The 56298-nt window shown below is 73.6% G+C and carries 54 protein-coding genes (2 of these 54 running past the window's edge); 32 read left to right on the forward strand and 22 right to left on the reverse strand.

Annotation, left to right across the window (positions count from 1 at the left end):
- From gltB to ACRAKJ_RS30525, 3 genes are all read left to right on the forward strand, one after another.
- Positions 1 to 1645, forward strand: partial view of a glutamate synthase large subunit gene (gene gltB / locus ACRAKJ_RS30515; protein ID WP_438926577.1) — the 3' portion only. It extends 2858 nt beyond the left edge of the window; the window shows 1645 of its 4503 coding nt (coding positions 2859–4503); the start codon falls outside the window, past its left edge; it ends in the stop codon at positions 1643 to 1645.
- Entirely contained in the window at positions 1638 to 3089 is a 1452-nt protein-coding gene (locus tag ACRAKJ_RS30520; protein ID WP_447008758.1) for a glutamate synthase subunit beta, read from the forward strand. Before gltB ends, ACRAKJ_RS30520 begins: the two co-directional genes overlap by 8 nt.
- Before the next feature lie 373 nt (positions 3090 to 3462).
- A complete protein-coding gene (locus ACRAKJ_RS30525) occupies positions 3463 to 4392 on the forward strand; it encodes a 5'-nucleotidase (RefSeq protein ID WP_438925989.1) in 930 nt (309 codons plus the stop codon).
- A gap of 139 nt (positions 4393 to 4531) precedes the next feature.
- On the opposite strand, the gene ACRAKJ_RS30530 is transcribed toward ACRAKJ_RS30525, so the two are convergent.
- The 3 genes from ACRAKJ_RS30530 to ACRAKJ_RS30540 form a co-directional block, all read right to left on the reverse strand.
- Positions 4532 to 5167: a DUF4360 domain-containing protein gene (locus ACRAKJ_RS30530; protein ID WP_438925990.1), complete on the reverse strand. Its 636-nt coding sequence runs from the start codon at positions 5165 to 5167 to the stop codon at positions 4532 to 4534.
- 86 nt (positions 5168 to 5253) lie between these two features.
- Positions 5254 to 5874 (reverse strand): DUF4360 domain-containing protein, encoded by a 621-nt coding sequence (locus ACRAKJ_RS30535; RefSeq protein WP_438926003.1) that lies wholly within the window; start codon positions 5872 to 5874, stop codon positions 5254 to 5256.
- Between the two features lie 369 nt (positions 5875 to 6243).
- Complete coding sequence (locus ACRAKJ_RS30540) at positions 6244 to 6762, reverse strand: MarR family transcriptional regulator (protein WP_438925991.1); 519 nt, start codon at positions 6760 to 6762, stop codon at positions 6244 to 6246.
- Positions 6763 to 6821: 59 nt separating this feature from the next.
- On the opposite strand from ACRAKJ_RS30540, the gene ACRAKJ_RS30545 reads away from it, so the two are divergent.
- Positions 6822 to 8333: a diguanylate cyclase domain-containing protein gene (locus ACRAKJ_RS30545; protein ID WP_438925992.1), complete on the forward strand. Its 1512-nt coding sequence runs from the start codon at positions 6822 to 6824 to the stop codon at positions 8331 to 8333.
- A 108-nt stretch (positions 8334 to 8441) separates the two neighbouring features.
- Here the strand turns inward: ACRAKJ_RS30545 and ACRAKJ_RS30550 are convergent, their stop codons facing one another.
- Positions 8442 to 9224: a GDSL-type esterase/lipase family protein gene (locus tag ACRAKJ_RS30550; protein ID WP_438925993.1), complete on the reverse strand. Its 783-nt coding sequence runs from the start codon at positions 9222 to 9224 to the stop codon at positions 8442 to 8444.
- A 138-nt stretch (positions 9225 to 9362) separates the two neighbouring features.
- Between ACRAKJ_RS30550 and ACRAKJ_RS30555 the strand changes: the two genes are divergently transcribed.
- Positions 9363 to 9917 (forward strand): TetR family transcriptional regulator, encoded by a 555-nt coding sequence (locus ACRAKJ_RS30555; RefSeq protein WP_438925994.1) that lies wholly within the window; start codon positions 9363 to 9365, stop codon positions 9915 to 9917.
- A gap of 40 nt (positions 9918 to 9957) precedes the next feature.
- Here ACRAKJ_RS30555 and ACRAKJ_RS30560 read toward each other — a convergent pair whose 3' ends face one another.
- The 5 genes from ACRAKJ_RS30560 to ACRAKJ_RS30580 all read right to left on the reverse strand — a co-directional run bounded on the left by ACRAKJ_RS30560 (position 9958) and on the right by ACRAKJ_RS30580 (position 15426).
- On the reverse strand, positions 9958 to 10545 hold the full coding sequence (locus ACRAKJ_RS30560; protein WP_438925995.1) for a GrpB family protein: 588 nt from the start codon (positions 10543 to 10545) through the stop codon (positions 9958 to 9960).
- A gap of 24 nt (positions 10546 to 10569) precedes the next feature.
- Positions 10570 to 11346, reverse strand: a complete 777-nt coding sequence (locus ACRAKJ_RS30565; protein WP_438925996.1) for a cyclase family protein — start codon at positions 11344 to 11346, stop codon at positions 10570 to 10572.
- A gap of 86 nt (positions 11347 to 11432) precedes the next feature.
- Complete coding sequence (locus ACRAKJ_RS30570; protein ID WP_438925997.1) at positions 11433 to 12533, reverse strand: zinc-binding dehydrogenase; 1101 nt, start codon at positions 12531 to 12533, stop codon at positions 11433 to 11435.
- The gene (locus tag ACRAKJ_RS30575; RefSeq protein ID WP_438925998.1) at positions 12530 to 12946 is read right to left on the reverse strand and encodes a thioesterase family protein; all 417 of its coding nucleotides are present in this window, start codon (positions 12944 to 12946) and stop codon (positions 12530 to 12532) included. Before ACRAKJ_RS30575 ends, ACRAKJ_RS30570 begins: the two co-directional genes overlap by 4 nt.
- A gap of 14 nt (positions 12947 to 12960) precedes the next feature.
- A complete protein-coding gene (locus ACRAKJ_RS30580) occupies positions 12961 to 15426 on the reverse strand; it encodes a LuxR C-terminal-related transcriptional regulator (protein WP_438925999.1) in 2466 nt (821 codons plus the stop codon).
- A gap of 169 nt (positions 15427 to 15595) precedes the next feature.
- Between ACRAKJ_RS30580 and bdeA the strand changes: the two genes are divergently transcribed.
- The 8 genes from bdeA to ACRAKJ_RS30620 all read left to right on the forward strand — a co-directional run bounded on the left by bdeA (position 15596) and on the right by ACRAKJ_RS30620 (position 25859).
- Entirely contained in the window at positions 15596 to 16459 is an 864-nt protein-coding gene (gene bdeA, locus ACRAKJ_RS30585) for a bis(hydroxyethyl) terephthalate hydrolase (protein WP_438926000.1), read from the forward strand.
- 490 nt (positions 16460 to 16949) lie between these two features.
- Positions 16950 to 18389, forward strand: a complete 1440-nt coding sequence (locus ACRAKJ_RS30590) for a family 2B encapsulin nanocompartment shell protein (protein WP_438926001.1) — start codon at positions 16950 to 16952, stop codon at positions 18387 to 18389.
- Between the two features lie 44 nt (positions 18390 to 18433).
- On the forward strand, positions 18434 to 19843 hold the full coding sequence (locus ACRAKJ_RS30595; protein WP_447008759.1) for a family 2B encapsulin nanocompartment shell protein: 1410 nt from the start codon (positions 18434 to 18436) through the stop codon (positions 19841 to 19843).
- A gap of 99 nt (positions 19844 to 19942) precedes the next feature.
- Entirely contained in the window at positions 19943 to 20980 is a 1038-nt protein-coding gene (locus ACRAKJ_RS30600) for a family 2 encapsulin nanocompartment cargo protein polyprenyl transferase (protein ID WP_438921533.1), read from the forward strand.
- 210 nt (positions 20981 to 21190) lie between these two features.
- Entirely contained in the window at positions 21191 to 22117 is a 927-nt protein-coding gene (gene ispH, locus ACRAKJ_RS30605) for a 4-hydroxy-3-methylbut-2-enyl diphosphate reductase (protein ID WP_438921534.1), read from the forward strand.
- Positions 22114 to 23856 (forward strand): 1-deoxy-D-xylulose-5-phosphate synthase, encoded by a 1743-nt coding sequence (locus ACRAKJ_RS30610; protein WP_438921535.1) that lies wholly within the window; start codon positions 22114 to 22116, stop codon positions 23854 to 23856. The genes ispH and ACRAKJ_RS30610 overlap by 4 nt, the downstream gene beginning before the upstream one ends.
- Positions 23853 to 25073: a flavodoxin-dependent (E)-4-hydroxy-3-methylbut-2-enyl-diphosphate synthase gene (gene ispG, locus ACRAKJ_RS30615; protein WP_438921536.1), complete on the forward strand. Its 1221-nt coding sequence runs from the start codon at positions 23853 to 23855 to the stop codon at positions 25071 to 25073. Before ACRAKJ_RS30610 ends, ispG begins: the two co-directional genes overlap by 4 nt.
- Positions 25074 to 25514: 441 nt before the next feature.
- Positions 25515 to 25859 carry a DUF742 domain-containing protein gene (locus ACRAKJ_RS30620; RefSeq protein WP_438921537.1) on the forward strand — a complete coding sequence of 115 codons (345 nt, stop codon included), beginning with the start codon at positions 25515 to 25517 and terminating at the stop codon, positions 25857 to 25859.
- Here ACRAKJ_RS30620 and ACRAKJ_RS30625 read toward each other — a convergent pair.
- The 3 genes from ACRAKJ_RS30625 to ACRAKJ_RS30635 all read right to left on the reverse strand — a co-directional run bounded on the left by ACRAKJ_RS30625 (position 25812) and on the right by ACRAKJ_RS30635 (position 28233).
- Positions 25812 to 26723 (reverse strand): NAD(P)-dependent oxidoreductase, encoded by a 912-nt coding sequence (locus ACRAKJ_RS30625; RefSeq protein ID WP_447008760.1) that lies wholly within the window; start codon positions 26721 to 26723, stop codon positions 25812 to 25814. The genes ACRAKJ_RS30620 and ACRAKJ_RS30625 overlap by 48 nt on opposite strands.
- Positions 26724 to 26923: 200 nt before the next feature.
- A complete protein-coding gene (locus tag ACRAKJ_RS30630; RefSeq protein WP_438921539.1) occupies positions 26924 to 27637 on the reverse strand; it encodes a zf-HC2 domain-containing protein in 714 nt (237 codons plus the stop codon).
- 32 nt (positions 27638 to 27669) lie between these two features.
- Entirely contained in the window at positions 27670 to 28233 is a 564-nt protein-coding gene (locus ACRAKJ_RS30635; RefSeq protein ID WP_438921540.1) for a sigma-70 family RNA polymerase sigma factor, read from the reverse strand.
- A 178-nt stretch (positions 28234 to 28411) separates the two neighbouring features.
- On the opposite strand from ACRAKJ_RS30635, the gene ACRAKJ_RS30640 reads away from it, so the two are divergent.
- The 8 genes from ACRAKJ_RS30640 (at position 28412) to ACRAKJ_RS30675 (ending at position 35973) form a co-directional block, all read left to right on the forward strand.
- Entirely contained in the window at positions 28412 to 28990 is a 579-nt protein-coding gene (locus tag ACRAKJ_RS30640) for a hypothetical protein (protein ID WP_438921541.1), read from the forward strand.
- A 67-nt stretch (positions 28991 to 29057) separates the two neighbouring features.
- Positions 29058 to 29816, forward strand: coding sequence for a DUF4142 domain-containing protein (locus tag ACRAKJ_RS30645; RefSeq protein ID WP_438921542.1), 759 nt, complete (start codon positions 29058 to 29060; stop codon positions 29814 to 29816).
- A gap of 174 nt (positions 29817 to 29990) precedes the next feature.
- The gene (locus ACRAKJ_RS30650) at positions 29991 to 30830 is read left to right on the forward strand and encodes a ferric reductase-like transmembrane domain-containing protein (protein ID WP_438921543.1); all 840 of its coding nucleotides are present in this window, start codon (positions 29991 to 29993) and stop codon (positions 30828 to 30830) included.
- Positions 30827 to 32773 (forward strand): FAD-dependent oxidoreductase, encoded by a 1947-nt coding sequence (locus ACRAKJ_RS30655; protein WP_438921544.1) that lies wholly within the window; start codon positions 30827 to 30829, stop codon positions 32771 to 32773. The genes ACRAKJ_RS30650 and ACRAKJ_RS30655 overlap by 4 nt, the downstream gene beginning before the upstream one ends.
- A gap of 219 nt (positions 32774 to 32992) precedes the next feature.
- Positions 32993 to 34216 (forward strand): family 2 glycosyl transferase, encoded by a 1224-nt coding sequence (locus ACRAKJ_RS30660; protein WP_438921545.1) that lies wholly within the window; start codon positions 32993 to 32995, stop codon positions 34214 to 34216.
- Between the two features lie 54 nt (positions 34217 to 34270).
- Complete coding sequence (locus tag ACRAKJ_RS30665; protein WP_438921546.1) at positions 34271 to 34450, forward strand: hypothetical protein; 180 nt, start codon at positions 34271 to 34273, stop codon at positions 34448 to 34450.
- A gap of 147 nt (positions 34451 to 34597) precedes the next feature.
- The gene (locus ACRAKJ_RS30670) at positions 34598 to 35326 is read left to right on the forward strand and encodes a D-Ala-D-Ala carboxypeptidase family metallohydrolase (protein WP_438921547.1); all 729 of its coding nucleotides are present in this window, start codon (positions 34598 to 34600) and stop codon (positions 35324 to 35326) included.
- Positions 35327 to 35490: 164 nt separating this feature from the next.
- Positions 35491 to 35973, forward strand: a complete 483-nt coding sequence (locus tag ACRAKJ_RS30675) for a DUF1232 domain-containing protein (RefSeq protein ID WP_438921548.1) — start codon at positions 35491 to 35493, stop codon at positions 35971 to 35973.
- Here the strand turns inward: ACRAKJ_RS30675 and ACRAKJ_RS30680 are convergent.
- The gene (locus ACRAKJ_RS30680; RefSeq protein ID WP_438921549.1) at positions 35947 to 37176 is read right to left on the reverse strand and encodes a putative sulfate exporter family transporter; all 1230 of its coding nucleotides are present in this window, start codon (positions 37174 to 37176) and stop codon (positions 35947 to 35949) included. The two genes, ACRAKJ_RS30675 and ACRAKJ_RS30680, sit on opposite strands and share 27 nt — an antisense overlap.
- A 168-nt stretch (positions 37177 to 37344) precedes the next feature.
- Positions 37345 to 38046 (reverse strand): 1-acyl-sn-glycerol-3-phosphate acyltransferase, encoded by a 702-nt coding sequence (locus tag ACRAKJ_RS30685; protein ID WP_438921599.1) that lies wholly within the window; start codon positions 38044 to 38046, stop codon positions 37345 to 37347.
- Between the two features lie 110 nt (positions 38047 to 38156).
- Between ACRAKJ_RS30685 and ACRAKJ_RS30690 the strand changes: the two genes are divergently transcribed.
- The 4 genes from ACRAKJ_RS30690 to ACRAKJ_RS30705 all read left to right on the forward strand — a co-directional run bounded on the left by ACRAKJ_RS30690 (position 38157) and on the right by ACRAKJ_RS30705 (position 41632).
- Positions 38157 to 39347: a SpoIIE family protein phosphatase gene (locus tag ACRAKJ_RS30690; RefSeq protein ID WP_438921550.1), complete on the forward strand. Its 1191-nt coding sequence runs from the start codon at positions 38157 to 38159 to the stop codon at positions 39345 to 39347.
- A 1-nt stretch (position 39348) separates the two neighbouring features.
- Complete coding sequence (locus ACRAKJ_RS30695; protein ID WP_438921551.1) at positions 39349 to 40839, forward strand: ATP-binding protein; 1491 nt, start codon at positions 39349 to 39351, stop codon at positions 40837 to 40839.
- On the forward strand, positions 40836 to 41273 hold the full coding sequence (locus ACRAKJ_RS30700) for a response regulator (RefSeq protein WP_438921552.1): 438 nt from the start codon (positions 40836 to 40838) through the stop codon (positions 41271 to 41273). The genes ACRAKJ_RS30695 and ACRAKJ_RS30700 overlap by 4 nt, the downstream gene beginning before the upstream one ends.
- Positions 41274 to 41347: 74 nt before the next feature.
- Positions 41348 to 41632, forward strand: a complete 285-nt coding sequence (locus ACRAKJ_RS30705; protein ID WP_438921553.1) for a hypothetical protein — start codon at positions 41348 to 41350, stop codon at positions 41630 to 41632.
- Positions 41633 to 41730: 98 nt separating this feature from the next.
- Here the strand turns inward: ACRAKJ_RS30705 and ACRAKJ_RS30710 are convergent, their stop codons facing one another.
- Positions 41731 to 42735 carry an MBL fold metallo-hydrolase gene (locus ACRAKJ_RS30710; RefSeq protein ID WP_438921554.1) on the reverse strand — a complete coding sequence of 335 codons (1005 nt, stop codon included), beginning with the start codon at positions 42733 to 42735 and terminating at the stop codon, positions 41731 to 41733.
- 93 nt (positions 42736 to 42828) lie between these two features.
- Here ACRAKJ_RS30710 and ACRAKJ_RS30715 point away from each other — a divergent pair, with 93 nt between their 5' ends.
- Together ACRAKJ_RS30715 and ACRAKJ_RS30720 are read left to right on the forward strand one after the other, a co-directional pair.
- On the forward strand, positions 42829 to 43815 hold the full coding sequence (locus ACRAKJ_RS30715; protein WP_438921555.1) for an LLM class flavin-dependent oxidoreductase: 987 nt from the start codon (positions 42829 to 42831) through the stop codon (positions 43813 to 43815).
- A gap of 144 nt (positions 43816 to 43959) precedes the next feature.
- Positions 43960 to 45057: a VanZ family protein gene (locus ACRAKJ_RS30720; protein WP_438921556.1), complete on the forward strand. Its 1098-nt coding sequence runs from the start codon at positions 43960 to 43962 to the stop codon at positions 45055 to 45057.
- Between the two features lie 61 nt (positions 45058 to 45118).
- On the opposite strand, the gene ACRAKJ_RS30725 is transcribed toward ACRAKJ_RS30720, so the two are convergent.
- On the reverse strand, positions 45119 to 46678 hold the full coding sequence (locus ACRAKJ_RS30725) for a lipase family protein (RefSeq protein WP_438921557.1): 1560 nt from the start codon (positions 46676 to 46678) through the stop codon (positions 45119 to 45121).
- Positions 46679 to 46856: 178 nt separating this feature from the next.
- On the opposite strand from ACRAKJ_RS30725, the gene ACRAKJ_RS30730 reads away from it, so the two are divergent.
- On the forward strand, positions 46857 to 47012 hold the full coding sequence (locus ACRAKJ_RS30730) for a hypothetical protein (protein ID WP_438921558.1): 156 nt from the start codon (positions 46857 to 46859) through the stop codon (positions 47010 to 47012).
- Positions 47013 to 47051: 39 nt separating this feature from the next.
- Here ACRAKJ_RS30730 and crtI read toward each other — a convergent pair whose 3' ends face one another.
- A complete protein-coding gene (gene crtI, locus ACRAKJ_RS30735) occupies positions 47052 to 48515 on the reverse strand; it encodes a phytoene desaturase family protein (RefSeq protein ID WP_438921559.1) in 1464 nt (487 codons plus the stop codon).
- A gap of 4 nt (positions 48516 to 48519) precedes the next feature.
- On the reverse strand, positions 48520 to 49617 hold the full coding sequence (locus ACRAKJ_RS30740) for a polyprenyl synthetase family protein (RefSeq protein ID WP_438921560.1): 1098 nt from the start codon (positions 49615 to 49617) through the stop codon (positions 48520 to 48522).
- A gap of 165 nt (positions 49618 to 49782) precedes the next feature.
- Here ACRAKJ_RS30740 and ACRAKJ_RS30745 point away from each other — a divergent pair, with 165 nt between their 5' ends.
- Entirely contained in the window at positions 49783 to 50706 is a 924-nt protein-coding gene (locus tag ACRAKJ_RS30745) for a squalene/phytoene synthase family protein (protein ID WP_438921561.1), read from the forward strand.
- Positions 50707 to 50719: 13 nt separating this feature from the next.
- The gene (locus ACRAKJ_RS30750) at positions 50720 to 51688 is read left to right on the forward strand and encodes a DUF5914 domain-containing protein (protein ID WP_438921562.1); all 969 of its coding nucleotides are present in this window, start codon (positions 50720 to 50722) and stop codon (positions 51686 to 51688) included.
- A 96-nt stretch (positions 51689 to 51784) separates the two neighbouring features.
- Here the strand turns inward: ACRAKJ_RS30750 and ACRAKJ_RS30755 are convergent, their stop codons facing one another.
- Positions 51785 to 52084, reverse strand: coding sequence for a hypothetical protein (locus tag ACRAKJ_RS30755; RefSeq protein ID WP_438921563.1), 300 nt, complete (start codon positions 52082 to 52084; stop codon positions 51785 to 51787).
- Between the two features lie 433 nt (positions 52085 to 52517).
- On the opposite strand from ACRAKJ_RS30755, the gene ACRAKJ_RS30760 reads away from it, so the two are divergent.
- Positions 52518 to 52850 carry a hypothetical protein gene (locus tag ACRAKJ_RS30760; protein ID WP_438921564.1) on the forward strand — a complete coding sequence of 111 codons (333 nt, stop codon included), beginning with the start codon at positions 52518 to 52520 and terminating at the stop codon, positions 52848 to 52850.
- Positions 52851 to 52929: 79 nt separating this feature from the next.
- Here the strand turns inward: ACRAKJ_RS30760 and ACRAKJ_RS30765 are convergent, their stop codons facing one another.
- Positions 52930 to 53325: an SH3 domain-containing protein gene (locus ACRAKJ_RS30765; protein ID WP_438921565.1), complete on the reverse strand. Its 396-nt coding sequence runs from the start codon at positions 53323 to 53325 to the stop codon at positions 52930 to 52932.
- Between the two features lie 149 nt (positions 53326 to 53474).
- On the opposite strand from ACRAKJ_RS30765, the gene ACRAKJ_RS30770 reads away from it, so the two are divergent.
- On the forward strand, positions 53475 to 54428 hold the full coding sequence (locus tag ACRAKJ_RS30770; RefSeq protein WP_438921566.1) for an ArsR/SmtB family transcription factor: 954 nt from the start codon (positions 53475 to 53477) through the stop codon (positions 54426 to 54428).
- Positions 54429 to 54535: 107 nt separating this feature from the next.
- Here ACRAKJ_RS30770 and ACRAKJ_RS30775 read toward each other — a convergent pair whose 3' ends face one another.
- Both ACRAKJ_RS30775 and ACRAKJ_RS30780 read right to left on the reverse strand, forming a co-directional pair.
- Positions 54536 to 56137, reverse strand: coding sequence for an FAD-dependent oxidoreductase (locus tag ACRAKJ_RS30775; protein WP_438921567.1), 1602 nt, complete (start codon positions 56135 to 56137; stop codon positions 54536 to 54538).
- Positions 56137 to 56298, reverse strand: the 3' portion of a protein-coding gene (locus tag ACRAKJ_RS30780) for a class I SAM-dependent methyltransferase (RefSeq protein ID WP_438921568.1). The gene runs 537 nt beyond the window's last position; only the last 162 of its 699 coding nucleotides appear in the window; its start codon lies off the right edge, out of view; it ends in the stop codon at positions 56137 to 56139. The genes ACRAKJ_RS30775 and ACRAKJ_RS30780 overlap by 1 nt, the downstream gene beginning before the upstream one ends.

Here is a 56298-nt window from a genome sequence, read left to right on the forward strand (position 1 = left end):
GGGCGGCCAGCTCCCCGGCGGCAAGGTGTACCCGTGGATCGCCAAGACCCGGCACTCCACGCCCGGCGTCGGCCTCATCTCGCCGCCACCGCACCACGACATCTACTCCATCGAGGACCTCGCCCAGCTCATCCACGACCTGAAGAACGCCAACCCGGCGGCGCGCGTCCACGTGAAGCTCGTCTCCGAGGTCGGCGTCGGCACGGTCGCGGCGGGCGTGTCCAAGGCGCACGCCGACGTCGTGCTCATCTCCGGCCACGACGGCGGCACCGGCGCGTCCCCCCTGTCGTCCATCAAGCACGCGGGCGGCCCCTGGGAGCTGGGGCTCGCCGAGACCCAGCAGACGCTGCTGCTCAACCGGTTGCGCGACCGCATCGTCGTGCAGGCCGACGGCCAGCTCAAGACCGGCCGGGACGTCGTCGTCGCCGCGCTGCTCGGCGCGGAGGAGTTCGGCTTCGCCACCGCGCCCATGGTCGTGTCCGGCTGCGTCATGATGCGGGTCTGCCACCTCGACACCTGCCCCGTGGGCGTCGCCACGCAGAACCCCGCGCTGCGCGCCAAGTTCGCGGGCAAGGCCGAGCACGTCGTGAACTTCTTCGAGTTCATCGCGCAGGAGGTGCGCGAACTGCTCGCCTCCCTGGGTTTCCGGACCCTCGCCGAGGCCGTCGGCCACGCCGACCTGCTCGACACCCGCGCCGCCGTGGACCACTGGAAGGCCGCCGGGCTCGACCTGTCGCCCATCTTCCACGTGCCCGAACTGCCCGAGGGCGCGGCGCGCCACCAGGTCGTCACCCAGGACCACGGGCTGGAGAAGGCGCTCGACAACACGCTCATCCAGCTCGCCGAGGGCGCCATCGCCTCCGGCGACCGGGTGCGGCTCGAACTGCCCGTCCGCAACGTCAACCGCACCGTCGGCACCATGCTCGGCTCCGAGGTCACCCGGCGCTGGGGCGGGACCGGCCTGCCCGACGACACGATCGACGTCACGTTCACCGGCACCGCCGGCCAGTCGTTCGGCGCGTTCCTGCCGCGCGGCATCACCCTGCGGCTCGTCGGCGACGGCAACGACTACGTCGCCAAGGGCCTGTCCGGCGGGCGCGTCACGATCCGACCCGTGCCCGACGCGCAGTTCGCCGCCGAGCAGCAGGTCATCGCCGGCAACGTCATCGCCTACGGCGCCACGTCCGGCGAGGTGTTCATCCGGGGCCGCGTCGGCGAGCGGTTCTGCGTGCGCAACTCCGGCGCGCTCGCCGTCGTCGAGGGCGTCGGCGACCACGGCTGCGAGTACATGACCGGCGGGCGCGTCGTCGTGCTCGGGCCCACCGGGCGCAACTTCGCCGCCGGCATGTCCGGCGGCATCGCCTACGTGCTCGACGCCTCGGTCGGGCGCGTCAACGGCGAGATGGTCGACCTCGACCCGGTGGACGACACCGACCGGGCGTTCCTGCGGACCGCCGTCGAGAAGCACTACGTCGAGACCGAGTCGGCCGTGGCGCACGCGCTGCTCGCCGACTGGGACCTCGCCGTCGAGCGGTTCACCAAGGTCATGCCCAAGGACTACAAGCGAGTGCTGGCCGCGCAGGCCCGCGCCGAGCTGGAGGGCCGCGACGTCGACGCGGCGATCATGGAGGCGTCTCATGGCTGACCCACGCGGCTTCCTCACCACGCAGCGCGAGACGCCGCGCAGCCGCCCGGTGTTCCTGCGGCTGCGCGACTGGCGCGAGGTGTACGAGGAGTTCGAGCGGCCCCGGCTGGAGAAGCAGGCCGGGCGCTGCATGGACTGCGGCATCCCGTTCTGCCACCAGGGCTGTCCACTGGGCAACCTCATCCCCGAGTGGAACAACCTGGTGTGGAAGGAGGACTGGCGCGCGGCCGCCGAGCGGCTGCACGCCACGAACAACTTCCCAGAGTTCACCGGCACCCTGTGCCCGGCGCCGTGCGAGGCGGCGTGCGTGGTCGGCATCAACGGCGACCCCGTCACCATCAAGCGCGTCGAGATCTCCATCATCGACCGGGCGTGGGACGAGGGCTGGGTCACGCCCCAGCCGCCCGTCGCGAAGACCGGTCGCGCGGTGGCCGTCGTCGGCTCCGGCCCGGCGGGGCTGGCGGCGGCGCAGCAGCTGACGCGGGCCGGGCACGCGGTGACCGTGCTGGAGCGGGCCGACGCCGTCGGCGGGCTGCTGCGCTACGGCATCCCCGAGTTCAAGATGGAGAAGTGGCGGCTCGACCGGCGCCTGGAGCAGATGCGCGCCGAGGGCACCGAGTTCCGCACGGGCGTCGACGTGGGCGTGGACGTCACCGTCGAGGACCTGCGCGCGTCCTACGACGCGGTGGTCCTGGCGGGCGGCGCGACGGCGTGGCGCGACCTGCCCGTGCCGGGCCGTTCGCTGTCCGGCGTGCACCAGGCGATGGAGTACCTGCCGGGCGCGAACCGGGTCGCGGCGGGCCTGCTGGCCGAACCCCCCATCACGGCGGCCGGCAAGCACGTGGTCGTCATCGGCGGCGGCGACACGGGCGCGGACTGCGTGGGCACCGCCCACCGCCAGGGCGCGCTGTCGGTCACCCAGCTGGAGATCATGCCCAGGCCGCCGGAGCAGCGCGCCGAAGCCAACCCGTGGCCGACCTACCCGATGCTGTACCGGGTGACGTCGGCCCACGAGGAGGGCGGCGAGCGGCTGTACTCGGTGTCCACGGTGGAGTTCACCGGTGACGAGTCCGGGGCCGTGCAGTCCCTGCGCCTCGTCGAGGTGCGGGCCGCGGGCGGCAGGTTCGAGCCGGTGCCGGGCAGCGAGCGCGAGATCCCGGCCCAGCTGGTGACCCTGGCCATGGGCTTCGTCGGCCCGGAGAAGGACGGCCTGCTGACCGACCTGGGCGTCACCCTCGACCCGCGCGGCAACGTGGCCCGCGACGACGCGTACGCCACCTCCGTGGACGGCGTCTTCGTGGCCGGCGACATGGGCCGCGGCCAGTCGCTCATCGTGTGGGCCATCGCCGAGGGTCGCTCCGCCGCGGCGGGCGTCGACGCCTACCTGACCGGCCGGTCGGTCCTGCCGCGCCCGATCGACCCGACGGACCGGCCGCTCGTCTGAGTTTCGTCCCCGGTGCCGGACAGCGCGGTCCGGCACCGGGGGCGCCCTTCGTGCGCGCCGGACAGCGTGGTCCGGCGCGCATCCCCTGTGCGCGCCCGCACAGCGTGGTCCGGGTGCGACACCTTCCCGCGTGCCCGGACAGCGTGGTCCGGGCACGCGGGGTTCCCCACCGCGCTGCGGCGCCCGGTCCGAGGTCGTAGCGGATCCTCGTTCAGCTCGGCCCGGTACCGCTGGTTTCCGAATTCTCTCGGCAACATGAGTAATGCGATCCACGTTGTCCCAGGTTGCGCGGTTCACCCGATCAGGTGACTGTCCATATCACTCTTCCGAACGTAGTGTCCGCTTCCCGAACGACGAACCCGTGGAGTGGACCATGACCTACGACTTGAACGACCGCCTGGTCATCGGTATCGCGTCCAGCGCACTGTTCGACCTGAAGAAATCCGACAGGGTCTTCCGCAAGAAGGGGGTCGCGGCCTACCGCGATTACCAGGAGCAGCGGGCGGACAAGCCGCTCAAGCCGGGCGTCGCGTTCCCCTTCGTCAAGCGCTTGCTGATGCTCAACGACCTCGCAGCCGACGAAGACCCCCTCGTGGAGGTGATCGTGCTGTCCAAGAACAGCCCGGACACCGGACTACGGGTGATGCGCTCGATCCAGCACCACGGCTTGCCGATCACCAGGGCGATCTTCCAGCAGGGCAGATCACCTCACCAGTTCGTGGAAGCCCTCAACATGTCGTTGTTCCTCTCCGCAAATGAGGAAGACGTGCACTCCGCGAACTCCGCAGGTCTTCCCGCCGGGCGCGTCCTCAAGTCGACCTTCGTCGACGACGAGGGTTCAGAACTTCGGATCGCGTTCGACTTCGACTCCGTCCTGGCCGACGACGAATCGGAGCGGGTGATGAAGAACGGCGACCTCCAGAGTTTCCACGAGCACGAACGGCTCAACGTCGCAACCGCCCACAACCCCGGCCCCCTTCAAGCCTTCTCCCAGGCGATCAACCGGATCCGCGCCCGTGAAGAAGAGGTGAGGGCCTCGGACCGCGAGTATCGGACGCGCCTGCGGGTGTCGATCGTCACCGCGCGCAACGCCCCCTCGCACGAACGGGCCCTGCGGAGCATCAAGGAGTGGGGGCTCCTCGTCAACGACGCGTTCTTCCTCGGCGGCATCGAGAAGCGCAAGGTTTTGGCAGTTCTGCGCCCGCACATCTTCTTCGACGACCAGCAAAGCCACCTGGAGTCCGCGTCCATGGTCCCATGCGTGCACGTGCCGTTCGGGATCGCCAACGAGCCGACCGCCTGAGCCGTTCCGGACGGCGTGCAGCGTTCCATCCGGGAACGGCGGGACAGGCGGACTTGGGGCTACTGCGGCGGTACCGCGTACGTGCTTCCACCCCGACCGCGCGCGGTCGCGCGGTCGGGGCGTCCCACTGCGGCCCTCGTTACGGGCAAGGCTTCCACGCGAAGTGGTAGGTGGTGTTGAAGCTGCCGTCGGTCGAGTCCATCGACATGAAGCTCGTCGTGGTCGCCGGGTCGGAGGTACCGGCGCCCACCCGCAGCTCGGTGTTGATGTTGAAGTTCCGCTGCTCGCCGCACGGGTGGTAGACGATGGCGGCGATCTCGGTGGTGTCCGTCGCCTGCCAGTCGTCGCTGAGCGGGCCGCTGTACGGGTGGCTCTTGTACGCCGTCGGCGACATGCCCTGGAAGTAGTAGTTCGCCCGCTCCAGGCCGGTGGCGCCGCGTTCGAGGTGGGCGAACCCGCGGTAGTCGGCCTGGGCGATGCCGTAGGTGAAGCCCTGCGGGACGTTGACCCTCAGGTTGAGCTGGCAGTTCTTCCGGAAATCGGTGGGCAGGGCGCCGACGCCCACCTGCGCCAGGAACTCGCTGTAGGTGACCGTGAACGCCTTGTTGTCCGGGGACACGGCCACCGCGGCGCTGCCGGGCGGGCACCCGGAGCCGTTCACGGTCACCACGTCGATGGTGATGTACTCGGGCGGCGGCGTGGTGTTGGGCGCCCCGCCCGGTGGGAATATGATCACCGACATCGCCAGTGCGGCCGCTGCCGCGAAGTTGAACATGAGGCACCTTCCGAAGCGGGTCCGGTACGTGTGAACAACGGCGGTGTCAACTGACGCGAAGCGGTGCGGCGTTCAGGGTGAACGGCTCAGCAGCGCTTCCAGGAGAAGTGGTACTCGGTGCTGACGCTGCTGTCGGTGGAATCCATCACCATGAAACTGACACCGCTCGAAGAACCGGCTTGCACGCGCAGTTCGGTGTTCACGTTGAACAGTCGCCGCTCGCCGCACGGGGCGTAGACGATGGCATCCCACTCGGTGGTGTCGGTGGCCTGCCAGTTGTCGCTGTACGGCCCGGCGAACGCGTGGCTCCGGCGCGAGGTGGGCGAGGTGCCGGTGAAGTAGTAGTTGCCCTGCTCCAGGCCGCTGGCACCGTGCTTGAGGTGCGCGAACCCGCGGTAGTCGGCCTGGGCGACGCCGAACGTGAAGCCCTGCGGGTAGGTGACCTCCAGCACGAGCTGGCAGTTCTTGCGGAAGTCGGTGGGCTGCGAGCCGCCGCCGGCCTCGGCCAGGAACTGGCTGTAGGTGACGGTGAAGGCGGTGCGGTCGGCGGAGGCGGCGACCGCGGCGGTGCCGGGTGGGCACCCGGAGCCGTTGACGGTCACCACCTCGATCCCGACGTAATCGGGGGGCGGACTCGACGTGTCCATTTCTCCGGCCGGCGTGAGTGCGGACAGCGCGAGCGCCACCGCGGCCATTGCGGTCAACATGGGGGGCCTTTCTGCCGCGAGGTCGTGCACGCGGCGGGAAGCGGTGATGACGGGGGTGTGGTGACGGCGAACATTGCGGCGGTGGCGGTTACAGGAATGTAGCGCAGAGGTGACGCGGCGCTGTTCCACCGTTCGAGTACACCGGACCTCGGCATCGGTGCGCAATTTTTCGCAATTCAACGGACGGGGGCGACGAATGCCCGTGTCGGCTGAGCCGGGCAGCGCACCGTCATGCACGAATCAATTGAAAATACCACTAATTCCACTTCGGAGGACGGCCGGGTGGAAATGGGGCGCGCGGCCCCGCCCCGCGTCGACGGGCGCGGCGCGAGGCGGGGCGGGGCGGGGAGAGGGCGGCGGGAAGGGCGGTCAGCCCGGCCTGGAGGCCACCACGCGGCGGATCAGCTCCACCATCTGCGCGCACTCCGCCGGGTCCAGCGCCTCGAACCAGCGGGCCTCGCGGGCGTTCTGCACCGGGAACGTGGACGACACCGCGTCCCGCCCCTGGTCGGTCAGGGCCACGAACACCACGCGCCGGTCCTGGCCGTCCCTGGTCCGCTCGACCAGGCCGGCCCGCTCCAGCGTGTTGATCAGGTTCGACATGGCCGACCGGGTGGTCCCGGACAGCTCGGCCAGCCGGGCGGGCTGGGTGGGGCCGAGTATCCAGAGCTTGAACATCAGCCGGAAGCCCGGCATGGTCCAGCCCTGCTCGCGGTGCACGAGGGCCTCGTAGTCGGTGATCATCATGTACGCCAGGTGGAGCACGTTGTAGGAGAGGCCGAACGCGTCGGCGTCACCGCCGGACTCGGCGATCCGGTGCCGCGCGAAGCGCTCGTAGTCCTGCTCCGTCACCACGTCCTCGGCCACGGGGACCTGCTGCTCTGCCACACGCCGATCCTTCCAGGACGGCCGGGCCGGCGGAGCGGGAATGCGGCACACTGGGGCGCGTGCTGGCGACGAGGCGGTTCGGCGTCACGGCGGCCGTGGTCCTGGTGCTCGCCGCCGTCGCGTCCGCCGCTGCGAGCGTGGACCTCGTGCGCGGGGACGCCGAGGTGGCGCTGGACGACCTGTCCCAGCTCGCGGCGGGCCTGTTCGCGACCGGTTGCTGCTGGTGGACGGCTCGGCGCACGTCCGGTCCGGACCGGAGCTGGCGGGTCGCGACGGGGTTGGGCGCGTTCTCCTGGTCGGTGGGCATGGCGCTGTGGACGTGGTTCCAGCTCGTGGAGCAGCGGGCCGTGCCGTCGCCGTCGGTGGCGGACGCCGGGTACCTGGGGATCGTGCCGTGCGCGTTCGCCGCGCTGCTGGTGATCGGCGGTTTCCGCCGTTCGGGGACGCCGGACGCGCTGCTGGACCGGCGCTCGCGGTCGGCGCGGCTGGTGCTGCTGCTCGACGGGCTGATCGTGGTGGGGTCGCTGTTCGTGCTGGCCTGGGCGATCGCGCTGGGCAGGCTGGTGGAGGCGGGCAACCCGACGGCGCCCGCGTTCCTGGTGGCGATCGCCTACCCGATCACGGACCTGGTGCTGCTGGTGATCGTGGTGGTGCTGAGCGCGGACCGGAAGGTGGTGCTGCGCCCGCAGCTGCGACTGCTGGGCCTGGGGTTGACCGGGCTGGCGGTGTCGGACCTGGCGTTCGCGTACCTGGTGAGCGTGCGGGCGCCGGAGGTGCCGCCGCTGGCGAACGCGGGGTTCGTGGTGGGGCCGGTGCTGATCGGCCTGGCCGCGCTGGCGCCGGTGCCGGCGGCGGTGGGCGGGCCGGTCCGGACGCGGCGGTCGTGGCAGTGGGCGTACCTGCTGATGCCGTACGTGCCGCTGCTGGTGTGCACGGTGCTGGTGCTGCGCAGCACGGTGCGGGGTGAGCTGGGGACGTTGGACGCGGTGGAGATCGCGTGCGGGTTCACGGTGTTCGTGGCGGTGATCCTGCGGCAGCTGGTGACGCTGGTGGACAACACGGAGCTGGTGCTGCTGCTGCGGGAGTCGGAGCACACGCTGTCGCACCAGGCGCACCACGACCCGTTGACGGGGTTGGCGAACCGGGCGCTGTTCGAGCGCAGGTTGGACGAGGCGATGGCGGCGCACCAGCGCGAGGGCTCGCCGTTCGGGTTGTTGTTCGTGGACCTGGACGACTTCAAGTCGGTCAACGACGTGTCGGGTCACGCGCACGGCGACGCGCTGCTGGAGCGGGTGGCGCGGCGGTTGCGGTCGTGCGTGCGGGACACGGACGTGGTCGCCCGGTTGGGTGGTGACGAGTTCGGGGTGCTGGTGGAGGGCGTGGAGGAGCCGGAGCAGGTGGCGTTCCGCGTGCTGGACGCGCTGGGCGGGGAGATCAGCGCGTCGGTGGGGGTGGTGATCTGCGCCGAGCAGGACCCGGAGGCGACGGCGCAGTCGGTGCTGCGGTGCGCGGACAAGGCGATGTACGAGGCGAAGCGCGAGGGTGGTCACGGGCTGGTCATCCACCCGTGAGCGCGCCCGACCGCCGGGGAGCGCCGCGGAGCGCCCGACCGCCGGGGAGGGCGGCCGGGCGCGGGACGACGGGCGGTCAGCGGGTCAGCAGGTCAGCGGGTCAGCGGGTCAGCCGGTCACGGAGTTGAGCAGCGGCAGGTAGCCCTGGGCGTAGCCGGTGGCGTTGGGGTGGAAGGACTCCACGAGGCGCAGCAGGGAGAACGAGTTGACCCACGGCGACCGGCCGCAGGCGCCGTGGCCCGCGAACCGCGCGCGGGCGTCGACGTAGCGGAGGCCGGCGGCGGTGGCGCGGGCGGAGATGACCTCGTGCAGGACGTCGGCGCCGTTGTTGAGGGCGGTGCGCTTGGTGGTGCTCAGGCAGGTGCCGGCGGGTTCGACGAGGCGCGGGTAGCCGAGGACGACGACGGTGGCGCCGGGGGCGCGGGCGCGGATGGTGGCGTAGGTGCGGTCGAGCTTGGCGGGCAGCGCGGTGCGGCCCTGGGAGATGCCGGCGTCGACGGCGTTGACGCAGGCGCTGTCGCTGCCGGTGACGCAGGTGAGCATGGTGGAGGCGAAGCCGATGTCGTTGCCGCCGATGGTGATGGACACCAGGTCGGTGCCGGCGTCGAGGGAGGCGAACTGGTCGGTCATGCTGTCGGTGGTGGCACCCCCGCAGGCGGCGTACCGGAACGACGAGACCTCGTGGGTGTCGGCCCACAGCTGGGCGTAGCCGCGGGGGCTGCGGAAGCAGGTGCCGCCGGTGTAGGGCGGGGCACCGGTGCCGGAGGAGTAGGAATCGCCGAGGGCGACGTAGTCGACGGGGGCCGCGGCGGAGGCGGTGGAGGTGGTGAGCACGACCGCCAGGGCGGCGGGCAGCACCGCACACACGACCCTGAGAAGACGTTTGCGCACGTCCAGTCCTTCCTCGATGACGCCAGGCGTGAAGGCGCGTGATCACCGACGTTACGAAGGCGAACCGAGGTATCACAGACGGTGCTATTCTCATTACTTCCGGGTAACATCCACCGCTCGCCCGCCGGGATGGCCGACGTGCCCCTCCGTCAAGCGCCGCACCGCAGCGACGCCCGCCGCAACCGGGCGGCCATCCTGCGCGCGGCCTGGGACGAGGTGGCGCTGGGCAGGCCGGTGCCGTCGGTGCGGCGGCTCGCCGACGCGACCGGGTTGGGCCAGGCGACGGTGTACCGGCACTTCTCCGACCGCCGGGCGCTGCTGCTGGCGGTGACGCGGGAGCAGGTGGCGGTGCTGCGCCGGACCGCGGGGCGGGGCGCGGACGACCCGGCGGCGTTCCGGTCGCTGCTGCGCGGGGTGCTGGTCCACCAGGTGTCGGTGCGCCCGCTGGTGGACGAGCTGCGCCGGCTGCCGCGGACCGACCAGCTCGGCCAGGTCCGGGCCCTGCTCGACGCGCTGCGGGTCCCGTTCGCCCGGTCGCAGGCGGCGGGGCACCTCAAGGGCGACGTCGTGCTGGACGACCTGCCGCTCGTGTTCACGATGCTCCAGGCCGCGGTCGACGCGGCGCCGGACCCGGGCACGGCCCGGCGCGCGATCCCCGTGCTGCTCGACGGCCTGTTCCGCGCACCGCCCTGACCGCGCACCGCCCTGACCGTGCACCGTCATGACCGAGGGGCTACAGCATCCCGGCGGCGCGGAACAGGCGGTCGTAGATCTCGCGGATGACGTCCTGCTTGCGGGCGTTGTAGTCCATCACGTGGCCGCCGCCGGGCACGGCCGCGCGCTTGGCCGCCTCGTAGCGTTCGCGGTCCTCGGGGTGCGCGCGCAGCCAGTCGCGGAACATGCGCACGCGGATCGCCTCCGGGCAGTCCGGGCCGTACACGTGCAGGTTGGCGCGGGGTTCGGCCAGCCGCAGCGCGCGGTGCTCGTGGAACGACGGCTCGCGGATGACGAGGACGTAGCCGAGGCGCTCCAGCGCGGGCACGTACGCGTGCTCGTCGCGGGGGTCGGCGACGGTGAGGGAGATGTCGACGACGTCCTTGGCGGCCAGGCCGGGCACGGACGTCGAGCCGACGTGCTCGACGTCGAGGACCGCGTCGCCGAGCGCGGCGCGCACGTCGGCGACGAGGCGTTCATAGCACCGGGGCCAGCCCGGGTCGTAGGGGACGATGCGGACCTCCTCGGGCGGGGGCGGTCCCAGCACCCAGGGGTCCTCGTCGGGGTCGGGGTCGTGGTGGCGGGTGATCTCCTCGTGGGTGGGCACCCACCGGAAGCTAACAGGCCCGGCTCACCGCTTCGGCACGAACGCGTACACGCTCGCCGGCGAACCGGAGCCGCGCCGGTTGACCACGCCGCCGGCCAGCACGTGCGCGCCCTGCTCGGGCAGCTCGGCGAGGTTCGCCAGCACCTCCAGGCTGATCCGGTGCTCCCGGTAGAGCAGCTTGGACACCCGGTAGTCGGTGTCGGTCGCGGGCTCGGGGCTGAACGTGTCGGTGCCCAGCGCGCCGCGGCGGCCCAGCCGCCCGGTCCCCACCAGCCACTCCACGGCGGCCAGCGAGAAGCCCGGCTGGTGCATCCGCCCCTCGGCGTCGAGGTTGTAGAACGCGTCGGTGCCCCAGCGGTCCTCCCAGCCGGTCCACAGCACCACGGCCGCCTCGCGGGGGATGCGGCCGTGGTGCTTCTCCCAGCGCTGGAGGTCGGCGACGCTCACCTCATAGTCGGCGTCGAGCCGGGCCCGTTCCCGCACGTCGACCTTCACGGCGGGCAGGAACAGGTCCTCGGTGTCCAGCTCGTCGGCGTGCGGCTGGTCGGCGTTGAAGTGCGCGGGCGCGCCCCAGTGGGTGCCGGTGTGCTCGCCCTGCCGCACGTACTGGAGGTAGTAGCCGTCCTCCGGCACGGTGGTGACCGTGGACAGGGTGAACTCCGGGTCGCCGGGGTAGACGCTGGTCCGCTCGGGGTCGTTGACGTGGGCGAGGTTCACCAGGCGGTGGTCGCGCAGGCCGAGGCGGCCGGAGGCTTTCGCCGAGCCCCCGCCCGCGAGCACCCCGCCCACCGCTGACGCCACACCCGCGAGCATCGACCGTCTGCGCACCGCGGACCACTCCCCTGCCTAGCCGTCACCCGATCCGGGTAACCGTACCGGCCGGCCGGTCACGGGACGACGACCTGCCGGACGGCATCCCCCGACGCCAAACGGGCGAACCCGGCGTTCACGTCGTCCAGCGCGAGGGTCCCCGACAGCAGCTCGTGCACGGGCAGCTGCCCGGTGCGGTGCAGCTCGACGAACCGGGGCACGTCCCGCCGGGGCACGCACGACCCGAGGTAGCTGCCCTTGAGGGTGCGCTCCTCGGCGACCAGGCTCAGCGCGGGCAGCGTCACGGTCCGGTCGGGGTGCGGCAGGCCGACGGTGACCGTGGTGCCGCCCGGGGCGGTGGCCAGGTAGGCCTGCTCCAGCACGGCCGCCACGCCGGTGGTGTCGATGACCTTGTCGGCGCCGCCACCGGTGAGGTCGCGCACCGCGGCCACCGCGTCCGCGCCGCCCGCCACGTCGTGCGTGGCCCCGAGCTTGCGGGCCAGCGCCCGCTTGTGCTCCACCACGTCCACCGCGACGATCCGCGACGCCCCGGCCGCGCGGGCGGCGAGCAGGGCGGCGAGGCCGACCCCGCCGAGCCCGAAGACCGCGACCCGGTCGCCCGGTCGCACCGCGGCGCTGTAGAACGCCGCGCCCGCGCCGGTGAGCACGGCGCACCCGAACAGGGCGGCCACCTCGGGCGCGAGGTCGTCGGGCACGCGGGTCGCGGACTTCTCCGACACCACGGCGTACTCGGCGAACCCGGACACGCCCAGGTGGTGGTGCGGGCGGGTGCCGTCGGGCAGCCGCAGCCGCCGGGCGCCGCCGAGCAGGGTGCCCTCGCGGTTGGCCGCCGCGCCCGGTTCGCACAGCGCCTGCCGGCCGGACGCGCAGCGGCGGCACGAGCCGCAGGCGGGCACGAACGACAGCACCACCCGGTCGCCGACGGCGAAGTCGGACGCGCCCGGCCCGGTCTCCACGACCTCGCCCGCGGCCTCGTGGCCGAGGACCATCGGCAGCGGCCTGATCCGCGAGCCGTCGATCACCGACAGGTCGGAGTGGCACAGCCCGGTGGCGCCGACCTTGACCAGCACCTCGCCGGGGCCGGGCGGGTCCAGCTCCAGGTCGAGCACCTCCAGCGGTCCGCCCACGGCGGTCAGCACCGCGCCCCTGGTCCTCACGCGACCACCAGCCCCTCCATCGCGGTGCGCAGCCCGGCCGGTACGTCGATCGGTTTGCGCGTGTCCCGGTCGGTGAACACGTGCACGAAGTGCCCTTCGGCGACCACGTCGTCACGCCCCTCCGGGTAGAAGCCGACCTCCCAGCGCACGCTGGAGCGGCCGAGGTGGCCGATGCGCAGGCCCGCGTCGACCGCCTCGGGGAAGGCGATGGAGGCCCGGTAGTTGCAGCGGGACTCCACGCACAGCCCGATCGCCGGTCCGCGGTGGATGTCCAGCCCGCCGGTGGTGATCAGCCACGTGTTGATGACGGTGTCCATCCACGCGTAGTGCACGACGTTGTTGACGTGGCCGTACACGTCGTTGTCGTGCCACCGGGTCGGTATCCGCTGCCAGTGCCGGTAGTGCTCGCGCACGCAACCCCTCCTCGTCAGTCGAGCATCCTGGTCAGCTCGACCCTGGACCGCACCTCGAGCCTGGCGAAGATGTTGCGCAGGTGGTGCTCGACGGTGCGGTGGCTCAGGAACAGGCGCGCGGCGACCTCCCGGTTGGTCGCGCCCTCGGCGACCAGGCGGGCGATCTGCGCCTGCTGCGGGGTGAGCGAGGCGACCCGGTCGCCGGTGGGCGGCGCGTCGGCGGGGGCGGTGACGGCCTCGCCGGCGGCGCGCAGCTCGGCCCGGGCGCGGGCGACCCAGCGGTCGGCCTCGTAGCGCTGGAAGATCTTCACGGCGTCGCGCAGCACGTCCCGCGCGGCCCGGGGCTTGCGGCCGCGGCGCAGCCGGTGCCCGTAGAACAGCTCGGTCTTGGCCAGCTCCATGGCGGTGCCGCTGGCCCGGTGCAGCCGGATGGCCTCGCGGAAGTGCTCCTCGGCGCCGGGGTCGTCGGCCAGCATGGCGCGGCAGCGGTGCGACAGGGCCAGCCGCGCCGGGCTGTTCGTGGCGCCCACCCACTTCTCGTAGCGGCGCAGCGCGCGGTCCGCGGTGGAGCGGCGTCCGCAGCCGACGGCGGCCTCCACCACGTGCGGGGCGGCCATGACCTTGATGCCCGCGTGCACGCCGCCGGAGCCGGCCGTCATCAGGCGCAGCCGGTCGAGGGCGTCGGCCGGGCGGTCCAGGGCGAGGTCGACGCACGCCGACGCCCACGCGCCGAACGTGCCGGAGCGCCCGAGGCCGCGCTGGGCGATCTGCTCGGCGGCGGCCTCGACGCGGTGCACGGCGGTGTCGGTGTCCCCGCGCAGGGCGGCGAGCAGGGCGAGGATCGTGAGGTGGTCGACCACGGCGTTGTGCTGGCCGATCGCGGTGGCCGCGTGCACGCCCTCGAACGCCGCCGACAGCGCCACCGCGTGCTGGTCGAGCAGCAGCGCGGACAGCGCCCGGTAGACCAGCGCCCACGGCACGAGGGAGGTCAGGCCCTGCTCGTGGGCGGCGGTCACCGCGCTGGTGGCCAGCTCGTGCGCGCGGGTCGCGTCGCCGAGGGCGTAGGCGGCCTGGCCGCCCCAGATCTTGGCCTGCGGGTGCGGCACGCGTTCGGCCAGCTCCACCGCGGAGCGCAGCGCGGGCAGCGCCTCGGTGTGCCGGCCGGCGAACGTGGCGGCCATGCCGGCGAGGTGGTCGAGGGTGACGCGGGTGCGGTCGGGTTCGTCGGGGAGGCGCAGCCGGGCGGCGAACGCGGCGGTCTCGGCGTACCGGGCGTGGTCGCCCGCGATGCTGGCGGCCTCGCCGGCGAAGCCCAGCGCGGTGATGGCCAGCTCGCGGTGGGTGTGCACCAGTTGGCCCGCGGCGTGCAGCAGGCGGCGCACGGCGAGGTCGGGCAGGCCGTGGCCCAGGTCGATGCCGCCCTTGACCAGCTCGGCGCGGGCGCGCAGCTCGTCGCTGTCGGTGAGCCGGGCGGCGGTGCGCAGGGCGACGCGGGCGCGGCGGGGCGCGCCGTGCGCCCAGTGGTCGGTGGCGGCGGCGACGAGGTGGCGGGCGCGGGTGTCGGGTTCGGCCGCCAGGGTCGCCGCGCGGTCGTGGTCGCGGGCGGCGGCCGGGTAGTCGCCGCAGCGGCGGGCGCGGCCGGCGGCCCCGGCGAGCCGGTCGGCGAACGCGTCGCGGTTGCCGGGCGCGCGGGCGGCCTCGTGCCAGGTGCGGCGCGGGCCGGGCGGCAGCGCCGCGGCCAGGGCGGCGTGCGCGGCGAACCGCAGCGGCAGCGGCAGGGCGTCGCGCAGCGCGACGCGGGCCAGGGGGTCGTCGTCGAGCAGGGCGCGGGCGTCCTCGACGGCGTCCAGGTCCAGGTCGGGCATCCGGGCCAGGGTGTCGTCGTCGACCTCGTCGTCCACGACGCGCAGCGCCGCGGCGAACCGGGCCTGCGCGGGCAGGGCCCGGAAGCGGGCGGTGAACCGGGCGCGCAGCGAGCTGTCCGCGGGCAGCCCGTCGGGCGGGGGCGCGGTGCCGCCGATCTGCTCGGAGGTGAGCGCGCGGGTCAGCTCGACCAGCGCGAGCGGGTTGCCGCGGGCCAGGTCGGCGACCTCGTCGGCGAGGCCGGGCGGCAGGCCGGGGCGCAGGTCGCGCAGCACGCGCAGGCTGTCGGCGTGGTCGAGCGGGTCGAGCCGCACCCAGGGCAGGCCGCGCGGGTCGCCGCCGGTCGCGACGAGCAGGGCGACCGGTTCGTCGGCGAGGCCCGCGACCAGCTCGTCGAGCCACGCGGTGTCGTCGAGGAGGTGGGCGTCGTCCACGCACAGGAGGACCTCGCGGTCCCGGGGTCCGCGCCCGGCCGCCCGCCGGCGGGCGTCGTCGAGCATCGCCGACTTGCCCGACCCGGGCCCGCCGCACAGCACGAGGACCCCGCCCCGACCGGCTCGGGCACGGTCGAGCAACGCGTCGACGGCGACGCGCTGCCGGTGGCGTCCGCGCAGCATGCGGCCAGTCTCGCCGTCCCCCCGGCGTCGGCGGAAGGGGTCCGGGACAAATTTTCTACCAGTGTTAGTTTTCGGGTGGACCGGTGGTTGCACCGATGCGGGGTGGTCACCGAGTGGCGCAGGGTCATCGCTGTCCGCAGTTTCCCTGCCAAGCGAGGTGTACACCGACGTGCAACTCCGCACCCTGATCCCCGCGCTGATCCCCGCGCTGGCCCTGGCGTTGGTCGCCCCCTCGGCCGAGGCGGCCGAGACCGAGTACCGCCGCGGTCCGGCGCCCAGCAACTCCAGCATCGAGGCCCTCCGCGGGCCGTTCTCCACCTCCGAGACCTCCGTGTCGTCCCTGGCGGTGACCGGCTTCGGCGGCGGCACGATCTACTACCCGACCAGCACGGCCGAGGGGACGTTCGGCGCCATCGCCATCTCCCCCGGCTTCACCGGCACGCAGTCGACGATCTCCTGGCTCGGCCCGCGCATCGCCTCCCAGGGCTTCGTGGTGTTCACCATCGACACCAACACCACGCTCGACCAGCCCGACAGCCGGGCGTCGCAGCTGCTGGCGGCGCTGGACTACCTGACGCAGCGCAGCTCGGTGCGCGGTCGCATCGACGCCTCGCGGCTGGGCCTGATGGGTCACTCCATGGGCGGCGGCGGCACCCTGCGCGCCGCCGAGCAGCGGCCGGCCCTGCAGGCCGCGATCCCGCTCACCGGGTGGCACACCGACAAGTCCTGGGGCGGCGTCCGGGTGCCCACCCTGGTCGTCGGCGCCGAGAACGACACGGTGGCGCCGGTGGGGTCGCACTCCGAGCCGTTCTACACGTCGCTGCCGTCCACGCTCGACAAGGCGTACCTGGAGCTGAACGGCGCGAGCCACTTCGCGCCCAACACCTCCAACACCACCATCGCGAAGTACAGCATCGCGTGGCTCAAGCGGTTCATCGACAACGACACCCGCTACGAGCAGTTCCTGTGCCCGGCGCCGGGCCGCAGCACGCAGATCTCGGAGTACCGGGACACCTGCCCGCACAGCACCTGATCCGCCCCCGGAGGGGTACCGGTCCCGGGCGCGGGACCGGTACCCGACCCGGTTCCGCGCCCGTTCCACCGATTCGAGCACCGCGATCCCGGGAACCCGGGGTCGCGGTGCTCGTCGTATGAGCGCTTCTCGACTTCAGCGAAAAAACACTGAGACGATCTTCACCGAGAAAAATGCCCTTGATCGCCCCATCGGGGTACACGCACAAGACTGGACTTCAGACCGCACAAGTGCGAAATGACCACTGACACGGCCACCAGCAGGTCTGTCAACTCCACCACAGGGTGGAGAACGTTACGACAAACGAGTCAAACATTCCACGTCAGGGCGAATCAGTTCCCATTTGTCGGACAGATTCACCCATTATTACTTGCTGTGCGGAATACATGCACCGAACGTGCGCGAAACACCCCCTGATACCCCTCCGGGGGGTCCCCACATCAGCCGCTTCCCCTACTGCATTCGCGCTCACTACCGTCAGTCCGGCCCAATGAAGGAAATCCGATTGGCGGTGTACGTGGTGACTGTGACCGATTCGGACGCGGACCTCGAGCGACCCCGGCTGAGCCTTGGCACGGCGGCAGCGCGGAACCTCGCGACGACGACCAAGTCCGTGCCCCAGATGCAGGGGATCACCTCGCGGTGGTTGCTGAAGCTCCTGCCCTGGGTGGAGGCGAAGGGCGGCGCCTTCCGGGTCAACCGCAGGCTCAGCTACGCCATCGGCGACGGCAGGCTGACGTTCACCAACACCGGCGCGGACGTCCGGGTCGTCCCGCAGGAGCTCACCGAGCTGCCGCTGCTGCGGAAGTTCGACGACGTGGCCGCGCTCACCGCCCTCGCCGCCCGCTTCGAGCAGCACGAGTACCAGCCGGGCGACGTGCTCGTGGAGGAGGGCCGCCCGCAGGACGCGCTGTTCCTGATCGCCCACGGCAAGGTCAACCGGATCGGCCGCGGCGAGTACGGCGACCAGACCGTGCTGGGCGTGCACGCCGACGGCGACTACTTCGGCGACCAGGTCCTCGCCGGACCCCAGGGCGAGTGGGGCTTCACCGTCAAGGCCGTCACGCCGGTCATCGCGCTCACCCTGCCCTGGGACGTCTTCGAGCGGCTCAACGGCGAGGCGGGCGGGCTGCGCGCGCACATCCAGCGCGCCTTCGCCGCCGGCGCGGGAGCCCGGCAGAACGCCCACGGCGAGGCCGAGATCGACATCGCCTCGGGCCACGAGGGCGAACCCGACCTGCCCGGCACCTACGTCGACTACGAGCTGGCGCCGCGCGAGCTGGAGCTGAGCGTCGCGCAGACCGTGCTGCGGGTGCACAGCCGCGTCGCCGACCTCTACAACCACCCCATGGACCAGGTCGAGCAGCAGCTGCGGCTGACCATCGAGGCGCTGCGCGAGCGCCAGGAGTACGAGATGGTCAACAACCGCGACTTCGGCCTGCTGCACAGCGCCGACCTCAAGCAGCGCATCCACACCCGCAGCGGCCCGCCCACCCCCGACGACATGGACGAGCTCCTCGGCACCGTGTGGAAGGAGCCCACCGCGTTCCTGGCCCACCCGCGGGTCATCGCCGCGTTCGGCCGCGAGTGCAGCAAGCGCGGCATCTACCCGTCCACCGTCGACCTCAACGGCCACCACATGCCCGCCTGGCGCGGTGTGCCGATCCTGCCGTGCAGCAAGATCGAGGTCTCCAGGACCCGCACCAGCTCGATCATGCTGCTGCGCGCCGGCGAGGAGAACCAGGGCGTCATCGGCCTGCACCAGACCGGACTGCCCGACGAGTACCAGCCGGGCCTCAACGTGCGGTTCATGGGCGTCAGCGAGAAGGCGATCATCTCCTACCTCGTCAGCGCCTACTACTCGACCGCGATCCTCGTGCCGGACGCCGTGGGCGTGCTGGAGCACGTCGAGATCGGCCGCGAGGACTGAACCGCACCGCCCCTCCCTCCCCCTGACGAGATCGGACATCCGACGTGACCGTGATCGACCCCGGCCTCGTGCCCGAGGAGGCCGAGCACCAGCGGCAGAGCCTGGGCACCGCCGCCGCCCGCAACCTGGCCAGCACCACCAAGTCCACGCCGCAGATGCAGGGCATCTCGCCCCGCTGGCTGCTGCGCAAGCTGCCCTGGGTGAGCACCCAGGCGGGCACCTACCGCGTCAACCGCCGCCTCACCTACTCGCTGGGCGACGGGCGGGTGACGTTCACCAGCACCGGCGCGGACATCCGCGTCATCCCGCAGGAGCTGCGCGAGCTGCCGCTGCTGCGCGACTTCGACGACGAGGAGGTGCTGTCCGCGCTGGCCGACCGGTTCGAGCAGCGCGAGTACCAGCCCGGCGACGTCGTCGTCGAGGAGGGCCGGGCGGCCGACGAGGTCTTCCTCATCGCGCACGGCAAGGTCAACAAGATCGGGCGCGGCGAGTACGGCGACCAGAGCGTGCTCGACACGATGGCCGGCGGCGACCACTTCGGCGACGAGGTGCTCGCGGGCGCCGAGGCGGTGTGGGACTTCACCGTCAAGGCCGTCACCCCGGTGATCGCCCTGGTGCTCGCGCGGCGGCAGGTGCTCCAGCTCAACGGGCGCGGCGACGCGCTGCGCGCGCACCTCGCGGAGGTCGTGCGCCTCGGCGGCAAGCCGCAGAACAAGCACGGCGAGGCGGCCATCGAGATCGCCTCGGGCCACGACGGCGAACCGGACCTGCCGGCGACGTTCGTGGACTACGAGCTGGCGCCCCGGGAGTACGAGCTGGAGGTCGCCCAGACCGTGCTGCGCGTGCACAGCCGCGTCTCCGACCTCTACAACCACCCGATGAACCAGACCGAGCAGCAGCTGCGGCTGACCATCGAGGCCCTGCGCGAGCGGCAGGAGCACGAGATGATCAACAACCGGCGCATCGGGCTGCTGCACAACGTCGACCTCAAGCAGCGCATCCACACCCGCGGCGGGCCGCCCACCCCGGACGACCTGGACGAACTGGTGTCGCGCCGCCGCAAGACCGCGTTCATGCTGGCCCACCCGCGCACCATCGCGGCGTTCGGCCGGGAGTGCAACAAGCGCGGCCTCTACCCCGGCACGACCGACGTGGACGGCACGCGCGTGACGACGTGGCGGGGCATCCCGATCCTGCCGTCGGACAAGATCCCCATCTCCGACCGCCACACCAGCTCGATCATCGCGATGCGGGTGGGCGAGCAGGACAACGGCGTGATCGGCCTGCACCAGCCCGGCATCCCGGACGAGGTGCAGCCGAGCCTGAACGCCCGGTTCATGGGCATCAGCGAGAAGGCGATCGTCTCCTACCTGGTCAGCGCCTACTACTCGGTCGCCGTGCTGGTGCCGGACGCGCTGGGCGTGCTGGAGCACGCGGAGATCGGCCGCCCGTAGCGTGCGGGGACGCCGCCGGCCGGGCCACCGCGCCCGGCCGGCGGCGCCTGCCTCCCCCGCCCGCGCCGCGGGCCGTCCCCCAGAACAGGAGTTGTGGCCATGACCGACCTGGACGTGAGCCCCGCGCGGTCCGCGCGCGAGGTGCTGAGCTGGAGCCGTGCCGAGGTGGACCCGGCGCTGAGGGCCGCCGTGGAGCGGCTGCCGGAGTCGATGCGGCTGATCGCGGGCTACCACTTCGGCTGGTGGGACGAGCGCGGCAGGTCCGCCGACGCCGACCCGGGCAAGGCGATCCGGCCCGCGCTGGCGCTGCTGGGCGCGCAGGCCGTGGGCGGCTCGGCGGACGACGCGATGCCCGCCGCGGTGGCGGCGGAGCTGGTGCACAACTTCTCGCTGCTGCACGACGACGTGATGGACGGCGACGTGACGCGGCGGCACCGGCCCACCGCGTGGAGCGTGTTCGGGATCAACCCGGCGATCCTCGCCGGCGACGCGCTGCTCACCGCGGCGCTGGACGTGCTGGCGGGCAGCGGGCACCCGGCGGCGCCGCAGGCGATCCGCGTGCTGTCCGCGGCGGTGCAGGCGCTGCTGGAGGGGCAGTGCGCCGACCTGGCGTTCGAGGAGCGCGGTGACGTGCTGCTCGCGGAGTGCGTGCGGATGGCCGAGGGCAAGACCGGGGCGCTGCTGGGCGCGTCGTGCGCGGTGGGCGCGCTGTACGGCGGCGGCACGGCCGAGCAGGTGGGGCACCTGCGGTCGTTCGGCGAGAAGCTGGGGCTGGCGTTCCAGTTCGTCGACGACCTGCTGGGCATCTGGGGCGACCCGGCGGTGACCGGCAAGCCGGTCTACTCGGACCTCCAGAACCGCAAGAAGTCGCTGCCCGTCGTGGCCGCCCTCACCTCCGGCACCCCGGCCGCGCGCGAGCTGGACGAGCTGTACCGCGCGAACCGGCAGCTGACCGTCGCCGACCTGGGCCGTGCCGCCCACCTGGTGGAGGTGTGCGGCGCGCGGGCGTGGAGCCAGGGGCGCGCCGACGACCTGCTCGCCCAGGCCCGCGTGCACCTGCGCGCCGCGCAGCCGTCCGACCGGGCGGCGCGCGAGCTGGACGCAGTGGCCCGCCTGGCCACCCAGCGCACCCACTGACCATCCCCCCGAACGCGGGACTCACCCACCCCCAACGCAGGACTCACCGAGCCCGAGCGCAGGACACACCGGTCATGAGCGCATGACACACCGGTCATGAGCGCAGGACTCGCGGGACGCCCGCGAGTCATGCGTTCGCGACCCGCGAGTCATGCGTTCGCGACCCCCGGGTCGTGCGTTCGCAGTCGCGTCTACCCGAGGAGCGTCCGCATGGCCCTTCCCGTTGTGCTGCTCGCCTCACCGCGGTCGTTCTGCGCCGGGGTCGAACGGGCCGTCGACATCGTCGACCGACTCCTCGACCAGCGCGGCGGGCCGGTGCACGTGCGCAAGCAGATCGTGCACAACACGCACGTGGTGGCCGAGCTGGAGGCGCGCGGCGCGGTGTTCGTCGACGAGCTGGACGCCGTGCCGGACGGCGCCACGGTGGTGTTCTCCGCGCACGGGGTGTCGCCCGCGGTGCGGGAGGAGGCCGCGCGCCGCAACCTGGACGTGGTCGACGCGACGTGCCCGCTGGTCACGAAGGTGCACGCCGAGGCGAAGCGGTACGCCGCGCGCGGCGACACGGTGGTGCTCATCGGGCACGCCGGGCACGAGGAGGTCGAGGGCACGCTCGGCGAGGCGCCCGACCGGACGGTGCTGGTGGAGACCGTCGAGGACGTGGCGGCGCTGGAGGTGCCGGACCCGACGCGGGTGTCGTACCTGACGCAGACCACGCTCGCCGTGGACGAGACGACCGAGGTGCTCGACGCGCTGCGGGCCAGGTTCCCGGCGTTGCGGGGACCGGCGTCGGCCGACATCTGCTACGCCACGACGAACCGGCAGGAGGCGGTGCGCGAGGTGGCGCGGGACGCGGACCTGGTGCTCGTGGTGGGCTCGGCGAACTCGTCGAACTCGGTGCGGCTGGTGGAGCTGGCCCGCCGCTCGGGCACCCCCGCGCACCTGATCGACGACGTGTCCGACATCGACCCGGCGTGGCTGGAGGGCGTGCGGGTGGTGGGCCTGAGCGCGGGCGCCTCCGCGCCGCCGCGCCTGGTGGACGAGGTGGTCGAGGCGCTGGGCGCGCGGGACGTGCGGGTGCGCGAGACCACCTCGGAGACCATCCAGTTCACGCTGCCGGCGGCGGTGAGGCGGCGATGACGCTCCTGGGCGGCATCACGGGCCCGGCCGACGTGCGGGCGCTGCCCGCCGAGGCGCTGCCGGCCCTGGCGGAGGAGATCCGCGACCACCTGGTCGAGCACGTGACGCGCGCGGGCGGGCACCTGGGCCCGAACCTGGGCGTGGTGGAGCTGACGATCGCCCTGCACCGGGTGTTCGACTCGCCGCACGACGTGCTGCTGTTCGACACCGGCCACCAGTCGTACGTGCACAAGGTGCTCACCGGGCGGGCCGCCGAGTTCGTGGCGCTGCGCCGCGCGGGCGGCCTGTCGGGCTACCCGTCGGCGGCCGAGTCGCCGCACGACGTCATCGAGAACTCGCACGCCTCCACCGCGCTGTCCTACGCGGACGGGCTGGCGAAGGCGATGCGGCTCAGGGGTTCCGCGCGCCGGGTGGTGGCGCTCGTCGGCGACGGCGCGCTGACCGGCGGCATGGCGTGGGAGGCGCTCAACAACCTCGCGGACGCGCGGCACCCGGTCGTGGTGCTGCTCAACGACAACGGCCGCTCCTACGCGCCGACGACCGGGGGCCTGGCCGCGCACCTGGCGGACCTGCGCCGGGGTCGGCGGCCGTCGCTGTTCGAGGAGCTGGGCCTGGCCTACGTCGGCCCGGTCGACGGGCACGACGTGGCCGCCGTGGAACGCGCGCTGCGCCAGGGTGCCCGGCTGGACCGCCCGGTCGTGGTGCACTGCCTGACCCGCAAGGGCGAGGGGCACCGGCCCGCCGAGCAGGACCTGGCCGACCACTTCCACGCCGTGTCGCCCGCCGGGTCGCCCGCCGGGTCCGCACCGGCCGCGACGTGGACGGACGTGTTCGCCGACGAGATCACCCGCATCGGCGAGGACCGCGCGGACGTGGTGTGCGTGACCGCCGCCATGCGCGGCCCGACGGGCCTGGACGGGTTCGCGGGCCGCTTCCCGGAGCGGGTGTTCGACGTGGGCATCGCCGAGCAGCACGCGGTGACCTCGGCGGCGGGGCTGGCGCTGGGCGGGATGCACCCGGTGGTCGCGGTGTACTCGACGTTCCTGTCCCGCGCGTTCGACCAGGTGCTGCTGGACGTGGCGCTGCACCGGCTGCCGGTGACGTTCGTGCTCGACCGCGCCGGGGTGACCGGGCCGGACGGGCCGAGCCACCACGGCATGTGGGACGCCTCCGTGCTGCCGGTCGTGCCGGGCCTGCGGCTGGCGGCGCCCCGCGACCCGGCGCGGCTGCGCGAGGCGCTGCGGGAGGCGGTGGACGTGCACGACGGCCCGACCGCGGTCCGCTACCCGAAGGCGAAGGCGGCTGGCGACGTCCCCGCGCTGCGCCGCACGGGCCGCTGCGACGTGCTGCGCGAGGAACCCGACGCGGTCGGCCTGCTGGTCGCGGTCGGCGCGATGGCGGGCCCGTGCCTGGCGGCGGCCGAGGAGCTGGCCGGGCACGGCGTGCCGGTGACCGTGGTCGACCCGCGCTGGATCGCGCCGCTGGACCCGGAGCTGGTCAAGCTCGCCGCCGCGCACCGGCTGGTGCTGGCCGTGGAGGACACCACGACCACCGGCGCGCTGGGCGGCCGGCTGGCGCAGGCGGTGGCCGTGCTCGGCGCGCCCACCCGCGTCGGCACGTTCGCGCTGCCCGCGAACTTCCTCCCGCACGGCTCGCGCGAGGAGATCCTGCGCGCGCACGGCCTGGACGCGGCGGGCATCGCCACGTCCGTCCTGAAACGACTGAAGGAGCACAGTTGACCACCCTCCGCCTGGAACCGCCCGTCCGCAGGCGCCGGCTGTCCCGCCGGCTCGACGTGGGCGGCGTGGCGGTGGGCGGTGGCGCGCCGGTGAGCGTGCAGTCGATGACGACGACGCCGACCGCCGACGTGGAGGCGACGCTGCGGCAGATCGCCGAGCTGACCGCGGCGGGCTGCGAGATCGTGCGGGTCGCCGTGCCGTCGCAGGACGACGCCGACGCGCTGCCCGCCATCGCGCGCAAGTCGCCGATCCCGGTCGTCGCCGACATCCACTTCCAGCCGAGGTACGTGTTCGCCGCCATCGACGCCGGGTGCGCGGCGGTGCGGGTCAACCCGGGCAACATCCGCCGGTTCGACGACCGGGTCGGCGAGATCGCGCGGGCGGCGGGCGCGGCGGGCGTGCCGATCCGGATCGGGGTGAACGCGGGCTCGCTGGACCCGCGGCTGTACGAGAAGCACGGCGGCGCCACGCCGGAGGCGCTGGTCGAGTCGGCGCTGTGGGAGTGCTCGCTGTTCGAGGAGCACGGGTTCACCGACATCAAGATCTCGGTCAAGCACCACGACCCGATGACCGTGGTGAACGCCTACCGGCAGCTGGCGCGGGCGTGCGACTACCCGCTGCACCTGGGCGTGACCGAGGCGGGGCCGCTGGTGCAGGGCACGGTGAAGTCGGCGGTGGCGTTCGGCGTGCTGCTGTCGGAGGGCATCGGGGACACGATCCGGGTGTCGCTGTCCGCGCCGCCGGTGGAGGAGGTGAAGGTCGGCGGGCAGATCCTGGCGTCGCTGGGGCTGCGCCCGCGCAAGCTGGAGATCGTGTCGTGCCCGTCGTGCGGCCGGGCCCAGGTGGACGTCTACCGGCTCGCCGAGGAGGTCACCGCCGCGTTCGAGGGCTTCCCGCTGCCCCTGCGGGTCGCGGTGATGGGGTGCGTGGTCAACGGTCCCGGCGAGGCCAGGGAGGCCGACCTGGGCGTGTCGTCGGGCAACGGCAAGGGGCAGATCTTCGTGCGCGGCGAGGTGGTGCGCACGGTGCCCGAGGCCGGGATCGTCGAGGCGCTGCTGGAGGAGGCCCTGAAGCTGGGCGAGGCCCAAGCGGCGGAGGAGGCCTTGGCGCCGGGGGCGGACGCGGTGCGGGGTGCCGGTCCGGTGCGGGGTGCCGGTCCGGTGCCGGGTGCCGGTCCGGTGCGGGAGGCGGAGGGCGTGCTGGAACGGGGTGCGTGACCGTCGCCCGGCCAACCTCAAACCTTGGTCAACAACCGTTGTGGGAGCGCTCCACCCGTCACTAGCGTCGCGTTCGGCCACAAGCCGCTCGGTGGTGGGCTCATCACCAGGACACATCCCCCACGTGTTCTGCGAGGTCAACGTGATCGCGAATCCGACACCCATCGGGTAACCCCCGACGGACGCCTGGGACGACCGTCCCAGGCGAGCCGGCGGGAACGGCATGCGGGAGCAGCCCACCGGGCCGATCATCCGACGCGTGCGGAAGGGTTCAGAAACGCCCGGCGCACAACCCGGCACGCACCGTCAAAACGGCCCGGTATTCCTCCCACATGACGGGAAAGCCGAGACAGGAGCGTTGATCGCCGCCTAGGGTCTACCGTCGTCAGCGACCCTGACCGCGTGCGACCGTGATCAACGACCGACCGTTGAGGAGCTGGTGTGTCGACCCTCCGGGTGCGCCCCTACACCAGGACCGGCGGCCGTACGCACGCCGCGACGGCGTTGGCCATCGAGGCGATCGTGACGACCAACGAGCGCGCCGGCCGCGACGCCCTCACGTCGACCGCGGAGCACCGGATCATCAGCGACCTGTGCCGCCTGCCGCACTCGGTGGCGGAGGTGGCGGCGACGCTGCGGCTGCCGCTCGGCGTGGTCCGCGTGCTGCTGGCGGACATGTCGGGCATGAGCCTGATCAACGTGCACGCCGAGGAGGCGGTCGACGAGAAGGGCAGGCCGTCACTGGACCTGATGGAACGCGTCCTGGCCGGCCTGCGCCGCATCTGAGCGCTCGCGGATCGCGTGCACGACGGCGGCCATGTCGTCCGCGCCGCGCCCCTGCTCCACGGTGCGGGTGAACAGCTCCAGGCACACGTCCAGCAGCGGCGAGGCGATCCGGGCCGACCTGGCGGCGGCGGCGATCAGCTCGTTGTTCGTCAGCACGTCCCGCGCCGCGGCCTGCGCGTCGAGGTCGCCGGCGAGGAGCTTCGCGGTCTTGGCCCGCGACACCCGGCTCGCCATCGGGCCCTCGTCCAGCACGCCGGTGAACACGTCGAGGTCCAGGCCCTGCCGCTCGGCGAAGTGGAACGCCTCGGCCAGCCCCGTCGTCATGGTGATCAGGAAGAGGTTGACGGCCAGCTTCATCACCAGCGCCTTCGGCGCCTCGCCGCACTCGACGACCCGCGCGCACATCGGCGCGACGACCTCCCGCACCCGCGCGACGGCCCCCGGCTCGCCCGCGAGCATGGCGATCAGCTCACCGGCCTCGGCGGGGCCGCGCGACCCGGACACCGGGGCCTCCACGTAGTGGCCGCCCGCGGCGCGCACGTCGGTCTCCAGGGCGTGCGAGAACCCCGGTGACGTGGTGCCCATGTGCACGACGGTGCGCCCGGCGACGAGCCGCGCGAACCCGGGACCGCCCCGGCCCAGCGCGTCGTCGATGGCCGCCTCGCCGGCGAGCATGAGGATCACCACCCCGGCCCGCTCGAACACCTCGGCCACCGAGCCCGCGACGTCCGCGCCGGCGTCCCGCAGCGGCCCGCACCGGTGCGGCGACCGGTTCCACACCACCAGCGGCGTCCCGGCGCGGGCGAGGTTGAGGGCCATCGGCTGCCCCATGATCCCCAGCCCGATGAATCCGACCTGCACCACGACCTCCTCGTGCACGCGACGGCACGGCGCCGCCTCCCGTGCGGGAGTCAACGCCGTGCCGGTGCGCCGGGTCTAGAACGGTGGTGCGGACCCGCCGCGCCGCGGGGCCGGTCGTGGGACCGGGTCGTGCGGGGTCCGGGTCGTGCGGGTCCGGGTAGCAGGGGTTCGAACAGCAGGGGAATTCGGGTGGCAGGGGTGGGTCAGGAGACGGGGAGGCGGACCAGGGTCGCGCCCCCCGCGGTGTCGCGCACCGAGAACTCGGTGATGTCGTGCCACCGCAGGCCAACGGCGGCCTGGAGCCGCACGGGCTGGGCGTCGGCGTTCGCCGAGCCGACGAGCCACGAGCCGAGGACCATGCTCTCGCCGGTCCGCGACTTGGCGACCAGCTCGCAGCGGGTGGGGCCCTTGGCCCCCTTGACCTCCAGCTCCAGGGAGGTGCCCCACTGCTCGGGGAGCGCGGTGATCTTCGCGGAGACCCCGGTGGCCTGGTCGGTGCGGGTGAGGGTGCCCGCCGGGTCGGGTGCGGGGGCGTCCTTCGCCGCGTTGGACGGTGAGGGCACCCGGGACGAGTCGGTGGGGGTGGCGACCGAGTCGGACGGCGCGGTGACGCTCACCGAGACGACCGCGGTCAGCACGACGAGCAGCACGGCGGCGGCGGCGGCCAGCAGCACCGCGTTGCGGCGCTTGCGCGCCCGTTGTTCCGAGACCTCGTCGATCATCGCGCGCACCGAGCGGCCGTCGGGTCGCTCCCCCGTGTTGGCGCGCAGCATGCCGTTGGCGTCGGCCTCGTCGATCAGGTCGGGCAGTTCGGCGAAATCGCGCAGGTCGAGCGCACATCGACGGCACTGGGCGAGGTGGTTCTCGAAGGCGTCGACCTCGTCCTCGTCGAGGATGCCGAGGACGTAAGCCGCCACGTCGATGTGGTCCGTAGGCGAATTCACCTGCGTCAGCCCCGATCCTGCAAAGCACGCCGCAGGGCGCGGAGCGCGTAGTACACCCTGGACTTCACCGTGCCGGGCGGTACCCCGAGCACCGCTGCGGCTTCCCCGACAGTGCGATCCCTCAAGTACGTTTCGAGAATAGCCTCCCGGTGCTCCTCCGTCAGTCCGTTCATCGCTTCGGCCACGACTATCGCCGCCAGGGTGCGGTCCGCCTCGTCCCGCACCGGGGCCTCATCGGACGGCGTCAACTCCGACTCCTGCGGTCGGACGCTCCGCTTTCGACGGTCGTCGATGACCAGTCGCCGGGCGACGGTGAACAGCCAGGAGCGCAGCAGGACCGGGTCCCGCTCCAGCTTCTCGGCGTTGCGCCACGCCCGCACGAGCGTCTCCTGGACGATGTCCTCTGCCCACTGCCGGTCGCTGCCGGTCAGCCTCATGGCGTGTCCGAGCAGCGCACTGCCGAACTCCTGGTAGAGCCTGCGGATCAGCTCGTCTTCCAGGCTCAGTTCCGGCCAGGGCTGATCTCTTTGGGGGGAAGTGCTGCGTCTGTGCCGCGCCACGCCGTGCATCCAAGCGCGCCGACCCGGGCCGCGTCGAGGGTTTGGCGGCAAAAAAAGTGGTCGGTTTGTTCGTGAACCGTGTCCGCATCGTGTCCGTACTTCTCGGTATCCGCTCCGATGACGAGGACCTCGACACCCCCGGTCCTGGTCCTCCCGGCGGAACCGCCAGCAGGAGAAAGGACCAACGATGCGCGGTCGACGTACCCGAAAGGCGTTGCTGCTGGTTCCGGCAGCCGCGGCGTTGATGCTGGTCAGCGCCTGTGGCGCGACCGGTGTCAGCGCCGGTGGCGGCCAGGGCGGCGCGGCGGGCGCCGACTCCGGCACGACGACTCTCCGGCAAACCCCGGATTTCGGCAAGGAACCGCACCAGATGCTGTCGGCGACCGAGTCGCGGCAGGTGGGCTGGTTCGTCTCGGACGCGGCCGGTTTCGCCCTGTACCGCTTCGACCGGGACACCGCGAAACCGCCGAAGTCCAACTGCGACGCCGCGTGCCTGGAGACGTGGCCCCCGGTGCTGGTGAGCGACCACACCATGACCTCCGGTGTGGACCCGACGCTGGTGGGTTCGGTGGCCCGCGCGGACGGGAAGAAGCAGGTGACGCTCGCGGGGTGGCCCCTGTACCGGTACGCGGGTGACAAGGAGGCCGGCGACCTGACCGGGCAGGGCAAGGGTGGCACGTGGTTCGCGGTGACGCCGGAGGGCCGGAAGGCGCAGGCCGACGACGGCGCCGCCCCCGCGCAGCCGGGCACCGGCGACGGCTACTAGCCCCCGTTGCGACCGGAACCCCCCGACGGCGACCACTCCCCCACGGCGAACCCAGGACGAGAAACCGATGTCAGCCAAGCGAATCGCGGCGGTCCTGCTGGCCCTGCACCTGCTGCTCCTGCCCGCGTTCACCGGTGTGTCGCTCGCCGACGACCCGGTCGACGCGGGCCCGGTGGAGCAGACCCCGCTCGGCCCGATCACCGCGCTGGACAAGGAACTGCTGGTGAAGGTGCGGCTCGCCGGCCTGTGGGAGATGCCCATGGGCGAGGAGGCTCAGGAACGCGCCGCCAGCACCCGGGTCAAGGAGGTCGGCGCGCAGCTCATGAGCGACCACGGGTTCCTCGACGAACGGGTGGTGCGCCTGGCGTCGCAGATGGGCGTCGAGCTGCCGGACGAGGCCAACGCCGACCAGCAGTCCTGGATGGCCGAGATGCGCTCGCGCACCGGCGCGGCGTTCGACGACTCGTTCGCCAACCGGCTGCGGGCCGCGCACGGCGCGATCTTCCCGGTCGTCAGCACGGTGCGCGCGAACACCCGCAACGAGGCCATCCGGCAGTTCGCGCAGGTCTGCAACCAGATCGTGCTCAAGCACATGACCCTGTTGGAGAGCACCAACATGGTCACCGAGGAGGGACTGTCCAAACCGGTGGCCGCCGGCGCGCGCAACGCCGCCGGGCAGCCGGTGGACGCCGACCCGGTGCGCGCCGCCCAGGTGACCGCGCGGACCGGGCCGACCCCCCTGACCGTCCTGTTGATCTGCCTGGTGGGTGTGGCGGTGACGATCGGGCTCCTGCGCCTGCTCAGGCCCCGCGGCAACGTCAAGTGAGAGGAGGTGGTGGCCGGACCCGGCGACCGCACCAGCGCGAACTCCCCCCACGGGGAGCTGCCACACCCGAACCCGCCCGGCGGACGTGACCACTCCTGCGCGACCGTCCGGGCGGGTCGGCCCGACCTCCCACCACCTGCGAGTTCTCTCCCGCCATCTCGGAGGTAACGTCCCGTGTTCTCCCAGGTTCCGCTGCTGATCGCCCAGGCGACCGGCGGCGACCACGACGCCGGGGTGCGCCACGTCGCGCAGATCTCGGCGCGCCTGGCCTACGCGTTCATGTGCGCCACCCTGTGCTGGGGCGTCCTGATCGCGACCGGCTGGGCCAACAAGATCACCGGCAGACAGGGGCTGCGCAACAGCCACATGGTGCTGGCGACGCTGGCCCTGGCGTTCGGTTCCCTGCACGCGTTCGCGTTCACGCTGCTCAAGCTGGGCGCGTTCTCCTACGTCAAGCTCGTGCTGCCGTTCGTCGACGGCGGCCTGCTGCGGCACGCCCTGGGCGTCGTCGGCCTGGAGCTGATGCTGGCCATCGCGTTCACCGCGGGCCTGCGCAAGAAGGTCTACTACCGCAAGTGGTTGCGGCTGCACCAGGTCGCCTACGCGGCCGTCACGCTCACCGTGGTCCACTCCTGGTTCGGCGCCGTCGCCAACGGCAACCTCGCCGTGCTGTGGCTGGCCGGCCTCACGATCCTCATCCCCACGGTCACCATCGCCGTCGCCCGCTTCCTGCCGCCGGACCTGCTGGTGAAGCTGGGCATGCTGGAGCCGGAGCCGGGCTTCGAACCCGAACCGGACGGCGCGGGCGGCAGCGCGCTCGACATCAGCGTCGACAACGAGCGCTGCCACCGCTACGGGATCTGCCAGGCCGAGGCGCCCGGCCTGTTCCAGCTCCTCGACGACGAGCGCCTGCGCTACGAGCGCAGGCCCCCACCGGAGCTGTTCGCCAAGGCGCGAGCCGCCGCGCGCGCCTGCCCCATGCGCGCGATCGAACTGCGGGAGCGTGTGCGGTGAAGAACGAGGAACGCGTGGTCATCGCGGGCGGCGGCCTGGCCGGCCTGCGCGCGGGCGAACGCCTGCGGGAGCTGGGTTTCCGCGGCGAGATCGTCATCGTGAGCGCCGAGCGGCACCTGCCCTACCACCGGCCGGCGCTGTCCAAGGAGGCCATCAACGGCGAGCTGACGGCCTCCGACCTGCGGTTGACGATCAGCCGCGAGCTGAACGCGGTGTGGCGGCTGGGCACGGCCGCCACCCACCTGGAGCCGGACCGGCACGTCGTGGGGCTGCCCGGCGGCGAGGAGCTGAAGTACGACGGGCTGGTCATCGCGACCGGTGTCGAGCCGCGCCACCTCGCGGGCGCGCCGCGCCAGGACGCGCGCATCCACGTGCTGCGCACGGTGGACGACGCGATCGCGATCAAGCAGGCGATCAACTCCACGCAGGGGCTGGTCGTGGTCATCGGCGGCGGCCTGATCGGCTGCGAGATGGCCGCCTCGGTGAAGATGATGGGCCGCGACGTGGCCATCGTCAGCAGGTCGTCCACGCTGCTGGGCAGCGCGGTCGGGAAGAACATCGCCGACACCGTCACCGAGGCGCACCGCGTCCGGGGCGTGCGGATGGCGATGGGCGTGAAGATCCGGCACTGGGTGCGCCAGGCGGGCGGGGTGGCGATCCACCTCTCCGACGGGCAGGTGTTCTTCGCCGCGGTCGTGGTGATCGCGGTGGGGGCGTCCCCGTCGATCCACTGGCTGCGCGGGTCGGGTCTGGTGCTGGAGGACGGGGTGCTGTGCGACCCCACGTGCCACGTGGTCGGCGCGGCCGACGTCGTGGCCGCGGGTGACGTCGCGCGGTGGCCCAACCTCCGGTTCGGAGGCCAACCGCGTCGGGTCGAGCACTGGCTCAACGCGGTGGAGATGGGGCGGGCGGCCGCGGAGAACCTGTTGGCGGGCAGGCAGAACTCGCGGCCGTTCACCCCCGTCCCCCGCTTCTGGACCGAGCAGTACGGGATGCGCATCCAGGGGTCCGGGCTGCCCGCGATGGGCAAGGACACCACGACGCTGGCCGGGTCGCAGAAGGACCACCGGACCATCACCGGGTTCGTCGACGACGGGCGCCTGGTCGGCATGGTCGGGCTGGACGCGCCCACGGCGATGATCAAGCTGTCGACGGAGCTGTGGCGGCAGAACCGGGTCGCGGCGGCGGGTCCGCAGCGCCGGCCGCCGCAGCACCTCGCGCCACCCGAGCGACTGGCCGAGCCGGTGCGGGAGCCGTTGCCCGGTCGGTACGAGGAGAGGCCGGCGCGGTTCGAGGAACCCGCGCCGGCCCCTGCTCCCCCGCCGCTCCCCGCCCCGCCGCCGCTCCCCGCCCCGCCTCTTCCCGCTCCGCCGCCCCCGCCGGCGGTCGGTCACCCGGCCCCGGCGCGGGTCGAGTGGCTGCGGTACGAGTCGGACCGGGTCGGCACGGGACCGGCGGGCACGGGCGCCCCTCCGCCGTCCTACGAGGCCGTGGCCAACGCCTACGAGACGGCCCGGTTGGAGGCCGCCAGGATGGAGGGCGCGCTGCTGGAGGTGGCCCGCCGCGAAGGGGCCCGGGTCGGGGTACCGCAGGTCGGGGTACCGCAGGTCGGGGTGCCGCAGGTCGGGGTGCCCCGGGTGGAGGGCACCCGGTTCGCCGGCGCCGCGGGCTACGACACCCGCTCCCACGAGGAGGCCGGCTACGAGCGCGGGTCCTACGAGCGGTCGCGGCACGACGTCGTCGAGCCCACCCGGTTCGAGCGGCCCGCCGGGCGGCCGGAGCCCGGCGACCGGCCCGAGCCGCCCCCGGAGCACGCGACCGACCTGCCCCGGCAGCAGCAGGAGTCCCAGCCGCTGCCGGTCCCGACGCACGCGCCCGTCGTGCGCACCAGGTCCAACGTCCGCCCGCTCGTCCGCACCGGACGGCGGGCCCGGCCGCGTTGACCCACCACCACCGGGTGTCACCCGGGCCGGTGGACCCCCGGCCGGGGCGCGCGTCTCCTCCGCGCGCGCCCCGGCCCCACCACGAGCACGTCACCGTCCGCCACGGGCACGTCACCGCCCCGCCGGGGGCCTCCCGACGCCGAGTCCACGGCAAACACCCTGCGATCTGTTACGCCGTCGCCGTGTTCCCGTAACCCGGGCCACCAAGCATTCGGTCTCATGGCGAACCGGAGTCAAGTCACCGTCGTCGGGCTCCCGGCCCGCGACGAGGCGCGCACCGTCGGCGCGGTGGCGCAGGCCGCCGACGCGGGCCTGCACGCGGCGTTCCCGGAGGGGACCAACGTCGTGGTGCTCGCCGAGAACGGCAGCACCGACGGCACCGTGCAGCGCTTCGCGGAGACGCCCCTCAGAGCGCGCAAGGTCGTCGCCAGCTCCAGCGGCGAGGGCACGGGCAAGGGCACCAACGTGTTCGCGATCATGGACCGGGCGCTGGAGCTGGACGCCGACCGGTTGCTGCTGCTCGACGCGGACGTGCGGTCCACCGAACCCCGGTGGATCCCGTCGCTGGCCGACGCGGTCGAGGGCGACGACCCGGTGCTGGCCGTGCCCGCGTACCGGCGCAACCGCTTCGAGGCGAACACCACCAACCACCTGGCCAGCCCGCTGCTGGCGGCCGTGTTCGGCGTGCACGTGCAGCAGCCCATCGGGGGCGAGTTCGCGTTCAACCGGGCGTTCCTGGAACGGGCCCGCACGTGGCCGCGCCCCGACAGCGCCTACCTGTACGGCATCGACGTCTGGCTGACCGCCAACGCGCTGCGCGAGCGGATGCGGGTGGTGGAGGTGCCGCTGGGGCGCAAGCTGCACAACTCGCCGTTCCCGAAGATCCTGCGGCTGCCGCAGCAGGTGCTGGACTCGCTGTTCCACGTCGTGCTGCGCACCGACGGGGTGCGGGAGCAGGTGGTCGCGAAGGCGTCGGCGCGGGCCGCGGTGGACGGCGCGGCGGTGCCCCAGGACCCGGCGGTGGTGTCGCGGGTGTCCGAGTCGGTCGCCCGCTACCTGGACGTGCACCGGGGCGACGTGCGGTCGCTGTTCCCGTCGGCGGGCTCGGTGCCGGCCGCGCCGTGGGGCCTGCGGGTGACCACCGAGGAGTGGCCGCACGTCCTGGCCGACGCGCTGGCCGCGGTGTCGGCCGGGCGGTTCGAGCAGGCGCGCGACCACCTGGTGGCGCTCTACGTCAACCGGGTGATGACGTTCTGGGACGAGATCGAGGGCCTGGACGACGACGCGATCGACGACCTGCTCGACCGGCAGGCGGCGCGGACCGTCGAGGCGGTGCGCGACAAGCGCATCGCGCTGGGCGGGCGGACCGGGCCGGACGGGTTCGATGTGCGGCACTGGGCGGGGTTCAACGAGGTGTCGCCCGCCTGGAGCGTGCCCGCCTGACCGCGCACCCACGTGGTCGCGTAACGCCGGACCTCGCGTGAACGCTGTTCAGGTATGAGGACGCGGGGCGCGCGGGTGCTGGTCGGGCTGGCCACGGTCTTCCTGGCGGTGGCGCTGTGGAACGGCGTGCTGGCCGTGGAGGACCAGACGGCGTGGCGGAGCGCCGCGGCGGGCATGTGCGTCGTGGCCTCCGCCGGCCTGCTGTGGGCGGCGGTCGGCGAGCGCAGGCGGTGACCGCCGGGGGGGGCGTCGGCACCCGGCGTTCACAAGCTATTCCTCTTGTGTGAATTTTTCAGACATCGGAGACAGATTGACGTAAGTTTTCAACTACCGGCAGGCTTCCGGACCTCCGCTTGATTGTCGAGAGGTCTGGAGGTCCCTGTGCTCCGACGTGTCCTGTCCTTCCTGGCGTCGCTGTCGTTGGTCGCCGTCGTGCTCCTGGTCGGTGGTGGCGGTTCGGCGCAAGCCGACGGCTGCTACACGTGGAACCGGACCCTGTCCCAGGGTGCGTCCGGCGAGGACGTGCGCCAGTTGCAGATCCGCCTGTCGGGCTACCCCGGCACCGGCGCGGTCCTCGGGCTGGACGGCCAGTTCGGCCCCGCCACCCGGTCCGCCCTCATCCGCTTCCAGCAGGCTTACGGGCTGGGCGCGGACGGCGTGGCGGGCAGCGCGACGTACTCGCGCATCTACGCCCTGCAGGACGACGACTGCACGCCGGTGAACTTCTCGTACGCCGAGCTCAACAACTGCAACTCCACCTGGGCCGGGGGCAACGTCTCGGCCGCGACGGCGAAGGCCAACGCACTCGTCTCGATGTGGAAGCTCCAGGCCCTGCGGCACGCCCTGGGGGACCAGGCGATCCGCGTGACCAGCGGTTTCCGCAGCGTGGCGTGCAACAACGCGGCGGGCGGGGCGTCGAACTCCCGCCACCTCTACGGTGACGCCGTGGACCTGGGCTCGGGTCCGCACTCGCTGTGCCGCCTGGCCCAGCAGGCCCGCAACCACGGCTTCAACGGCATCCTGGGCCCGGGCTACCCGGACCACAACGACCACACCCACGTGGACCACCGGAGCAGCCGCTTCTGGTCCGCGCCGTCCTGCGGCATCTGACCCGCCCGCACCACACCCGGGACCCCGCGACGCCCCACGCGCCGCGGGGTCCCGTCGTTCGTCCACACAGGACGGAGCAACCCGGTCGCGACCGAACGGCCCAATGGTCCGTTCAGGGGTTTTCCCGGACCGCACGGGCGGCGTACCGCCACTAGCATGGGGACATGATCGCCCTCGCCGTGGTGCTGACCCTGATCGGCCTCGGCACGCTGCTGTGGCGCGACGCCGACGTGCTCGGCCTGCCGCCGGGCGCGGTCGGCGCCGTCGCGCTGGTGCTCGGCGTCGCGGCCGGCGTGGCGTGGGCGCTGCGCAGGCGGCGCCGGTGGGAGCACGACGGCGAGCGGCGGCCCGTCGGCAACGTGGTGCAGCGCGCCAAGGCGCTCCCGCGGCTGCTGCGGGAGCGCAAGGCGTACGGGCTGCCGACGACCACCCTCGCCACCTGGGCGTTCGCCGCCGTCTACCTGGTGTCGCCGATCGACGTGCTGCCCGAGCTGCTGCCGCTGATCGGCGTGACCGACGACGCGGGCGTGGCCGTGTGGCTGCTCACCAGCCTGTCGACCGCGGCCGGGCAGTTCCTGAACTGGGAGCGCTCCGGGCGGAGCACCCCGCCGCCGGAGCCGTCAGAAGAGGGTCACCGCGAGCCCTAGCGCCACCACCACGTTGACCGCGGTCGAGGCGGCGAACACGCCGACCGGCCGCCAGCCGGCCTGCTTGAGCGCGCCCGCCCGGAACTCCAGGCCGATGGACACGAACGCGAGGATCAGGAACCACGTGCGCAGGTCGTTCACCACGGCGACCTGCGCCTTGCCCGCCGGGTTCGCCGACAGGTACGCCGTGGCGATGACCGACGTGGCCAGGAACCCCAGGACGAACTTGGGGAACCGGTCCCACAGCTGCCGCGCCCGCGACCCCGAGGGCGCGGCGGACCGCTCGACCTTCAGCGCGAAGTAGGCCGTCAGCGCCACCGCGACCACGCCGAGCAGCGCGTTCTGGGTCACCTTGACGATCGTCGCGATCTGGAGCGACTCCTCGCCCGCCAGGGTGCCGGCCGCGGTCACGGCGGCGGTGGTGTCGATGTTGCCGCCGATCCACGCCCCGGTGGAGCGCGGGTCCAGGCCGAGCGCGGTCGCGGCCGGCGGCAGCAGGAAGATCGACGGCAGCGCGAACGCGATCACCAGGCTCGCGCTGTAGGCGAGCTGCTCGCGCTTGGCCTGCACCGCGCCCGCCGCGGCGATGGCCGCGCTGACGCCGCAGATCGCCACCGCCGCGGACAGCAGGGCCCGCAGCTTGTCCTCCAGGCCGAGCCGCCCGCCCAGCCACCAGGAGAAGCCGAACACGACGCTGATCAGGACCACCGACTGGACGATCGCCGGCCCGGCCGCGCCCGCGATGACGGCCAGGTTGATCGACGCGCCCAGCAGCACCAGGCCCGTCTTGATGAAGAACTCGGTGCGGAACCCGCCGGCCAGCCGGTCGCGCCACCCGAGCGCGCCGAGCGCGGCGTTGCCGAGCAGGCCCAGCAGGATCGCGTAGACCGGGAACTCGACCGCCGCGCCCAGCCCCTCGGCACCGGTGCCCTCGGTCCACTCCGGCACGCCGGTGGACAGCCACCGGGCCACCCACGACAGGGCGAGCACGACCAGCACGCCCAGTGCCGCGAACAGCAGCGGCGACCTGCCGGCACCCTCCCCGGCGGCGTTCACCCCGGCCGAGTCCGTCCCGGCGGCGTCCACCCCGGCGGCGCTCTGCTCGGCCGCACTCGTCCCGGCGGCGTCCACCCCGGCGGCGTTCGTCTCCGCGGCGTTCGTCCCGGCGGCGCTCTCCCGCGCCGCGCGCCCGTCGGCGGCCATCACGGCACCAGCCCCGGGGTGATGACGCCGAGCAGGGCCAGGGCGAACAGCGCCAGGCCCACGCCCACGGCCAGCCAGTCCTCGTTCACGCGGTGGTCGGACATCGCTCACGCTCCACGATGTGGGAGGGGAAGTGAGCCAGGACGCTAGCGACACCACCGCACCCCGTCACCGCCTCCCAGGATGTGGGAGGTCCCGCACGCCGACGAGCAGGGTCGTGATGGCGTCCATGATCCGCGCCGTGGCCTCGTCCAGCACGGCCTTGGTCGGCTCCAGCCCGTACAGGTCCGACAGGTCCACCTCGGTCCCCGCGGCCACCGTCACCCGCCGCCACGGCCGGGGCACGAACGACCCGGGCGGCAGCAGCTCGCGGACGCCCCACTGCGCCACCGGCAGCACCGGGGTCCGGGTGGCCAGCGCGAGCCGCGCCACGCCGTTCTTGCCGCGCATCGGCCAGCCGTCCGGGTCGCTGGTGAACGTGCCCTCCGGGTAGACGATGACGCACTCCCCCGCCTCCAGGGACGCGCGGGCGCCGTCCACGGCCCGCCCGGCGCGCGCCGACCCGCGGTCGACCGGGATGTGCCGCCCGGACGACATCACCCACCCGAGGACGGGCACCTTCCACAGGCTCGCCTTCGCCAGGTAGCGGGGCACGCGGCCGGCGGCGAGCGCGAACGCCGTGAGCGTCACCGGGTCCGCGTTCGACAGGTGGTTCGACGCGAGCAGCACGGCACCCCGCCGGGGGACGTTCGCCCGGCCGGCCATGCCCATGCGGACGAACAGCACCACCAGCGGCCACAGCAGGTCGATGGCCACGGAGTACCAGAAACCCCTGCCTCGGCGCGGCAGGCGGGGGGTCAGCGCCACCATCCGGGAGAACGTCACAGCGCGATCCTCGGTCATGCCCCCGACGCCGGTCACCGCACCCCCGTGCACCGCCGTCGCCCGGCGCTGATCGAGTTCGACTAATCTCCTCCCCCGTGGCAGGGCTCCCCGCACCGCGCACCGCGGTGGACCGCATCAACGTGCTGCTCGTCGAGGACGACGAGGGCGACGCCGTGCTGGTCGAAGCGCTGCTGGACGAGGTCGAGGCGGACGTCTCGCTGCACCGCGCGCGCACCCTGCGCGAGGCCGAGAGGCTGCTGGGCAGCGCCGACTGCGTGCTGCTCGACCTGGGCCTGCCCGACACGACGGGCCTGGACGGCCTGACCCGCCTGCTCGGCCACCCGGCGCCGGTGGCCATCATCGTCCTCACCGGCCTGAACGACGAGCACCAGGGCACCAGGGCGGTCGCCGCGGGCGCGGAGGACTACCTGGTCAAGGGCCAGGTCGACGGCGTGGGCCTGGCGCGCAGCATCCGCTACGCGGTCGGCCGCAAGCGGGCCGAGGAGACGCAGCGGCAGCTGCGCGACGAGCAGCTGCTGGCGGCGGAGAAGACCCGCCTGGAACGCGGCCTGCTGCCGTCCCCGATCCTGCACGGCGAGGACCTGGAGGTGAAGTTCCGCTACCGGCCCGGCGGCAGCCGGATGCTGCTCGGCGGCGACTTCTTCGACGCGGTGCGCACCCCCGACGGCACGTTGCAGGTCCTCATCGGCGACGTGTGCGGCCACGGACCGGACGAGGCGGCGCTGGGCGTGTTCCTGCGCATCGCGTGGCGGGCGCTGGTGCTGGCCGGCCAGGAGCCGTCGCGGGTGCTGCGCACGCTGCACGAGATCCTGGAGCACGAGCGGCACCAGCCGGGCCTGTTCACCACGGCGTGCATGGTGACGATCTCCCCCGACCGCCGCTGGGCCCGCGTGTACCTCGCCGGGCACCCCGAACCGATGCTGCTCGTCGGCGACCGCGTGGTCGAGCTGCCCCGGGACCGGGCGGGCCTGCCGCTGGGCGTGCTGCCGGACAGCACGTGGAGCGGCCTGGACGTACCGCTGCCGCCCGGCTGGACGATGCTGCTCTACACCGACGGCCTGGTCGAGGGCCGGGTGCTGGGCGACCCGGAGCGGTTGGGCTCCGAGCGCTTGATCGAGCTGATCGGCGACATCACCGGCGGGCGGCCGGACTGGGCGCGGGAGCCGTCGGCCATGCTGGACGACCTGATCGCGAGGGTTAAGGAGCTCAACGGCGGGGAACTGGACGACGACATGGCCGTACTGCTCATCTCGGACCGGGACTGAAGTGGACTACCGCACCCGCTGGCCCGCCGCCCGTCTCCTCGTGGCGGCCGTGTCGATCCTCATCATCGTCTGCGCCGGCGCGATCGGCGGTCTGGCGGTCGCGCTGGCCGGCCTGTCGGACGCCCGCGTGCTGCTGCTCGACCAGATCGGCCCCTCCCGGCGCATGGTGCTCCAGGTGGACAACGCGCTGGTCAACCAGGAGACCGGGGTGCGCGGGTACGTCCTCACCGCCAACCGCGACTTCCTCACCCCCTACACCGACGGGCAGCGGGCCGAGGGCGAGGCCATCGCGACCGCCCGCCGGTTGCTGGGGCCGGTGCGCCCGGACCTGGTGCGCGAGCTGGACGAGCTCGACCAGCTCGCGGCCGACTGGCGGCAGAGCTACGCCGAGCCGCTGGTCAACCTCGTCTACGTGTCCGGCAACCCGCAGACCGCGCTCGCCGACCCGGAGCGCGGCAAGGAGCTGTTCGACCGGGTCCGGACCGCCGTCGACCAGCTGGTCGACAGGCTCAACGCCGCCTCCGACGAGGCCCGCGGCGAGCTCGACGACGTCGCCGACGACGTGCTGTACCTGGTCGTCGGGCTGGGCGTGCTGCTGGTGCTGATCATCACCGGGGTCGCGGTGATGCTGTACCGCATCCTGATCGCGCCGCTGCGGGACCTGGCGAGCGACGTGCGGCAGGTGTCGTCCGGCGACTACACGCACACCGTCGAGGTGGGCGGACCGCGCGAGACGGTGATGCTCGGCCAGGACGTCGAGGCGATGCGGTCGCGCATCCTGAACGACCTCGCCGAGCTGAAGCGGTCGAACGGCGAGCTGGAGCAGTTCGCCTACGTCGCCTCGCACGACCTTCAGGAACCGCTGCGCAAGGTGGCGTCGTTCTGCCAGCTGCTGGAGCGACGCTACTCCGGGCAGCTCGACGACCGCGGCGAGCAGTACCTGCGGTTCGCCGTGGACGGCGCGAAGCGGATGCAGGTGCTGATCAACGACCTGCTGGCGTTCTCCCGGGTGGGGCGGATCAGCCGCGAGCAGGTGCTGGTCGACTGCGACGAGCTGGTCGCGCAGGTGCTGGACAACTACTCCGAGGTCATCGAGCGCACGCACGCCACGATCGAGGTGGGCGAGCTGCCGACGGTGCGCGGCGAGGCGTCGCTGCTCGGCGGCGTGTTCGGCAACCTGATCAGCAACGCGCTGAAGTTCCACGGCGAGGAACCGCCGCAGGTGCGGGTGGACGTGGAGCGGACGGGTGAGTTCTGGACGTTCACCGTCAGCGACCACGGGATCGGGATCGACGCCGAGTACGCTGAGCGGATCTTCGTCATCTTCCAGCGCCTGCACCACAAGGACGACTACCCGGGCACCGGGATCGGCTTGGCGATGTGCCGGAAGATCATCGAGTACCACGGTGGCACGATCTGGTTGGACACCGCGCAGGAGTCCGGCACGACCTTCAAGTTCACCCTCCCGGCAGTAGAGGACGACGAGCAATGAGCAGCCCGCTGAACGTGATCGACGTACTGCTGGTCGAGGACGACCCGGGTGACGCCCTGATGACGCAGGAGGCGTTCGAGCACCACAAGATCCGCAACCAGCTGCACGTGGTACGCGACGGCGTGGAGGCGCTGGAGTTCCTGCGCCGCGAGGGCCAGTACGAGGACGCGCCGCGGCCGGGGCTGATCCTGCTCGACCTGAACCTGCCGAAGATGGACGGCCGCGAGGTGCTCGGCGAGATCAAGGCCGACCAGTCGCTGCGGACGATCCCGGTGGTCGTGCTGACCACGTCGGAGGCGGAGGAGGACATCCTGCGCAGCTACAACCTGCACGCCAACGCCTACGTCACCAAGCCGGTGGACTTCGACCGGTTCATCGAGGTCGTCCGCCAGATCGACGACTTCTTCGTCACCGTGGTCAAGCTGCCCCGCTAGTCCCCGGCCGGCCCTCGGCGCTCCGCGTTCCGGGGCCCGTAGGCGGCCAGGAAGACGCGGACACCGTCGTCGGCGTGCCGGAGGCGGTGGTGGCCGGCGCGCGGCGCTCACCCGGGTGGCCGGTGCTGGAGTCCGTCGCGCACACCACGGCCTACGACCTGACGACCACCGGCACCGCGCCGGACCTGGGCGCGGTCGACGTGCCGGTGCTGGTGCTGGACAGCGCGAGCAGCGACGCCCGCCTGCGCGCCTGGGCCGACGGCGTCGCCGCCCGCCTGCCGAACGCCACCCGCCGCACCCTGCCTAACCGCGAGAGTCCAACCTCCAGGCCCCGAGAGTCCAACGCTCAGGACCCTTGAGTTCTTTACTCGCGAGTAAAGAACTCAAGGGTCCCGAACGTACGACTCACCCGACCTGGGCGTTGGACTCTCGGGGCCTGGGCGTTGGACTCTCGCGGTTAAGGGAGGGTGTAGGTGGTGGGGCCGTCTGGGGTAGGGGTGGCGGTCAGGAGGTTGCGGCGGACCAGGACGTCGAGGTGGGCGGCGGTCTCGCCGGTGGCGAGGACCTGGTTGAACAGGTCCAGGTCGGCGAAGCGGCGGGCACGTCGGGTCCAGCCCAGCCTGGCCGCCGTCTCGTGGGCCGTGCCGGTGCCGGTGCCCACGGCGGCCAGGGTGGCCTCCAGGCGCTCCTCGTGGTGCGCGACCAACTCGTCCACGCGGGCGTGCGCCGACTCCGTCACGGGACCGTGCGCGGGCAGCAGCCGCAGGTCCGGGTAGGTGCGGATCAGGCGCAACGAGTCCAGGTAGTCCCCCAGCGGCAGGGCGGGCCTGGCCGGTTCGAACCCGATCGACGGGGTGATGTGCGGCAGCACGTGGTCGCCCGCGAACAGCAGCGACGACGCCGCGTCCACGAACACCACGTGCCCGCGCGTGTGACCGGGCGTCGGCACGACCCGCAGCACGCGCTTGGCCAGCCCCACCTCGGTCTCGCCCAGCCACTCGTCGGGCTCCTCGTAGTCGCGCAGCGCGTCCTCGCCGGTCGCGGCCAGCACGGCGCGCCACGCCTCGGCCAGGTGCGGCGCGCCCCACTCGCGCAGGCTCGCCACCTGGCCGTCGCGGGCGCGGGCCAGGATGCGCTCTATCGACGGCTGCTCCCCCGCGCCGAGCGCGACGCGGGTGCCGAAGCGGCGGCGCAGGCTCACCGCCATCGTGTAGTGGTCGCGGTGCAGGTGGGTGACGAGGAACCGGCGCACGTCCTCCAGCCCGCGCCCGAGGCCGTCCAGGGCCGCGACGAGCGCGCGCTCGCCCTCGTCGAGCGACCAGCCGGAGTCGATCAGGACCAGGCCGTCGCCGTCGTCGATCGCGTACACGTTGACCGTGCGCAGGCCGTCGTTCGGCAGGGGCAGGGGAATGCGGTGCACGCCGGGCGCGACCTCGAACGCGCCGGGCTCGGTCCACTCCATCCCCGGATACTACTTACCGGTAACCTCGGTCGGCCCGGGGACCGGTCGAGGGCGGTCGGGTCCCGCGGCGGTCCGGCGGGGCAAGATTGCCGGATGGACGTCTACCTGCTGATCCTGGGCGACCACCTGCCCGACCCCGCCACGGGGCGGGTCGTCACCGAGGCCGACCGGCTGCGCGCGATCGTCGAGCAGGCCGTGGTGGCCGAGGAGGCCGGGTTCACCGGCGTCGCGATCGGCGAGCACCACTTCACCCGCTACATCGTCTCCGCGCCGGAGCTGCTGCTGGCCACCATCGCGGCGCGCACGTCCACGCTGCGGCTGTCCACCGGCGTCACGCTGCTCGCCCACCACGACCCGGTGCGCGTCGCCGAGGAGCTGGCCACGCTGGACGTGCTGTCCCGGGGCCGCGCCGAGCTGATCGTGGCACGCGGGGTGTCGCAGCGCACCGACGTGGCGTTCGGCGTCCAGGACGACCTGCGGGCGCGGTTCGACGAGAACCTGAGGCTGCTGCTGCGGCTGCTGGAGGAACCGCACGTGACGTGGCAGGGCCGCTACCGCAGCCCGCTGGTCGACGTCACCACGACGCCGCGCCCCGTGCAGCAGCCGCGCCCGCTGGTGTGGATCGGCAGCGGTTCGGCGGTGTCCGCGGACCTCGCGGTGGAGCTGGGGCTGCCGCTGATGCTGCCGAGCACCCTGCGCGACCCGAGCACGCACCGCCCGGTCGTCGAGCGCTACCGCGCCGCCATGGGCGGCCGGGGCCGGGTCGCGCTGCCCAGCCACGTGTTCGTCGCGCCGTCGGCGGCACGGGCGCGCGAGCGGTGGCGACCGCACCTGGCGTCCTACGCCCACTTCGCCGACCCGTGGCGCGGGAACGGGGCGGTCGACGTGGACGCGGTGATGGACGGCGCGGCGGTGTGCGGCGACCCGACCGAGGTGAGCGACCGGCTCAACGCGCTGGCCGAGCTGCTCGGGCTGGACGCCCAGCTGGTGATGGTCGACATCGGCGGCCTGCCGCACCAGGAGGTGCTGGACACCATCCGGTTGTTCGGCGAGGAGGTCCTGCCGGACCTCAAGGGCTGACGCGCGCGGACGCCGGCGCGCGCGTCCGAACGGCGGCGTCGGGTTTGAGCACGGCGGCGAGTGGTTAAGGAGTGGTCACCTCGTCTCGTACGCCTGCGCGGAACCCCGCGCTGCCCTCGCGTTGACCCTGCCGGAGCGGTGGACATGTTGAGCTCGTACCTGGAACCCGCACGCGCGGGTTTCCTGACCTTCGTCGGTGTCGGCGCGCTGGTCCTGCTGCCGCTGGCGGCGCTGCACTACTGGCGCTTCGGGCGGGTCGAGCCGCGGCGCGCGTTCGTCCTCTACGGCCTGCTGGCCTACGGGCTGGTGGCGCTGGCGCTGATCTTCCTGCCGTTCCCGGACCGGGCGACGGTGTGCCGGGGCGAGACGATGCTGTCTACGACGCCGTTCCAGTGGGTCACCGACATGCGCAACAACATGGCCGCCACCGGGCGCTCGGGCATCCAGGCGATGGTGACGTCGCAGGCGTTCGTCCAGCAGGCGTTCAACGTGGCCCTGTTCGTGCCGCTGGGGATCGTGCTGCGCCGGGCCTACCGGCGCGGACCGCTCGCGGTGATCGCCATCGGCCTCGGCGTGTCCCTGGCCGTGGAGGTCGTGCAGTACACCGGGAACATGGGCATCTTCCCGTGCCCGTACCGGATCGCGGACGTCGACGACCTGATCTCCAACACGGCCGGCTCGCTGGTCGGCTGGATGGTCGCGCCGGTCGCGCTCGTCGTGCCGACCGTGCCCGCCGCGGAGGAGTCGGCGGCGCTGCCGGGCGCGGTGAGCGTGCCGCGCCGGGTCGCCGCGCTGGTGGTCGACCTGTTCGCCGTGGTGCTGGTGGCGAAGTTCCTGCTGCCGCCCGACCCGGTGTGGGCGCTGGCGCTCGCGGTGGCGCTGCGGGTGGTGCTGCCCGCGGTCAGCGGCGGTTGGACGCCCGGCGGGTGGCTGCTCCGCCACCGGCTGCGCGGCGCCGACGGCTCGTGGCCCAACCCGCTGCGCGTGGTGCTGCGCGAACTGCTCGGCGTGACGGGCCTGTTCACCTACGCGGTCTTCGTCTCGCCCCTCTCGGACACGTGGTGGCAGTTCGGCCTGGACGTGTTCGTCATCGCGCTGGTGTTCGTCGGCACGTTCGCGGTGCCGGTGTTCCGCCGCGACCAGCTGGGCTGGCACGACCGCGTCGCGGGCACCCGCCCGGTCCCGGTGCGCCCCGGCGGGGACCGCGTCGAGGAGCGCGCGGCGGTGGGCACGCGGGGCTGAGCCCGGTACGCGCGGGGCTGGGCCCGGTGCGCGCGGGGCTCAGCCCGGTGCGCGGCGGCGGTCACCGGCGGCCGAACAGCCAGTCGCCCGGTTTGCCCGGCACGGGGTCGAGGCAGAAGTCCCGGACCGCGTCGACCACCTCCGCCGTCGACACGGTGCCGCCGCCGTCGCCGTCGAGGGTGGTCAGGACGGCCGCCGCACGGGCCGGGGACAGGCCGCACGCGGTGAGCAGGCGGGTCAGCTCGGCGGTGGTCGTGGTGCCGTCCCCGGTGCCGTCCCCGGTGTCGGCCAGGGCGAGGACGGCCTCGGCGAGCGGGCGCACGGCGTCCTCGAAGCCGTCGTGGTGGCCGTCGTCGAGCCAGCGCAGGAACTCGGCGCGGCTGACCCGCCCGTCGAGGTCGGTGTCGGAGCGGTCGGCGACGCCGCGCCACAGCGCCCGGTAGCCGTGCCGGACGGCCAGCGCCTTCGGCGAGCCCGGCGGTTCGCCGAACGCCTGCACCAGGCGCAGCGCGAACACCTCGTAGTCGTCCGCGGTGAGCACGCCGTCGCCGTCCGCGTCGAACGGGCCGGACCGGGGCACGGGGTCGGGCGGTCGCTCCAGCAGGGCGTCGGTCCACGCCACGAGGTCGTCGTGGCCCGCCGCCAGCACGTCGGCGTGCGCCGCGCCCGCGTGGCGGTCGAAGCGCAGGACGGTGCCCGCGCGGGCCAGGTCGGCGGCGAACCGCTCGACCACCTCCAGCGGCACGACCTCGTCGGCGGTGCCCGCGGTGAGGTAGACGGGCCGGTCCATCCGCGACACCGGCACGCGGCACGCGCGCAGCACCGGGTCGACGCCGGGCCGGGCGGGCAGGCCGGTGGTGCCGCCGTCGTCGTTGGTCAGGCGGGCGACCGCGCGGAACATGTCGACGAGGCTCGCCGACGCCGCCACGTCGAGCAGCCGGCCGCCGGCGGCGGTGAGCAGCGGGCGGGCGTCGAAGTCCGGGTGCGAGGCGCGCACGCCCGCCAGCAGGAACGGCAGCAGCACCGACAGCGGGCGCGTGCCGTCGGTGGTGACCAGGTCGACCAGCAGCGGCAGGTGGACCGGCGGGGCGAGGGCGAGCGTGCCGCGGAAGTCCAGCTCCGGGGCGTACCCGGTGGCCATGAGGCCGGTGAACAGCGCCGCGTGCCCGCCCTGGGAGAAGCCCGCGACGAACCACGTGCGGCCGACCCGGGGGTCGAGCCGGCGGGCCGCGCGCACGGCGTCCACCACGTCGTCGGCGACCGCCTCGCCGTTGAAGTACGGGTGCGGGCCGGGTGTGGCGAGGCCCTCGTAGTCGGTGGCGGCCACCGCGTACCCGGCGACCAGCCAGCGGCCGACGTGCTCGCGCTCCAGCCTGCTCAGGCCCGCCTCGGACGGCGCGCAGTGGTCGGCCAGGCCCGTGGTGCCGTGCGCGTAGGCCACGACCGGCCAGCCGCCCGGCGGCGCGTCGCGGCGCGGCAGGAACACCGACCCGCTGACCCGGCGCCCCGTCCCGTCGTAGCCGAGCCCCTGGTAGACGACCCGCACGGCGTCGGACGCGCCGTCGGGCCACATCCGGGCGGGCAGCGGACTGCGGTCGAGCACGGCACCCGGCACGCGCATGTGCCCCTCCCCAGGTCGCGGCGGGTGCGACGGTAGCCGTCCCCGGGCCGCCGCCGTACCCCTCGTCACCCGGTGGGGACGCGGTGATCACCCGCCTGCCGCAGTCCCGGCGATCGCGGTGGTCGTCCCGGTGTCTGAACGCCGGCCCGCCCGGGTAGCCCGCACCCAGGAGGTGCTCATGACGCAGCCCCGACCGCCCGACCGCCCGCTGCCGCCGACCCCGGACCCGGTGCCCCGGCCGCCCTCGCCGCCGGACCCGCACCCGACCCCGGCACCCGCGCCCGGCACGGAACCGCCGGTCCCGCCGACGCCCGAGCCGCCCACGCCGGCCTGACGGGTCGGGCCGCCCGGTCCGCGGGACCGGGCGGCCCGGTCAGGAGCGCAGGCGCTCGGCGGCCAGCCGGCCGGAGATCAGCACCGGCGGGATGCCCACGCCCGGCGTGGTGCCGCTGCCCGCCAGCACCACGTTGCCGCGCCGCGAGGGCAGGTTGCCCGACCGGAACGGCCCGGTTTGGGCGAACGTGTGCGCCGCCGAGAACGGGGTGCCCGCCGCCTGGCCGGAGCGCGCCCAGTCGTCCGGGGTGGTCAGCGACAGCCGCGTCACGTCGTCGTCGAGGAGCTTGCGGTCGACGAGTTCCGCCACGACCCGGTCGGCGTAGTCCTCGCCCAGCCGGTCCCAGTCGAACGGCCCGGCGTCGAGGTTCGGGCACGGCGCGAGCAGGTAGTGCAGGTGCCGCCCGTCGGGCGCGAGGGACGGGTCCGTGGTCGACGGGGTGGTGAGCAGCAGCGACGGGTCGCTCATCAGCTCGCCCCGGTCCACGATCTCGTCGAACGTGCCCTCCCACGCGTCGCCGAACGAGATGGTGTGGTGCGCGTGGTCCCGCCCGCGCGGCCCGCTCAGGTGCACCACCACCGCCGACGGCGACCAGCGCGTCGGCACCGGCCGGCGACGCGCCCGCGCGCCCAGCAGCCGGGCCGTCTGCGCGGGTCCGGCGGCCAGCACGACCGCGTCGCACGGGAGGCGGTCGTCGTCGGTGACCACGGCCCGCGCCCGGTCGCCGGCGAACTCCAGCCGCGTCACCTCGGTGCCGTACCGGAACACCACGCCCGCGTCCGCCGCCGCGTCCGCCATCGCCCGCGGCACGGCCCGCATCCCGCCGCGCGGGAACCACACGCCCGCCACGGTGTCCATGTAGGCGATGACCGCGTACGCCGCGAGCGCGCTGCCGGGCGCGACCCCCGCGTACAGCGCCTGGAAGGTGAACACCCGCCGCAGCCGCGGGTCGCGCAGGAACCGGCCCACCGCCCGGTCGAGCGTGCCGAAGCCGCCGAGCGCCGCCAACGCCGCCAGGTCGCGCCCGAGCAGGTCCAGCGGGGTGTCGAAGTTCGCGCCGATGAACCGGTCGCGCTGCACCTCGTGCAGCCGGGTCAGCCACGCCCGCAGGTCGCGGTACCCGGCGGCCTCGCGGTCGCCGGCGAACTCGCGCACCGCGGCCTCCATCGCCTCGGCCCCGGTGTGCACGTCGAGCGCGCTGCCGTCGGCGAAGCTCGCCCGGTAGGCCGGGTGCAGCGGCAGCAGTTCGAGCCGGTCGGCCAGCCGGTCGCCGACCGCGCCCAGCGCCTCGTCCACCAGTTCCGGCATGGTCAGGACGGTCGGCCCGGTGTCGATCCGGTGGCCGTCCACGTCCAGCCGCCCGGCCAGCCCGCCGGGGTGGGCGAGCCGTTCGACGACGGTCACCTCGTGCCCCGCGCCGCGCAGGTGCAGGGCCGCCGACAACCCGGCCAGGCCCGCGCCCACCACGACCACCGAATCGGTGCGGCCACGCACGACGCGCACCACGTCACCGCCTCCGGTCGGTCGCGGTGGACGCCAGGGCGGTCAGCGCGGCGCGCACCGGCGCGTCCAGCACGACCTGGTCGAGCGCCCGGAGCGCGTGGCCGGTGAGCGAGGTGATCCGCTCCTCCACCGCGTCCACCGCACCCAGCTCCCACAGCAGCGCGCGCACCTCCGCCACGGTCCGGTCGGTCACGTCGTGCCCCTCCAGGCAGTCGCGCAGCACGCGTGCCGCGTCGGGTCGGTCCGCGCCGCGGGCCAGGTTGAGCGCGAGCGCCATCAGCGGGGTCCGCTTGCCCTCGCGCAGGTCGTCGCCGACCGGTTTGCCGGTCTCCTCGGGTTCGCCGAACACGCCGAGCAGGTCGTCGCGCAGCTGGTAGGCCACGCCGACGTCCCGGCCGTAGGAGCGCAGCGCCTCCACCAGGTGCGGTGACGCGCCGGCCATCGCCGCGCCCAGGTGCAGCGGCCGTTCGACGGTGTAGGCGGCGGTCTTGAACCGGGCCACGTTCAGCGCCTTCTCCAGCGACTCCTCGCGCCGCGCGCCCGCGAGCAGGTCCAGGTGCTGCCCGGCGATCATCTCGGTGCGCATCGCCTGCCACGGCGTCCACGCCCGCGCCAGCGCCGCGCCGTCCAGCCCGGCGGTGACCAGCGCGTCGTCGGCCCACGCCAGCGCCAGGTCGCCGACCAGGACGGCGGCGCTGTCGCCGTAGTGCCGGGAGTCGCCCGCCCACCGGCCCCGGTGGTGGCGCGCGGCGAACGCCACGTGCGTCGCGGGCCTGCCGCGCCGGGTGGCCGACCGGTCCATCACGTCGTCGTGCACCAGCGCGCAGCCCTGGAGCAGCTCCAGGGCGACCAGCGCGCGCACCGCCACGTCGGCCCCCGGTCCCTCGGCCGGGCCGCCCGCGGCGCGCCACCCCCACCACGCGAACGTCGGCCGCACGCGCTTGCCGCCGGACAGCAGCAGCTCGGCCAGCGCCTCGGTGAGGTCCGGCGCCAGGTCGGGCGTACGGTCGAAGAACGCCTCCAGTTCGCGGTGCAGCCGGGGCACGAGCCCGTCGTCGAACGCCGGCCGCGTGCCGGGACGTGCCCTGGATACCAACGTCATCGTGCCCCCTCCGACGGCTGCGCTCACCGAACGAGCTAATCAGCACGCTGAACGTCCTGCACGACGGGACGCACGGCCGTGATCGACACGACCCGGCGCACCACCCGTTGTGCGGTGCGCGGCGGGTGGTCCTAGCGTGGTCGCGAAACCCTGCGGAAGGACGCCATGTCGGTCGATCGGGAACTCGACGCCGCCGCCATAACGGACCCGGAGCTGCGGCGGGCGTACCAGCGCTGCCGCGCGCTCAACGCCGAGCACGGCCGCACCTACTACCTGGCGACCCGCCTGCTGCCCCGCGAGCGGCGGCCGGCGATCCACGCCCTGTACGGCTTCGCCCGCTGGGCGGACGACATCGTGGACGAGGTGCACGACGGCCGCACGCCCGCCGAGCGCGCCGCCCAGCTGTCCATTGTGGAGGACAGGTTGGCGGCCGGCCTGGCCGCGGGCGGCAGCGACGACCCGGTGGTCGCGGCCGTGGTGGACACCGCCCGCCGCTACGACATCGACCGGTCGCTGTTCGACGACTTCATGACCTCGATGCGGATGGACCTCACGGTCACCTCCTACGACACCTACGCCGACCTGGGGCGGTACGTGCACGGGTCGGCCGCGGTGATCGGGTTGCAGGTGCTGCCGGTGCTGGGCACGTCCGTGCCGCGCGCGGAGGCCGAACCGGCGGCGGCGGCGCTGGGCGTGGCGTTCCAGCTGACGAACTTCCTGCGCGACGTCGGCGAGGACCTCGACCGGGGCCGCGTGTACCTGCCGACCGAGGAGCTGGCGTCGTTCGGCGTGGACCGGGAGCTGCTGCTGTGGGCGCGGCGCACCGGCCGGACCGACCCGCGGATCAAGCGGGCGCTGGCGTTCCAGGTCGAGCGGACGCGGGCGGTGTACCGCGACGCCGCGCCGGGCATCCCGATGCTCTCCCCCGCGTCCCGGCCGTGCGTGGCCACCGCGTACCGGCTGTACGGGCGCATCCTCGACCTGGTGGAGCGCGCCGACTACGACGTGCTGTCCCGCCGGGTCACCGTGTCCAACGGCAGGCGGTTGGCCATCGCCCTGCCCGCCCTGGCCCGTGCCGTCCTGGCCTGACTTGGAGACCCCCATGCCCATCCCGTTGCGCCGCTTCGCCGCCAAGCCGTGGCCGGAGCAGGAACCCACCTGGCGGGACGCGAAGCCCGCGCTGATCGAGGCGGCCCTGAAGCGCGCCACCGCCCGCCCGTCGGGCAACTGGTTCGTGCTGGCGGCGAGCCGCGAGGTGCGCGCCGACGCGCCGTTCGGCCGCACGGTCGCCGGGCGCGAGGTGGTGGCGTGGCGGTCGGGGTCGTCGGTGCTGGCCGGACCCGGTTCGTGCCCGCACCTGGGCGCGCCGCTGTGCGACGGGGCCGTGCACCGGGGCGAGCTGGTGTGCCGGTGGCACGGGTTGGCGCTGGGGTCGCGCAAGTTCGGCTCGTGGAGCCCCTACCCGGCGCACGACGACGGCGTGCTGGTGTGGGTGCGGCTGGACGAGGTGGGCGGTGAGGAGCCGCTGGACGCGCCCGTGCTGCCGGAGCGCCCGCCCGCCGGGTCGCTGGACGCGGTGGCCACCATGATCGGCCGGTGCGAGCCCGAGGACGTCGTCGCGAACCGGCTCGACCCGTGGCACGGCGCGTGGTTCCACCCCTACTCGTTCGCGAACCTCTCCGTGCTGGAGACGCCGACCGAGGAGGACGACCGCTTCCTGGTCGAGGTGACGTTCAAGCTGGCGGGCCGCATCGGCGTCCCCGTGGTCGCCGCGTTCACCTGCCCCGAGCCGCGCACGATCGTCATGCACATCGTGGAGGGCGAGGGCGCGGGCAGCGTCGTGGAGACCCACGCGACCCCGCTCGCCCCGGCCCCGGACGGGTCGGCGCGCACCGCCGTCATCGAGGCCACGATCGCCTACTCCGACCGCGCGGGCTTCACCAAGGCCCTGCCGGTGGCCCCGGCCATCCGCCCGCTGATGAAGTGGGCGGCGGCCCGGCTGTGGAAGGACGACCTGGCCTACGCCGAGCGCCGCTACGACCTGCGCACGACCGGCCGCTTCCCGTCCTGAGCCCGGTTCCGCCGCTCGATCCCGCTGCTCGATCCCACCGGTTCCCGCCGCGGGCCGCCCGTCGCCGGCTCACGACGGGCGGTCCGCGGCGTCGGCTCAGCCCCGGCGCACCGGCCGGACGGGGCTACCGGGCTTGGTGCCAAAGGTGGCCGTGACGCTGAAGGTGACCCGCCAGCCCGGGACGAGCCCCCGGACGAGGCAGACGAGCACCTGGGCGAGCAACTGCCCCGCCCACAGCAGGCCGATCACGGGCGTGGCCAGGTCGACCGGCGCCCCGGTGTCGATTTCCCCGAGGAAGTAGGAGGTCGTGAAGCAGAGCGGCAGCAGGAACGGCGCGAGTTGACGCCGCAGAGGAACGGTTGACGTCGCTTTTCCTTCGTCGAGCGTGATCGCCACGATCACATCCCCTGTGTTGGTGTTCAGCGAGGCCCGTCGAGTCGCGTCCACCCCTGAACAGACTGCGACGAGCGTGCTACACCAGACCAGACAGGGCCCGAGAAGGGCAAGGGAAAAGAACGGGATTCACTCGTTCGTGCCGCAGGACAACGGATAAGGTCCTGTACTGCCCATCGCCCGATCACAACACCTGGGGGGACTCGGGCGATGGGTTCGCTGAACCCGCACACCATTCGCGGGCCGACCACAAGTTCCGACACCAAACCTATCGTTCTATTACGCCCGTTTCAAGCGATTGTTCCGCGGTTCACCCGAAGGGGCCGCCCGGACCGCGCACCCTCGCCGACTCCGCAGAGTTGCGGGCTCTGCCGAACGGGTGCCAGCGACCGGCGGGCGTTCCTGCGGGCGTGTCGTTCTGGCACGGTCTGTGCTCATGGCACAGCGGACCGTCTCGGCCGAACTAGCGGCGGACCACGCGCTGCCCGGCCTCCTCGGCATCACGAAGGACCGGGGTCGGGTCGTGGTCGAACTGACCCTGCCCCGGAACATCGACCACCTGCCCAAGAGCCTGCTGCCGGGCGTCGAGGCGCTCGTCGTGGGCTACCTGGTGCGGCTGCACCGGAGATCGCGGCCGACCGAGCGCGAGCAGGTCACCGTCACCGCGGACCACCTGACCGCGCGGCTGCACAAGGACGACCTGCCGCACTTCCTGGTCGGCCTGTCGGCGCTGCTGGAGGGGGCGGTGTATTGGTCGCGGACCAGGTGAGGCAGGGACGGGCGCGTGGCGCCGCGCGCGACGGGCACCCCCTCGGTCCGGACCGGGGGGGTGCCCGTCGCGCGGTCGGTCAGAACCCGCAGTGCACGTTGCTGCCGCGCACGCCGTCCTTGATCGGCAGCAGGTCGTCGCGCGTCCACCCGAGCACACCGGTGTTGGTGTTGCGCAGGTACGTCCACGAGAAGCCGTCGTTGCCGACGGTCCAGCAGTAGTAGTCCAGCACGTGCGACGACTGGCTGGAGCCCCGCGCGGTGCAGCCGGCGTCCGAGCCGGTGCGGATGCGCGCCCCCGACGTGGCGCCCGAGGCCGTCCGGTTGTCCAGGTTCGGGCCGTTGGTGCCGCAGGGCGCGTGCCGCGCCGCCACGTCACCGGCGCCCTTCGGCTCCGCCTGCGCCGGCGCGCCCAGGGCCACGACGGGCATGGCGGCGGCGACGGCGGCCAGGGCCAGTTTCGCGATCGTCCTCATGACTTCCCCCTTTTGTGCGGTGGTCGAACACGCATGAGCCTGCCCCCGGCCGGGTGTACCGCGCCAGGCTTTTGCAGCACAGCGGAAACGTCGTCCGGCGCAGGCCGATAAGCAGAACGGGGTAGCGGAACGTCCGGGGGGACTTCGTGGTGCGGATCTTCTTCGACAACGACGACTTGGCGCGCACGTCGGTGGCACCGGGGGCCGACCCGTTGTGGGAGGTGGCGCTGGCGGCGTGCCGGTTGCGGGACCGGTCGCCGGAGTTCCGGGAGTGGGAACGGGCGGTGCGCGGTGCGCTGTCCCGCCTCGGCCCGGCGGTGCGGGTGCTGCACCTGCTGACCGCGCGGGAGCCGCGGTTCCCGTCCCTGCTCACGCCGCCGGAGTCGGCCGCCGGGTTGGCGGCGGGCCTGGAGGCGGTGCGGCGCGCCCCGGCGGCCGGCGTGCGGGCGGACCTGGCCCGCTTCGGACCGCTGCCGGACTGGGCGACGCCGCTGGTCCGGGGCGAGCCGCACGCCCTGATGAGGGTGGCGGACGCGCTGCGCGACCTGCACGCCGCGCTGGTCGCGCCGTGGGCGGCGGCGGTGCGGGAGAGCGTGGACGCCGACCGCGCCCGGCGCGCCCACGACCTGCTCGACGGCGGGGTGCACGGCCTGCTGTCCGGGTTCGCCCCGCACGCCCGCTGGGAACCGCCGGTGCTGGTGGTGGACCGCGCGCCGGACGGCGAGCTGCACCTCGGCGGGCGCGGGTTGCGGCTGGTGCCGTCGTACTTCTGCCGCGGTCGCGCCCTGGTCCGGGCCGAACCGGCACCGGCGCTCGTCTACCCGGTGGCCCGGGAGGAGCGCCCGACCGCGGTCGGCGACGGCCTGGACGCGCTGCTCGGCCCCACGCGCGGCGCGGTGCTCCGGTGCGCCCGGACGGGGGCGGGCACGACCGAGCTGGCGCGCCGGGTGGGCACGTCGGCGGCGTCGATCAGCCGGCACACCGGTGTGCTGCGCGCCGCCGGCCTGCTCCGCTCGGCCCGCCTGGGTCGCCGGACCGTGCACTCCCTGACGGCGCTGGGGGAATCGCTGGTCGCCGGCCAGGGCGTGCCGGCCGAGGCGTGACAGCCGGGGCTCGACAGCCAGGGCTCGACGGCTGAGGCTCGACGGTCGGGGCGTGGTGCGGCGCGGCAGGTGGTCGGGGTCCGGATCGGGTTTGGTCGGCCTGCCGGTCAGCTCGTCGTCGGGGTGCGGCCGAACCGGCGGGCCAGGGTGCGCAGGAGCGGCCCTCGCCCCGTCGTCGGCACGCTCCACAGGTCGGTCCCCGCCGCGCCCCACCCCGACAGCAGGTGGTTGGCGGCGGCGAAACCGGTGGTCGCCGCGCGTTCCATCAGGGCGACCGGCAGGTCGACGCGGACCAGGTCGCCCGCCAGCACCACGCCGGGTTCCGGCGTGCGCACGGTCGGGCGGGTCGACCAGCCGCCCGGCGGGAACAGGGGGCAGTCGGCGCGCAGCTCGTGGCGCTCGTCGACGATCCCCGCCCCGCGCGTCTCCGGGTAGACCTCGTGCAGCTGCGCCAGCAGGCGGGCGCGGGCCTCGTCCTCGGTGACGCCGTCCGGGACCGCGTAGCCGTGCAGCTCGACCACCGCGCCGCCGGTGCGGGCCGCCCACGCGCGGGCCTCGTGCTCGTAGGCGTCCAGCACGGAGACGTTGTCCAGCAGGTCGTAGCCGCTGGTGCCGACGAAACCCGGCCGGTCGCGGCGGACCGGGCGGTCGAGCCAGTAGCGGGAGACCAGGAACGGCGGGGCGGTGTCCAGCGCCTTCACGCCCGCCCGCCACTCCGGGGTGCCCAGGTCCGAGTTCTCGACGATCCCGCGCAGGCCGTTCACGTCCGCAGCCAGCACGACGGCGTCGGCGTCCAGCACCTCGTCGTCCAGCTGCACGGTGAAGCCCCGCTCGACGCGGCGCACGGGCGTGCCGGTGCGGACGTCGACCCCGCGCTCGGCCAGGTAGCGGCCCAGCGGGTTCCACAGGGCGTGCGGGAACGGGTCGGCCGCCACGTCGAACAGCAGGCCCTCGGCGGAGCCCAGGAAGTAGATGTGGAACATGGTCGCCAGCTCGGCGGCGGACATGCGGCTCGGGTGGGCGAAGAAGCTGCGCGAGAAGACCTCGAAGGCCAGCGCGTGCGCGGCCTCCGGAAACCTGATGCGCCGCAGGTAGGTGGCCGCGTCGAGGTCGTCCAGCTCGTCGTAGGTGCGCGGCACGGAGACGTCCAGCAGCGGCAGGGCGGCGCGGGCGTCCACGGTGGTCAGGTCGCGCGGCCGGAACGTGGGGCTGCGCAGCAGGAAGCCCAGGGCGTTCCACGGCGCGGTGCGCGGCAGGCCGGCGAAGCCCTCGCGGTACCCCCCGGCGTGCCACAGCGGGTAGTCGGGCATTCCCGTCAGGGCGTCACCCGAAGGGTCGACGCGGCGCAGCAACGACCGCAGGTTGTAGTACTGCCGGAAGAACGCGTGGAACCCGCGGGTCATCGTGGCGCGGCTGCCGTCGGCCAGGGTGGTCTCCCAGCCGCCGACCCGGCCGCCCAGGTACGGCTCCCGTTCGCACAGCACGACCCGCGCCCCGCGCTCGGCCAGGACCGTCGCCGCGGCCAGCCCCGCGATGCCGCCGCCGACGACCACGACCCGCTTCCCGTCGCACGACGCCCGCCCGGTCGGGCCGGGCACGCGCACGGCCCGGCGGTCCGCCGGGCCGTGGTCGGTCGGCCGGCGGTCGGTCAGGCCGCGCCCCACCAGGCCGCGACCCACCGGACTGCGACCCACCAGGCTGCGACCCATCAGGCGCGACCCACGAACGTGTGCACGATGCCGCGCTGCCACCCGGCGGCGGGCAGCGAGCGGACGCCGGTGAACCCGGTGCGCCGCAGGCGGTCGCGCAGCGCGGACGCGCCGTCGAAGTCCAGCACGCTGCGCCACAGGTAGGTGTAGAGCTTCGGCGA

Source organism: Saccharothrix sp. DSM 118769 (assembly GCF_052936295.1).

Bases quoted from the DNA above. Each gene is read 5' to 3' on its own strand.
- ACRAKJ_RS30730 (WP_438921558.1), top strand. From the start codon at position 46,857: ATGACGCAGCCCCGACCGCCCGACCGCCCGCTGCCGCCGACCCCGGAC.
- ACRAKJ_RS30610 (WP_438921535.1), top strand. From the start codon at position 22,114: ATGACGCTCCTGGGCGGCATCACGGGCCCGGCCGACGTGCGGGCGCTG.
- ACRAKJ_RS30760 (WP_438921564.1), top strand. From the start codon at position 52,518: ATGGCACAGCGGACCGTCTCGGCCGAACTAGCGGCGGACCACGCGCTG.
- ACRAKJ_RS30710 (WP_438921554.1), bottom strand. From the start codon at position 42,735: ATGGAGTGGACCGAGCCCGGCGCGTTCGAGGTCGCGCCCGGCGTGCAC.
- ACRAKJ_RS30715 (WP_438921555.1), top strand. From the start codon at position 42,829: ATGGACGTCTACCTGCTGATCCTGGGCGACCACCTGCCCGACCCCGCC.
- ispH (WP_438921534.1), top strand. From the start codon at position 21,191: ATGGCCCTTCCCGTTGTGCTGCTCGCCTCACCGCGGTCGTTCTGCGCC.
- ACRAKJ_RS30600 (WP_438921533.1), top strand. From the start codon at position 19,943: ATGACCGACCTGGACGTGAGCCCCGCGCGGTCCGCGCGCGAGGTGCTG.
- ACRAKJ_RS30530 (WP_438925990.1), bottom strand. From the start codon at position 5,167: ATGTTCAACTTCGCGGCAGCGGCCGCACTGGCGATGTCGGTGATCATA.
- ACRAKJ_RS30675 (WP_438921548.1), top strand. From the start codon at position 35,491: ATGATCGCCCTCGCCGTGGTGCTGACCCTGATCGGCCTCGGCACGCTG.
- ACRAKJ_RS30580 (WP_438925999.1), bottom strand. From the start codon at position 15,426: ATGCTGCGCGGACGCCACCGGCAGCGCGTCGCCGTCGACGCGTTGCTC.
- ACRAKJ_RS30645 (WP_438921542.1), top strand. From the start codon at position 29,058: ATGTCAGCCAAGCGAATCGCGGCGGTCCTGCTGGCCCTGCACCTGCTG.
- ACRAKJ_RS30640 (WP_438921541.1), top strand. From the start codon at position 28,412: ATGCGCGGTCGACGTACCCGAAAGGCGTTGCTGCTGGTTCCGGCAGCC.
- ACRAKJ_RS30535 (WP_438926003.1), bottom strand. From the start codon at position 5,874: ATGTTGACCGCAATGGCCGCGGTGGCGCTCGCGCTGTCCGCACTCACG.
- ACRAKJ_RS30740 (WP_438921560.1), bottom strand. From the start codon at position 49,617: ATGACGTTGGTATCCAGGGCACGTCCCGGCACGCGGCCGGCGTTCGAC.
- ACRAKJ_RS30520 (WP_447008758.1), top strand. From the start codon at position 1,638: ATGGCTGACCCACGCGGCTTCCTCACCACGCAGCGCGAGACGCCGCGC.
- ACRAKJ_RS30680 (WP_438921549.1), bottom strand. From the start codon at position 37,176: ATGGCCGCCGACGGGCGCGCGGCGCGGGAGAGCGCCGCCGGGACGAAC.
- ACRAKJ_RS30685 (WP_438921599.1), bottom strand. From the start codon at position 38,046: ATGGTGGCGCTGACCCCCCGCCTGCCGCGCCGAGGCAGGGGTTTCTGG.
- ACRAKJ_RS30635 (WP_438921540.1), bottom strand. From the start codon at position 28,233: ATGCACGGCGTGGCGCGGCACAGACGCAGCACTTCCCCCCAAAGAGAT.
- ACRAKJ_RS30590 (WP_438926001.1), top strand. From the start codon at position 16,950: ATGAAGGAAATCCGATTGGCGGTGTACGTGGTGACTGTGACCGATTCG.
- ACRAKJ_RS30720 (WP_438921556.1), top strand. From the start codon at position 43,960: ATGTTGAGCTCGTACCTGGAACCCGCACGCGCGGGTTTCCTGACCTTC.
- ACRAKJ_RS30525 (WP_438925989.1), top strand. From the start codon at position 3,463: ATGACCTACGACTTGAACGACCGCCTGGTCATCGGTATCGCGTCCAGC.
- ACRAKJ_RS30660 (WP_438921545.1), top strand. From the start codon at position 32,993: ATGGCGAACCGGAGTCAAGTCACCGTCGTCGGGCTCCCGGCCCGCGAC.
- ACRAKJ_RS30775 (WP_438921567.1), bottom strand. From the start codon at position 56,137: ATGGGTCGCAGCCTGGTGGGTCGCAGTCCGGTGGGTCGCGGCCTGGTG.
- ACRAKJ_RS30765 (WP_438921565.1), bottom strand. From the start codon at position 53,325: ATGAGGACGATCGCGAAACTGGCCCTGGCCGCCGTCGCCGCCGCCATG.
- ACRAKJ_RS30725 (WP_438921557.1), bottom strand. From the start codon at position 46,678: ATGCGCGTGCCGGGTGCCGTGCTCGACCGCAGTCCGCTGCCCGCCCGG.
- ACRAKJ_RS30745 (WP_438921561.1), top strand. From the start codon at position 49,783: ATGTCGGTCGATCGGGAACTCGACGCCGCCGCCATAACGGACCCGGAG.
- ACRAKJ_RS30665 (WP_438921546.1), top strand. From the start codon at position 34,271: ATGAGGACGCGGGGCGCGCGGGTGCTGGTCGGGCTGGCCACGGTCTTC.
- ACRAKJ_RS30700 (WP_438921552.1), top strand. From the start codon at position 40,836: ATGAGCAGCCCGCTGAACGTGATCGACGTACTGCTGGTCGAGGACGAC.
- ACRAKJ_RS30750 (WP_438921562.1), top strand. From the start codon at position 50,720: ATGCCCATCCCGTTGCGCCGCTTCGCCGCCAAGCCGTGGCCGGAGCAG.